Source organism: Streptomyces sp. NPDC051907, from assembly GCF_040681075.1.
GTDB lineage: Bacteria > Actinomycetota > Actinomycetes > Streptomycetales > Streptomycetaceae > Streptomyces.
Map to the genome: position 1 here is coordinate 1 of NZ_JBFAYB010000012.1, position 56,279 is coordinate 56,279.

At 72.4% G+C, this 56,279-nt stretch carries 50 protein-coding genes and 2 pseudogenes; 42 read left to right on the forward strand and 10 right to left on the reverse strand.

Annotated elements, in window-relative coordinates; genetic code table 11:
* Window positions 1–129: 129 nt before the first annotated feature.
* From AB0M39_RS10125 to AB0M39_RS10145, 5 genes and pseudogenes are all read left to right on the forward strand, one after another.
* Window positions 130–1,872, forward strand: coding sequence for a lipid II flippase MurJ (locus AB0M39_RS10125; RefSeq protein WP_365362429.1), 1,743 nt, complete (start codon window positions 130–132; stop codon window positions 1,870–1,872).
* A complete protein-coding gene (locus AB0M39_RS10130; protein WP_365362216.1) occupies window positions 1,862–2,614 on the forward strand; it encodes a polysaccharide deacetylase family protein in 753 nt (250 codons plus the stop codon). The genes AB0M39_RS10125 and AB0M39_RS10130 overlap by 11 nt, the downstream gene beginning before the upstream one ends.
* On the forward strand, window positions 2,611–3,750 hold the full coding sequence (locus AB0M39_RS10135) for a glycosyltransferase (RefSeq protein WP_365362218.1): 1,140 nt from the start codon (window positions 2,611–2,613) through the stop codon (window positions 3,748–3,750). Before AB0M39_RS10130 ends, AB0M39_RS10135 begins: the two co-directional genes overlap by 4 nt.
* 30 nt (window positions 3,751–3,780) lie before the next feature.
* Window positions 3,781–4,455: pseudogene (locus AB0M39_RS10140) on the forward strand (lipopolysaccharide biosynthesis protein); the annotation flags it as partial.
* A 206-nt stretch (window positions 4,456–4,661) separates the two neighbouring features.
* Entirely contained in the window at window positions 4,662–5,810 is a 1,149-nt protein-coding gene (locus AB0M39_RS10145) for a GNAT family N-acetyltransferase (RefSeq protein ID WP_365362220.1), read from the forward strand.
* 872 nt (window positions 5,811–6,682) lie between these two features.
* Here the strand turns inward: AB0M39_RS10145 and AB0M39_RS10150 are convergent.
* Window positions 6,683–7,825, reverse strand: a pseudogene (locus AB0M39_RS10150) (glycosyl hydrolase); the annotation flags it as partial.
* A gap of 159 nt (window positions 7,826–7,984) precedes the next feature.
* Here AB0M39_RS10150 and AB0M39_RS10155 point away from each other — a divergent pair.
* Both AB0M39_RS10155 and AB0M39_RS10160 read left to right on the forward strand, forming a co-directional pair.
* A complete protein-coding gene (locus AB0M39_RS10155; protein WP_365362222.1) occupies window positions 7,985–9,361 on the forward strand; it encodes an ATP-grasp domain-containing protein in 1,377 nt (458 codons plus the stop codon).
* Between the two features lie 23 nt (window positions 9,362–9,384).
* Complete coding sequence (locus tag AB0M39_RS10160) at window positions 9,385–10,665, forward strand: NAD(P)-binding domain-containing protein (RefSeq protein ID WP_365362224.1); 1,281 nt, start codon at window positions 9,385–9,387, stop codon at window positions 10,663–10,665.
* Between the two features lie 144 nt (window positions 10,666–10,809).
* Here AB0M39_RS10160 and AB0M39_RS10165 read toward each other — a convergent pair whose 3' ends face one another.
* Entirely contained in the window at window positions 10,810–11,013 is a 204-nt protein-coding gene (locus AB0M39_RS10165) for a hypothetical protein (RefSeq protein ID WP_365362226.1), read from the reverse strand.
* 203 nt (window positions 11,014–11,216) lie between these two features.
* On the opposite strand from AB0M39_RS10165, the gene AB0M39_RS10170 reads away from it, so the two are divergent.
* Window positions 11,217–11,897, forward strand: a complete 681-nt coding sequence (locus AB0M39_RS10170; protein WP_365362228.1) for a DUF4352 domain-containing protein — start codon at window positions 11,217–11,219, stop codon at window positions 11,895–11,897.
* Window positions 11,898–11,934: 37 nt separating this feature from the next.
* Window positions 11,935–12,432 (forward strand): DUF5949 family protein, encoded by a 498-nt coding sequence (locus tag AB0M39_RS10175; RefSeq protein WP_365362230.1) that lies wholly within the window; start codon window positions 11,935–11,937, stop codon window positions 12,430–12,432.
* A 25-nt stretch (window positions 12,433–12,457) separates the two neighbouring features.
* Here the strand turns inward: AB0M39_RS10175 and AB0M39_RS10180 are convergent, their stop codons facing one another.
* Window positions 12,458–13,756 carry a cytochrome P450 gene (locus tag AB0M39_RS10180; protein WP_365362232.1) on the reverse strand — a complete coding sequence of 433 codons (1,299 nt, stop codon included), beginning with the start codon at window positions 13,754–13,756 and terminating at the stop codon, window positions 12,458–12,460.
* Between the two features lie 299 nt (window positions 13,757–14,055).
* On the opposite strand from AB0M39_RS10180, the gene AB0M39_RS10185 reads away from it, so the two are divergent.
* The gene (locus AB0M39_RS10185; RefSeq protein WP_365362431.1) at window positions 14,056–14,541 is read left to right on the forward strand and encodes a tyrosinase family oxidase copper chaperone; all 486 of its coding nucleotides are present in this window, start codon (window positions 14,056–14,058) and stop codon (window positions 14,539–14,541) included.
* 19 nt (window positions 14,542–14,560) lie between these two features.
* Window positions 14,561–15,421 (forward strand): tyrosinase family protein, encoded by an 861-nt coding sequence (locus tag AB0M39_RS10190; protein WP_365362234.1) that lies wholly within the window; start codon window positions 14,561–14,563, stop codon window positions 15,419–15,421.
* A 64-nt stretch (window positions 15,422–15,485) separates the two neighbouring features.
* On the opposite strand, the gene AB0M39_RS10195 is transcribed toward AB0M39_RS10190, so the two are convergent.
* The gene (locus AB0M39_RS10195) at window positions 15,486–15,752 is read right to left on the reverse strand and encodes a chaplin (RefSeq protein WP_365362236.1); all 267 of its coding nucleotides are present in this window, start codon (window positions 15,750–15,752) and stop codon (window positions 15,486–15,488) included.
* Window positions 15,753–15,988: 236 nt separating this feature from the next.
* Here AB0M39_RS10195 and AB0M39_RS10200 point away from each other — a divergent pair, with 236 nt between their 5' ends.
* Window positions 15,989–16,237 (forward strand): hypothetical protein, encoded by a 249-nt coding sequence (locus AB0M39_RS10200; RefSeq protein WP_365362238.1) that lies wholly within the window; start codon window positions 15,989–15,991, stop codon window positions 16,235–16,237.
* A gap of 48 nt (window positions 16,238–16,285) precedes the next feature.
* Window positions 16,286–16,915, forward strand: a complete 630-nt coding sequence (locus tag AB0M39_RS10205) for an alpha-ketoglutarate-dependent dioxygenase AlkB (protein WP_365362240.1) — start codon at window positions 16,286–16,288, stop codon at window positions 16,913–16,915.
* Window positions 16,916–16,978: 63 nt separating this feature from the next.
* Here AB0M39_RS10205 and AB0M39_RS10210 read toward each other — a convergent pair whose 3' ends face one another.
* Both AB0M39_RS10210 and AB0M39_RS10215 read right to left on the reverse strand, forming a co-directional pair.
* Window positions 16,979–18,559: a D-aminoacylase gene (locus AB0M39_RS10210; RefSeq protein ID WP_365362242.1), complete on the reverse strand. Its 1,581-nt coding sequence runs from the start codon at window positions 18,557–18,559 to the stop codon at window positions 16,979–16,981.
* Between the two features lie 10 nt (window positions 18,560–18,569).
* Entirely contained in the window at window positions 18,570–19,844 is a 1,275-nt protein-coding gene (locus AB0M39_RS10215; protein ID WP_365362244.1) for an amino acid deaminase, read from the reverse strand.
* Between the two features lie 213 nt (window positions 19,845–20,057).
* Here AB0M39_RS10215 and AB0M39_RS10220 point away from each other — a divergent pair, with 213 nt between their 5' ends.
* The 4 genes from AB0M39_RS10220 (at window position 20,058) to AB0M39_RS10235 (ending at window position 24,190) form a co-directional block, all read left to right on the forward strand.
* Window positions 20,058–21,404, forward strand: a complete 1,347-nt coding sequence (locus AB0M39_RS10220) for a sugar kinase (RefSeq protein WP_365362433.1) — start codon at window positions 20,058–20,060, stop codon at window positions 21,402–21,404.
* Window positions 21,401–22,162: an IclR family transcriptional regulator gene (locus AB0M39_RS10225; protein ID WP_365362246.1), complete on the forward strand. Its 762-nt coding sequence runs from the start codon at window positions 21,401–21,403 to the stop codon at window positions 22,160–22,162. The genes AB0M39_RS10220 and AB0M39_RS10225 overlap by 4 nt, the downstream gene beginning before the upstream one ends.
* On the forward strand, window positions 22,159–22,599 hold the full coding sequence (locus AB0M39_RS10230; RefSeq protein WP_365362249.1) for a RidA family protein: 441 nt from the start codon (window positions 22,159–22,161) through the stop codon (window positions 22,597–22,599). The genes AB0M39_RS10225 and AB0M39_RS10230 overlap by 4 nt, the downstream gene beginning before the upstream one ends.
* A gap of 100 nt (window positions 22,600–22,699) precedes the next feature.
* Window positions 22,700–24,190 (forward strand): gluconate:H+ symporter, encoded by a 1,491-nt coding sequence (locus tag AB0M39_RS10235; protein ID WP_365362251.1) that lies wholly within the window; start codon window positions 22,700–22,702, stop codon window positions 24,188–24,190.
* Window positions 24,191–24,297: 107 nt separating this feature from the next.
* Here the strand turns inward: AB0M39_RS10235 and AB0M39_RS10240 are convergent, their stop codons facing one another.
* The 3 genes from AB0M39_RS10240 to AB0M39_RS10250 form a co-directional block, all read right to left on the reverse strand.
* Window positions 24,298–26,409: a serine/threonine-protein kinase gene (locus tag AB0M39_RS10240; protein ID WP_365362253.1), complete on the reverse strand. Its 2,112-nt coding sequence runs from the start codon at window positions 26,407–26,409 to the stop codon at window positions 24,298–24,300.
* Window positions 26,410–26,506: 97 nt separating this feature from the next.
* Window positions 26,507–27,844, reverse strand: a complete 1,338-nt coding sequence (locus AB0M39_RS10245; RefSeq protein ID WP_365362255.1) for a M14 family metallopeptidase — start codon at window positions 27,842–27,844, stop codon at window positions 26,507–26,509.
* A gap of 360 nt (window positions 27,845–28,204) precedes the next feature.
* A complete protein-coding gene (locus AB0M39_RS10250) occupies window positions 28,205–29,902 on the reverse strand; it encodes a glycoside hydrolase family 18 protein (RefSeq protein ID WP_365362257.1) in 1,698 nt (565 codons plus the stop codon).
* Window positions 29,903–30,411: 509 nt separating this feature from the next.
* Between AB0M39_RS10250 and AB0M39_RS10255 the strand changes: the two genes are divergently transcribed.
* The 17 genes from AB0M39_RS10255 (at window position 30,412) to AB0M39_RS10335 (ending at window position 45,142) form a co-directional block, all read left to right on the forward strand.
* Window positions 30,412–31,290 carry a hypothetical protein gene (locus tag AB0M39_RS10255; protein ID WP_365362259.1) on the forward strand — a complete coding sequence of 293 codons (879 nt, stop codon included), beginning with the start codon at window positions 30,412–30,414 and terminating at the stop codon, window positions 31,288–31,290.
* Window positions 31,291–31,525: 235 nt separating this feature from the next.
* A complete protein-coding gene (gene cpaB / locus AB0M39_RS10260) occupies window positions 31,526–32,239 on the forward strand; it encodes a Flp pilus assembly protein CpaB (protein ID WP_365362261.1) in 714 nt (237 codons plus the stop codon).
* 7 nt (window positions 32,240–32,246) lie between these two features.
* Window positions 32,247–33,506, forward strand: a complete 1,260-nt coding sequence (locus AB0M39_RS10265; protein WP_365362263.1) for an AAA family ATPase — start codon at window positions 32,247–32,249, stop codon at window positions 33,504–33,506.
* 79 nt (window positions 33,507–33,585) lie between these two features.
* Entirely contained in the window at window positions 33,586–34,101 is a 516-nt protein-coding gene (locus AB0M39_RS10270; RefSeq protein ID WP_365362265.1) for a TadE family protein, read from the forward strand.
* Window positions 34,102–34,181: 80 nt separating this feature from the next.
* On the forward strand, window positions 34,182–34,526 hold the full coding sequence (locus AB0M39_RS10275; protein WP_365362267.1) for a TadE/TadG family type IV pilus assembly protein: 345 nt from the start codon (window positions 34,182–34,184) through the stop codon (window positions 34,524–34,526).
* Between the two features lie 254 nt (window positions 34,527–34,780).
* The gene (locus AB0M39_RS10280) at window positions 34,781–36,121 is read left to right on the forward strand and encodes a CpaF family protein (protein WP_365362269.1); all 1,341 of its coding nucleotides are present in this window, start codon (window positions 34,781–34,783) and stop codon (window positions 36,119–36,121) included.
* 96 nt (window positions 36,122–36,217) lie between these two features.
* Window positions 36,218–37,162: a type II secretion system F family protein gene (locus tag AB0M39_RS10285; RefSeq protein WP_365362271.1), complete on the forward strand. Its 945-nt coding sequence runs from the start codon at window positions 36,218–36,220 to the stop codon at window positions 37,160–37,162.
* A gap of 48 nt (window positions 37,163–37,210) precedes the next feature.
* A complete protein-coding gene (locus AB0M39_RS10290) occupies window positions 37,211–38,098 on the forward strand; it encodes a DUF5936 domain-containing protein (protein WP_365362273.1) in 888 nt (295 codons plus the stop codon).
* A 123-nt stretch (window positions 38,099–38,221) separates the two neighbouring features.
* Window positions 38,222–39,628 (forward strand): histidine kinase, encoded by a 1,407-nt coding sequence (locus tag AB0M39_RS10295; RefSeq protein ID WP_365362276.1) that lies wholly within the window; start codon window positions 38,222–38,224, stop codon window positions 39,626–39,628.
* Between the two features lie 126 nt (window positions 39,629–39,754).
* Window positions 39,755–40,642, forward strand: a complete 888-nt coding sequence (locus AB0M39_RS10300; protein WP_365362278.1) for a response regulator transcription factor — start codon at window positions 39,755–39,757, stop codon at window positions 40,640–40,642.
* A 164-nt stretch (window positions 40,643–40,806) separates the two neighbouring features.
* Window positions 40,807–41,064 carry a hypothetical protein gene (locus tag AB0M39_RS10305; protein WP_365362280.1) on the forward strand — a complete coding sequence of 86 codons (258 nt, stop codon included), beginning with the start codon at window positions 40,807–40,809 and terminating at the stop codon, window positions 41,062–41,064.
* Window positions 41,064–41,723: a pilus assembly protein TadG-related protein gene (locus tag AB0M39_RS10310; protein ID WP_365362436.1), complete on the forward strand. Its 660-nt coding sequence runs from the start codon at window positions 41,064–41,066 to the stop codon at window positions 41,721–41,723. The genes AB0M39_RS10305 and AB0M39_RS10310 overlap by 1 nt, the downstream gene beginning before the upstream one ends.
* A gap of 44 nt (window positions 41,724–41,767) precedes the next feature.
* Window positions 41,768–42,346: a hypothetical protein gene (locus tag AB0M39_RS10315; protein WP_365362282.1), complete on the forward strand. Its 579-nt coding sequence runs from the start codon at window positions 41,768–41,770 to the stop codon at window positions 42,344–42,346.
* Complete coding sequence (locus AB0M39_RS10320) at window positions 42,346–42,978, forward strand: OmpA family protein (protein WP_365362284.1); 633 nt, start codon at window positions 42,346–42,348, stop codon at window positions 42,976–42,978. Before AB0M39_RS10315 ends, AB0M39_RS10320 begins: the two co-directional genes overlap by 1 nt.
* A 147-nt stretch (window positions 42,979–43,125) precedes the next feature.
* Complete coding sequence (locus AB0M39_RS10325; protein WP_365362286.1) at window positions 43,126–44,487, forward strand: hypothetical protein; 1,362 nt, start codon at window positions 43,126–43,128, stop codon at window positions 44,485–44,487.
* A gap of 4 nt (window positions 44,488–44,491) precedes the next feature.
* Window positions 44,492–44,965, forward strand: coding sequence for a hypothetical protein (locus tag AB0M39_RS10330; protein ID WP_365362288.1), 474 nt, complete (start codon window positions 44,492–44,494; stop codon window positions 44,963–44,965).
* A 27-nt stretch (window positions 44,966–44,992) separates the two neighbouring features.
* On the forward strand, window positions 44,993–45,142 hold the full coding sequence (locus AB0M39_RS10335; protein WP_365362290.1) for a hypothetical protein: 150 nt from the start codon (window positions 44,993–44,995) through the stop codon (window positions 45,140–45,142).
* Window positions 45,143–45,252: 110 nt separating this feature from the next.
* Here AB0M39_RS10335 and AB0M39_RS10340 read toward each other — a convergent pair whose 3' ends face one another.
* On the reverse strand, window positions 45,253–45,612 hold the full coding sequence (locus AB0M39_RS10340; protein WP_365362292.1) for a DUF192 domain-containing protein: 360 nt from the start codon (window positions 45,610–45,612) through the stop codon (window positions 45,253–45,255).
* A gap of 38 nt (window positions 45,613–45,650) precedes the next feature.
* Between AB0M39_RS10340 and AB0M39_RS10345 the strand changes: the two genes are divergently transcribed.
* The 8 genes from AB0M39_RS10345 (at window position 45,651) to AB0M39_RS10380 (ending at window position 56,181) form a co-directional block, all read left to right on the forward strand.
* Entirely contained in the window at window positions 45,651–46,424 is a 774-nt protein-coding gene (locus AB0M39_RS10345) for an A24 family peptidase (RefSeq protein ID WP_365362294.1), read from the forward strand.
* A gap of 266 nt (window positions 46,425–46,690) precedes the next feature.
* A complete protein-coding gene (locus tag AB0M39_RS10350) occupies window positions 46,691–46,960 on the forward strand; it encodes a hypothetical protein (RefSeq protein ID WP_365362296.1) in 270 nt (89 codons plus the stop codon).
* A gap of 178 nt (window positions 46,961–47,138) precedes the next feature.
* Window positions 47,139–48,494: a type VII secretion integral membrane protein EccD gene (gene eccD, locus AB0M39_RS10355; RefSeq protein ID WP_365362298.1), complete on the forward strand. Its 1,356-nt coding sequence runs from the start codon at window positions 47,139–47,141 to the stop codon at window positions 48,492–48,494.
* Between the two features lie 52 nt (window positions 48,495–48,546).
* A complete protein-coding gene (locus AB0M39_RS10360; RefSeq protein WP_365362300.1) occupies window positions 48,547–49,791 on the forward strand; it encodes a MinD/ParA family protein in 1,245 nt (414 codons plus the stop codon).
* A 37-nt stretch (window positions 49,792–49,828) separates the two neighbouring features.
* Entirely contained in the window at window positions 49,829–53,803 is a 3,975-nt protein-coding gene (eccCa, locus tag AB0M39_RS10365) for a type VII secretion protein EccCa (protein ID WP_365362302.1), read from the forward strand.
* Window positions 53,804–53,872: 69 nt separating this feature from the next.
* A complete protein-coding gene (locus tag AB0M39_RS10370; RefSeq protein WP_365362304.1) occupies window positions 53,873–55,291 on the forward strand; it encodes a DUF6177 family protein in 1,419 nt (472 codons plus the stop codon).
* Between the two features lie 194 nt (window positions 55,292–55,485).
* On the forward strand, window positions 55,486–55,818 hold the full coding sequence (locus AB0M39_RS10375) for a hypothetical protein (protein ID WP_365362306.1): 333 nt from the start codon (window positions 55,486–55,488) through the stop codon (window positions 55,816–55,818).
* Between the two features lie 48 nt (window positions 55,819–55,866).
* Window positions 55,867–56,181, forward strand: coding sequence for a pore-forming ESAT-6 family protein (locus AB0M39_RS10380; RefSeq protein WP_365362308.1), 315 nt, complete (start codon window positions 55,867–55,869; stop codon window positions 56,179–56,181).
* Window positions 56,182–56,279: the final 98 nt, after the last annotated feature.

Below are 56,279 nucleotides of genomic sequence, written 5' to 3' on the forward strand. Positions count from 1 at the left end.
CAGGGATCCGCGCACGCGTCCGCCCAACAGAGGGCCGCCCAACAGGCCGCCGCCCAGCAGGCCGCCCCCGAGAGCGGGCCGCCGAAGCTCGGCCGCTTCCTCGCGCGGGCCGCCGCGGTCACCGCGGGGCTGACGGCGGCCGGTTCGCTGCTGGGGCTCGTACGCGACCAGGCCATCGCCCATCTCTTCGGAGCGAGCGTCGAGAGCGACGCCTTCCTCATCGCGTGGACCGTGCCCGAGATGGCCGCCACGCTGCTCATCGAGGACGCGATGGCGCTGCTGCTGGTGCCCGCCTTCAGCCACGCGCTCGCCCGGCGGGCCGCCGAACGGTCCGGGGACCCCGTGCGGGCGCTCGTCTCGGCCACCTTCCCCCGGCTGTTCGCCCTGCTGGCCTGCGCCGCCGGGCTGCTCGTCGTGGGCGCGCCCTGGGTCGTGGGGCTCCTCGCGCCCGGCTTCAGCGACCCAGGGCTGGCGGTCGACTGCACCCGGCTGACCGCCGTCACCGTCCTCGGCTTCGGCGTCGCCGGGTACTTCAGCGCGGCGCTGCGCGCGCACGGCAGTTTCCTCCAGCCCGCCGGCGTCTACGTCGCGTACAACGTCGGCATCATCGCGACGACCCTCGCCCTGCACTCGCTGTGGGGGGTACGGGCCGCCGCGGTCGGGGTCGCGATCGGCAGCGTGCTGATGGTGCTGACCCAACTGCCCTCCTTCGCACGGCTGGTGACGGCCGTACGGCTCCCGGGCGGCCTCCCGGCCGGCGCTCGCCACCGACGCCGAGCCCCGGGCCGAGCTCCGGGCCGAGCTCCGGGCCGAGCTCCGGGCCGAGCTCCGGGCCGAGCTCCGGGCCGAGCTCCGGTCGGCGCCCGCCGAACGACGCCCGCGCTCAGCCGTCCGGCGACGCTCGCCCGTCCGACGACCCCGCCCAGCGGCCCGGTACCCGCGTCCAGCGGTCCGGTACCCCCGCCCAGCCGCCCGGCGCCCCCGCCCCGCGGCCGGCGCAGGGCCGGCGCGCCGCTGCTGGGGGCGGCCGTCCTCGCGCCCGTCGTCCTGTTCGCCGTCAGCCGCCAGTCCCAGGTCCTGGTCGAGCGCTTCCTCGCCGCCGACCTGCCCGCCGGCGCCATCTCCCATCTCAACTACGCTCAGAAGGTCGCGCAGATGCCGATGGTGCTGTCGCTGATGATCTGCACGGTCACCTTCCCGGTCGTCGCCCAGGCCATGGCCGAGGGAGACCGCGAACGCGCCCGCCGCCGGGTCGAGCAGGACCTCGCGCTGGCCGGCATGGTCGTCCTGCTCGGCGCGGCCTTCGTGATCGGCTACGCCCCCCAGATCATCGAAGTCCTCTTCGAGCGGGGCGCGTTCGACGCCCAGGACACCGCGACCACCGCCACCGTCATGCGCGTCTACGCGGCCGGGCTCCTCGGGCACAGCCTCGTCGGGGCGCTGGGCCGCCCGTTCTTCGCCGCCTCCCGCCCCCTCTGGTACCCCGCCGCCGCCATGGCCACCGGGCTCGGGGTCACCACCGCGGCCGGCCTGGACGCGGTCGGTCCCTGGGGCGTCTACGGCATCGCCGCCGCGAACGCGCTCGGCATCTCCACCACCGCGCTGCTCCTCCTCGTCGGCCTCGGCTCGCGCGTCGTCCCCATCGAGGTGCGCGCCGTCACCGCCTCCGTCGGCAGGCTCGCGCTCGCCGCCGCCGCGGCGGCCGCCGTGGGCGGCCTGGCCGGCCCCCAGCTGGACGACCCCCTGCTCAGCGTGGCCGCCGGCTGCCTCCTCGTGCCCGCCGTCTTCCTCCTCGCCGCACGCGCGGCCGGAGCTCCAGAAGTCGTCCATCTGCTGGCCCTCACCCGACAGAGGTTCCGTCATGGCCGCTGACACCACGACCCGCAGCACCGCGATCCCCGCCCTCCGCCCCCAGCCGTCGCCCGGCCGCGAGTGGATCCTGATGTACCACTCGATCGCCGACCCGTCCGACGACCCCTACGGCATCACCGTCGCCCCCGCCCGGCTCGACCTCCAGCTGCGCTGGCTGCGCCGCACCGGTCTGACCGGCGTCGGCATCGGCACGCTCCTGCGCGCGCACGCGGCCGGGCGCTCCCGCGGCCTGGTCGGGCTGACCTTCGACGACGGCTACACGGACTTCCTCGAAGAGGCGCTGCCGCTGCTGCGCCGCCACGAGTTCACGGCGACCGTGTTCGTCCTGCCCGGCCGGCTCGGCGGCGCCAACGACTGGGACCCCGAGGGCCCGCGCAAGCCCCTGCTGACCGAGGAGGGCATCAGATCCGTGGCCGCCGCCGGCATGGAGGTCGCCTCGCACGGACTGCTCCACCAGGATCTGACGGAGACGCCCGACGACGTGCTGCGCCAGGAGACGCGCCGCAGCAGGGACGCGCTCCGCGAGATCACCGGCGTCGCGCCCAGCGGCTTCTGCTATCCGTACGGCGCCGTCGACCCGCGCGCCGTCGACGCCGTGCGCGGCGCCGGGTACGGATACGGCTGCGCCATCGACCCCGGCGCGCTGGCGGGCGCGTACGCCCTGCCCCGTACGCACATCAGCCAGGCCGACCGGAGCCTGCGCCTCTGGGCCAAGCGGCTGCGGCACCGCGTCCGCCGGTGAGGCCCGCGCTGCCGGTGAAGGCGCTCCCGCTCAAGGCGCTGCACATCATCACCGGGCTCGGCGTCGGGGGCGCGGAGCAGCAGCTGCGGCTGCTGCTGCGCCATCTGCCCGCGCACTGCGAGGTGGTGACCCTGACCAACCCGGGCTCGGTCGCCGACGGGCTGCGCGCGGACGGCGTCCGCGTCACGCATCTGGGGATGCGGGGCAACCGGGACCTGGCGGCCCTGCCCCGGCTCGTCCGGTTCATCCGGCGCGGGCGGTACGACCTCGTCCATACGCACCTCTACCGGGCCTGTGTGTACGGGCGGATCGCCGCGCGGCTGGCCGGAGTGCGCGCCACGGTGGCCACCGAGCACTCGCTGGGCGCCGCCGAGATCGAGGGCCGGCCGCTGAACGAGGCGACCAGGGCGCTGTATCTGGGGACCGAGCGGCTGGGCACGGCGACGGTCGCCGTGTCCACGACCGTCGCCGCCCGGCTGCGGGCGTGGGGCGTGCCGGCCGCCCGTATCCACGTCGTGCCCAACGGCATCGACGCGGAGCGCTTCCGCTTCGACGACGGAGCGCGCCGGGCGACGCGGGCCCGGCTGGGGATCGGGACGGACGCGTTCGTGGTCGGCGGAGTGGGCCGGCTCGTGCCCGGGAAACGATTCGACCTGCTCGTACGCGCCGTGGCCGCGCTGCCGGGCGCACAGCTGCTGCTCGCCGGAGACGGTCCCGAACGCGAAGCGCTGCGCGCGCTCGCCGCGGGGCTGGGCGCCGCCGACCGGATCCGGCTGCTCGGCGAGTGCGACGCGCAGGGCGTCCCGGCGCTGCTGTCCGCCGTGGACGCCTTCGTCTCGGCGTCCCGGGAGGAGGCCTTCGGCCTCGCCGTCGTGGAGGCGCTGGCCGCCGGGCTGCCCGTGCTGCACGCGGCCTGCCCCGCCGTCGACGACCTGCCCGCCGCGCAGTCGCCGGGCGCCCGCCGGCTGCGCGGCGACGCGGACGACCCCGCTGAGCTGACCGCCGCCCTGGCCCAGCTGATAGCGGGCGGCGCGCGGCGACTTCCCCCGCCCGCGGCCGTCGCCCACTACGACATCGCGCGCAGCAGCGCCCGCCTGCTGGACGTGTACGCGTCCGCCCTGTCCGCCACCCCGTGACCCAGTCTCATCGACCGAGAGAGCACGCTCATGACGAAGAACCCGGCGAAGAAGAAGACGGCCCAGCCCGACCAGCGGAGGACGTCGGCGCAGCAGGCGCCCGCCGCCCCCGGACGGACGCGCCGGCGCCGCACGAAGGCCGCCCTGGCCGCCTGGTGGCCGCTGCCCGTCTGCGCGCTCCTCGGCGCGGCCGGCGGCGCCGCGTACGGCGTGCTGAAGACGCCGGAGTACTCGGCCACCAGCTATGTCGTCGCCGTACCCGCCAAGGACTCCGACCCCGCCGCCGCGCTCGGCTACGCCCAGGCCTACGGCCGCATCGCCACCAGCGACTCCACGATCTCCTACGCCCGGGCCGCCGTCGGGATGACCGCGCGCCAACTCCGGTCGCAGCTGCGGACCGAGACCTCGCCCGACTCCCCGATGATCGCCGTCACCGGCACCTCCACCAAGCCCGCCCACGCCGCCGACATCGCCAACGCGGTCGCCGACGCCGTCCTCGTGAGCAGCAACCAGGTGGCCAAGAGCACCGGCGTACAGCTGATCCTCTTCTCCCAGGCGATCCCCCCGACGCAGCCGGCGTCGCCCTCCGCGCCGATCAGCACGGCGGTCGGCGGCTGCGCGGGCGGCCTCGTCGGAGGGCTCGTCCTGCTGGTGCGGCCCCGGCGGACGCGGCAGCCCGCGCCGGCCGCCGTGCCCGCCCCGGCGCACGAGTCCGCCCCGGCGCAAGAGTCCGCGGCGGCGCAGGAGTACCCGGTGGCGCATGTGTACCCGATGGCACAGGAGTCCGCGGCGGCCCCGGCCGAGCCGGCGTCCGGCTCGGCGTCTGCCCCTGCGCCTGCCCCCGCCCCTGCGGCCGCTTCCGCGTCGGTGCCCGCGTCCGCGTCCGGCGCCGACGACCGGGAGCTGGTCTGATGGCGGGGGAGGAGCTGACCGTCACGCTCTGCCGCGATCCGCGCGGGTTCGCCGACCTCCAGCCGGAGTGGGACGCGCTGCACCGCCGCTGCTCCTCGGCGACCCCGTTCCAGAGCCACGCCTGGCTGCACTCATGGTGGCTGTCGTACGGCACGCCGGGGCGGCTCCGCGTCGCCCTGGCGCGCCGGGGCGGGCGTCTGATCGGCGTCGCCCCGCTCACCCTCGTACACCGTCCGATGCCGCTGCTCGTGCCCATGGGCGGCGGCATCTCCGACTTCAGCGACGTGCTGGTCGACGACGAGCACCCCCGTAGCGCGATCACCGCGCTGGAGCGGGGGCTGCAACGCGCCGCCCGGCACGCCGTGATCGATCTGCGCGAGGTACGGCCGGGGGCTGCGGCCGAGCGGCTGTACGAGACCTGGAGCGGGGCACGTCGCCGGCTCGAGGACTCGGTCACCCTGGAGCTGCCTGCCGAGCCGATCGACGATCTGGTCAAACGGCTGCCGTCGAGCAAGGCGGCCCAGCGCGTCCGGGCCAAGCTGCGCAAGATCGACGCGCTGCGGATCGAGAGCTGCCCGGTCGCGGAGCACGAGGTGCCCGCGGCCGTGGCCCGGCTGCTGCGGCTGCACGAACTCCAGTGGCGGGGGCGCGGGGTCAACATCGAGCACCTCAGGCCCCGCTTCGCCGAGCACCTGGTGCGCGCCAGCCGGCGCATGGTGCGCGACGGCGAGGCCGCGCTCACCGAGTTCCGGCTGGAGGGGGAGGTGGTGGCCGCCAATATGACCCTGCTGTGCGGGCATCTGACCGGCGGCTATCTCTACGGGGCCGATCCCTCGCTCAGGGACCGGAAGGTCGACGTGGCGACGATGCTGCTGCGCCACGACGCCCACCACGCGGCCGCCACGGGCCGCCAGGTGCTGAGCCTGCTGCGCGGGGCGGAGCCGTACAAGAACCAGTGGCGGCCGGAGACGGTCACCAACCAGCGACTGCTGATGGCCTCTTCGCGCCTCGAACCGCTGATGCGACTGCGGGCCTCGCAGGCGCGCTGGCGGCACGGCGCGGTCGAGATGGTGCGGACGCGGCTGCCCGCCGCCCGGGACTGGCGCGACCGCGTGAACGACTGGCGGGCGGACGGCGCGAGGCGCTGAAGGCGCGTCCTCGGGCCGTCCGCCCTGGGCGGTCGGCCTCAGAACGGCCAGGTCGAGTCCCAGGGGAGCTTGACGCAGACGTTCTGGTCCGCCACCCACTGGTTGACCCAGTCGCCGAAGTCGATGGGCAGGCACCACTGGCTGGAGTTCGTCCCCGCGGCGGCGGGCGCGGGCGTCGGCAGCGGGGACTTGACGGGGATGGGCGTCAGGGTCGGGCTCGGCTTGGGCGTCGGGGCCGCTGCGGGCGTCGGAGTCGGAGTCGGCTTCGGTGTCGCCGCGGGCTTGGGGGACGCCACCGGCGTCGGCGTCGGCGTTGGCTTCGGCTTCGGAGCCGGATACGGCTTCGCGGAGGACGACGGGCTCGGGGACGGCTGTACGGGGGCGGGCTGCGGTGTCGGCTTCGGCGAAGCAGGCGTCGGCAGCGGAAGCGGCGTGGGCGTGGGCGTGGGCTTCGGGCTGGGCTTCGGTGTCGCCACCGGCTTCGGGGTCGGCGTCGGCGTCGGTGTCACGACCGGGGCCGGCTTCGCCGGCTGCGGCTTCGGGGCGGCCGGGCTCGGGGTCGGCTTCGGTGTGGGCTTCGGCGCGAGCGGGCTCGGCGTCGCGGTCGCCGTGGGCGTCGGCTTCGGGGCGGCCGGACTCGGCGTCACAGGGTTGGGCGTCACGGGACTCGGCGTCACAGGCTTCGGCGTCACGGGACTCGGAGTCGAGGTCGGCTGCGGCGTCGCCGTGGGTGTCGGCTTCGGCGCGACCGGGCTGGGCGCGCCCGGACTCGGCGCGGCCGCCGTGGTCTTCGCGGGCAGCGGCTCGGCAGGCGTCGGCGCCACCGGCGTGGGCTGGGCCGGCGACGGCGTCGCCACCGGCGCCGTGTGCACAGGGTCCACCGGCTGGGGCTCCACCGGAACGGGCGCCGCAGGATCGACGGTCACCGCAGGCTGGGGCTCCACCGGATCGACCGGATCGACCGGCTCCGGCTCCACGGGGTCGACCGGCGGCTCCGGCTCGACCGGCTCCGGCTGTGCAAACAGCATTTCCCGATAGACTTTTGACGAATTGGGGTTGTCATCACACTGCCAGACACCGTGCGGACAGTAGTCTGTGATGGTCTGATAGAGCGGCTTGTGCCGGTCGATCCAATCGAGCATGCCCCGCATGTACTCGGGATTGTCGCCGTTCCGGAAGAGTCCCCATTCCGGATACGAGATCTCCTTATTGTGAGCGACGGCGAAGTCGACCTGCGCCTGCAATCCGTACGGAGCCGCCACTTGGTCAGCGAACGTCTCGCCGGGAGGCTGGTCGTACGAGTCCATCCCGATGATGTCCACGACGTCGTCGCCGGGATAGCACTCGGTCCAGGGAACGAAGTCATGCCCGCGATTCGGCGCGAAGTCGAAGCGGAACTTCTGGCCGGGGACGGAGCGCATGGTCGTGATGATGCGTCTCCAGTACGCCTTCCAGGACTCGGGGTCCGGGCCGCAGCGGTGCGTATACGTGGTGCCGTTCATCTCCCAGCCGAGGACGATCACCGTGTCCGGCACCCCGAGGTCTGTCAGCCGCTGCGCCAGCGTCCGGAAGTGGTGGTCGAACCGGCCCGTCGCACCGGCCCGGAGCATGCGTCTGACGATGTGGTCCGGCAGCCGGTCCTCGTTCCGCGCCAGCATCGGGACGTTGAGCACGAACAGCCGGTCCGCCTCCGCGCGGCGCCACTCGGCCCAGTGGCGAAGGAATTCGGGACGGCCCTCGATATTGCCCCAGAAGTCCCCCGGAAGATAGGTGTGACCGACCTTGAGCTCCGCGCCGCCGAGCCAGCGGGACAACGCCTCGATCCGCTGTACGCCGGCCGGTCCGTAGTCGAGATAGGCGCCCATCGGGACCGGTGACGTCAGCCGTGGCCGGGGGTCCCTCTCGTCGATCGGCGCCGCGCCCGCCTTCTGCTCTCCCAGAATTCCTCCGGAGACAAGGAGACTGGCGGCAACCGTTCCAATGCAGGTGCCGGTGAGACGACGCCGTGAGTGCATAGGTCCTCCTTGGATCCGTGGTCGCCCGCTTATGTCGCCGCGCGGGCGAATAACTGCACGACAGTAAGCAGAAAGTCTTATAAATGAGCTGTCTGAATGCCCGTCAGTAGACTGTTCGCGACGTGGGGAGGCCCTTTCGGGTCCGTCCAGGTGAAGGAAATGACTCGAACGGCAGCATTCGACGCCGGAGTTCCCGCCCTCGTCCTCCGGCTCGACCGCAATCCCTTCCACCACGGCACGCTGGGCGCCGTGCGGTCGCTGGGGCGTGCCGGGGTGGAGGTGCACGCCGTCGTCGAGTCGCGGCGGAGCCCGGTCGGGCGCTCCCGCTATCTGCACCGCGCGCACGTCCGGCCGCGCGGGCCGATGACCTGGACGAGGTTCGTGGAGACGCTGCTCCAGGTCTCCGACCGGATCGGCCGGCCCGCAGTGCTGATCGCCATGGACGACCTCAGCGCCATCGGAGTCGCCGCCCACGCGACCCGGCTGGCGTCGCGCTACCTCTTCCCCGCACAGCCCGCCGACCTCCCCGCGCTCCTCGCCGACAAGGCCGAACTCGCCGCGCTGTGCGAGCGGGCGGGGATCGAGCACCCGCGGACGGTCCTGCCGGCCAGCGCCGCCGAGGCCGCCGACGCAGTGCGCGGACTGGGGCTGCCGCTGGTGGCCAAGTGGAGCCGGCCCTGGCTGCTCGCGCCGCACGCCGCCGATCTGCGCAGTACGACGCTGGTCCGCTCGCCCGCCGACGCGCGCCGGCTCTTCGAACGCACCGAGCAGGCCGGCAGCAGGCTGCTCCTCCAGCGCTATCTGCCGGACGGCCCCGACCGCGACTGGTTCTTCCACGGCTACTTCGCGGGCGGGCCCGCGGACCAGCCCTCCTGTCCGCTCGGCGGATCGGGCCGCAAAGAGCTCTCCTGGCCGCCCCGCACCGGCCTGACCGCCGTGGGCCGCTGGCAGCCCAACCCGGCCGTGGAGGAGGCGGCCCTGCGGCTGGTGGCGGAGGTCGGCTACCGGGGCATCCTCGACCTCGACTTCCGGCGCGACGAGGCCGCCGGCACGTACCAGCTCCTCGACGCCAACCCCCGGCCGGGCGCGCAGTTCCGGCTCTTCACGGACCACGCCGGGCTCGACGTCGTACGGGCCCTGTACCTCGACCTCACCGGGCAGCGCGTCCCGCCGCCCGTGCCCAGGCCGGGACGGGTCTTCGTGGCCGAGAACTACGCGCTGCTCTCCGTCGTCGCCGCCTCCCGCCGCGACCGGCCCCGGCCGCCCGCCGTCGGCCCGCCGCGCCCCGAGCGCCAGGGCGTGGAGACCGCCTGGTTCGCCGGCGACGATCCGCTGCCCTTCTTCGCGATGGCCGCGATCTGGCTGGGCCGCGGCCTGGCCAAGGCGGCCCGCCGTCTCGCGGCCGTGGTACGCCGACGGCTCGCCCGCGCCTCCGCGCCGACGCGGGTCCCGCCCGCGCCACGGCAGCGCGACCCCACCGACCCCACCGGTCCCGCCGCCCCCACCACCCAGTCCGACAGGGCGTCCATGTCCTGATGCGAAGGAGCGAGAACCGAATCATGTACGACTTGGCAGTGATCGGCGCGGGGCCGTACGGGCTGTCCGTCGCGGCGCACGCCGCCGCGGCCGGCATCGGGGTCCGGGTGTTCGGCCGCACCATGGCGTCCTGGCGCGACCATATGCCCAAGGGGATGTTCCTCAAGTCGGAGCCCTGGGCGTCGAACCTCTCCGACCCGGCCGGAGCGCACACGCTCGACCGCTACGGCACGCTCCAGGGCTTCGAGGCGGCGCACGGGAGGCCGCTGCCGATCGGGACGTTCAGCGCGTACGGCAGGTGGTTCGCCGAGCGCGCGGTTCCCTCCGTCGACGAGCAGACCGTCAGCCTGGTGACCCCGGCCCCCGGCGGCTTCCGCGTCGAGACGGCCGAGGGAGAGCGCACGACCGCCCGCACGGTCGCCGTTGCCGTCGGCGTGATGCCGTTCCGCGACGTCCCCGAGCAGCTCGCCGGGCTGCCCGCGGAACGCTGCTCGCACAGCAGCGGCCACCGGGACCTGAGCCGCTTCCGGGGCGAGGACGTCACCGTCGTCGGCGCCGGCCAGGCCGCGCTCGAGACCGCGACGCTGCTCGCCGAGGAGGGCGCCCGGCCACGGCTGGTGGCCCGTGCGGACCGGCTGAACTGGAACGCCCTGCCCGCACCCCTCCGGCGCCCCCTCCTGCGCGCCGCGCGCAGCCCGCACAGCGGCCTGGGCACCGGGTGGGCCAACTGGGTCTGGTCCGAGGCCCCCTGGGCTGTACGGCGCCTGCCCGCCTCCGCCCGCGAGCACATCGCGGCCACCGCGCTGGGCCCGGCGGGCGCGTGGTGGCTCAAGGAGCGCTACGAACAGCTGGTGCCCGAGCTGCTCGGCCACAGCCTGGCGAGCGCCTCGGCCGGCCAGGACGGCCGCCCGCGCCTCGTGCTGCGCGCGCCCGACGGCGGCACGCTGACCGTCGACACCGACCATGTCGTCGCCGCCACCGGGTTCACCCCCGACCTCGACCGGCTGCGGCTGCTGGACGCGGCCCTGAGGCAGGGCCTGCGGACGGTGGGCGCGGGCCGCGCGCCGGAGTTGAGCGCCGGGTTCGAGTCCTCCTGCCCCGGGCTCTTCTTCGCGGGGCTGCTGGCCGCGCCGTCGTTCGGCCCTTCCATGCGCTTCGTCCACGGCGCGACCTTCGCGGCGGGCCGGCTCGTGGCCGGGGTGCGGCGCCGGCTGCGGGACCAGGCCCCCGCGTACGCACCGGTGGCGATGCCGGTGCGGACGGCGTCCGCGCCGCCGACGGGAGCGCGGACGCGACAGGGGTGACGGAGTGCGAGGAGCGACGCCGTGACGGGAGTGACGGAGTGCGACCTTGATCGTTGACCCTGTGTCGCATGGGACTGAGCACCCCCCACAGTGCAGCCCGGGGCCTTGAGCTCCGGGCTGCACTGTTCGTTCAGGCTCTCGGGCTCAGAGTCCGTGCCGGCTGTGCAGCCAGCCCCGGCGTTGGGGCGACGGACCGGAGCGGATCTCCTGTTCGGCTGTGGAGGCGGCCGGATAGCGGGCGAGCCGGCTCCACTCCATGTCGGGCCTGCCCGGCAGGGTGCGGCCTGCCGCGGCCCACTCGCGGGTGAGCTGTTCGTAGATAGGGCTGGAACCGGAGGGCGGACTCACCGGGCTCGGTGCTGTGACCGTCGGGACGCGCTGCCATCGGGCGGGCGCGGTAGTTCTTGCCATAAGACGGCCAACGCGCATGGGCGGACGAAGTCACTGCGGGCGCGGTTGCGCGGGGGAAGGCAGGAACGGTTTTTCGATCCGTCGGGGCGTTTGGCGGCGAGATTCCCGCGCGACACGCGCCGGCGTGGAGGGGCTCCGCCGTGATCGGCCGTGATGATACGGAAAACGGTTCGTGTTTAAGGGGAACGATGCGACAGGCAGCGTCCGTACTGCTCCTGCCGGCACTTCTTGTCGGCGGCACCGCTTGTCAGAGTACGCATAGCGGGCCCGCTGAGGAGAAACCGTCCGCCGGCGTCGAAAGCGCCGGGCCGAAAGGGAGCGGCCGGACCGGAAAGGACTCGGCGGCGACGGGCCACGACGGGCCCCAGCGTGCGGCGACGTCGGGGCGCGCGTCGACAGCCTGGCTCGGCGACAGCGCTGACCTGCGCGGAAAGAGGCTCGGCGAGCATCTGCAGATGTCGGTGCAGGCGTACGTCGACCCCGCGCTGAGCGTGAAGAAGAAGCTCCGCCCGCAGTCCGGAAAGCGCTGGATGGGCGTCGAGATGGCCGTGGCGAACGTCGGCGGAAAGCCCTTCGACGCCTCTTCCGGAAAGATGTGGGCCGTCGACGGAAAGGGGAAGCGGTATCCGTCGATCAAAGCCGGAGAGATCACCACGGGATTCCCGCTCAAGCTGAACGCGCTGCCGGTGGGCGAGGACACCCACGGCTGGGTGGTGTTCGAAGTTCCGGAGAACGCGCGGATCGTACGACTCGACAGCACCGTCGGCACGGACTCGCGGAGCTGGCATCTCCAGCCTTCGTCCATCCAGGTGAATGGGTGAGGTGAGGCAGTCCGGCTGGGCACTAGGGTGCCGAGCCATGACCACAGCCTCTGCGAAGAATCCCCTACAGCGCGGTCAATTGGGCACGATTTCCGTGCTCGCGTGGACCGGAGACCCCGAAGCGGGGCACAACACCCCCTATCTGATCGCCTACTCCCTCGGCGACGGCCCCGACGGCGCCGAGGCGGGGGAGCAGGCGGTTCTGACGCTGATCGAGGAGGTCGGACTCGCGGTCGGCGGTCAGATGGCCGACCTCACCAAGTCCTCCGCGTCCCGGATCACCCTCCTCGTCGAGGGCGGCCAGGCCGTCCTCAACATGCCCCAGCTGAGCGCCCAGTGCCCCGTCCCGCCGGAGTGGCTCGCCGCGGTGCAGGAGCGCGGCCACGCGCACTTCATCATCGCCAGCCGCCCCTGGCCGGAGGCGGTCCCGGGCGAGCCGGTCACCGAGGAGGAGCTCCAGGCGTTCCTCGGCGACCAGGAGACGCTGCTGTCCTCGGCGCATGTGCTGGTGGCGGTGAGCCAGCTGCGCCGCTGACCTCGGGGGCCTCGCGGGCCTCGGCTCAGTTCCGTTCGAACGCGAAACGCAGAGCGCGGACCCGGTTGTCGAAGTTCGAGTCGACCAGATCCGGGACTCCCACGGCACGCAGATCCCTCGGCCTGGTGAGCAGTTCATGGAAGAGCGCCTTCATCTCCTGGCGCGCCAGATGGGCGCCCAGGCAGTAGTGCGGGCCGCCGCCGCCGTACCCCAGATGGGGGTTGGGACTCCGGGTGACGTCGAAGGCGTCCGGGTCCGTGAACACCGCCTCGTCGCGATTGGCCGAGGCGTAGAACAGCACGACCTTCTCGCCGGGCTGGAACAGGCGACCGCCCAGCCGGCATTCGGCGGCGACCGTGCGGCGGAACTGGATGATCGGGGTCGAGTGCCGCACGATCTCGTCCACCGCGCCGTCCGCGTGCCGCTCGAAGTCGGAGGCGAGCAGCCGGCGCTGCTCGGGATGGTCGGTCAGCAGCGCCAGCCCGTGGGCCATCGCGTTGCGGGTGGTCTCCACTCCGGCGACCAGGAGCAGGGAGAAGAACGCGCCCAGCTGGCGGGCGTTCAGCGCCTGGCCGTCGACGTCCGCGCACACCAGCGCCGAGATCAGGTCGTCGGTGGGGCGACGCCGGCGCTCGCGGGCGAGCCGCGCCATCACCAGCTGCAGATGGGCCAGGGCCCGCAGCCCGCGTCCGGGCATGCGCATCCGGGCCCGTACGCCCCGCTTCACCCCGACGTTCTCCGACGCCCGGTCGATGCGTTCGGCGATCTCAGGCCGGTAGCGCTGGGGGATTCCCATCAGATTGCAGATGACTTCGAACGGCATACGGGACGCGACGCTCGGCATGAAGTCCTGTGGCCGGGCGGCGATCATCTCGTCCACGACGCGGCGCGCGACCTCGCGCACGTCCTCCTCGGCTGCGGCCAGCAGCCGCGGCGAGAAGGCCCTGGAGACGATCTTGCGGAGCTGGGCGTGCTCGGGACCGTCCATGTTGACCATCGAGTTGCCGAAGACGGCCTTGGCCCAGGCGGCGGGCTCGGGCGTGGTGACGCCCGGGGAGCTGGCGAAGTCGCGCGGCCGACGGCTGGCCTCCGCCACGTCGGCGTGCTTGACCAGCGCGTAGAAGCCCCGGCCGGGCTCCCCGAAGTGCACGGGAGCGTCCAGCGTGCGCAGGTGTGCGAAGGCGGCGAGGCGGGCGGGGCGGGGCAGCCGCCAGAACTCCGGCGCGGCGAGGTCGACGCCCGCGGCGCCGGCCGATGACTGAGCCGAGCCGGAGTCCGATCCCTGAGCCGAGCCCTGCGTCGCCGTCTGAATCGGGACCTTCATGTGCATAACCTCCTGAGTCAGGCGGCCATGCTGGCACTGCCGACGCCGATTCCCGGCGACCGTCGCTGCGGACAGGCGCACTTTGCACTGCATCAGCCGTCCGGATCGTCGGTGTCTCGGAGCAGACGCCCCGGAGTGAATGCCCGGAGTGAATGCCCGGGGTGAATGTCCGGGGTGAATGTCATACAGGCAGCCAGCCGGCCGGCCCCGGACGAGGAACCCTTTCGGCCCCGTGTCGTTGTCAACACCGAAAGCACGGGCACGTCGGAAGAGTGGTCAGCGCGAGAGGCGGTACGACGATGGGCCTGATCGGGCACGGCGGCGGGGCCGCCGGAGCAGTCCTCACCCGTCGGCTCGCCCTGCGCGCGGTCTTCACGGTCGGCGTGATCGCGGGAACGGTCGGCGCGCTCGCCCCGGTCCTGGGCCGTCGGCCGGGGGCGAGGACCGACCGGGTGACGGCCCCGGACCGGGAGCACGGCCCCGCGCTGGAGCGGTTCGCCGAGATGTACCGGGGGCGGCACATCCAGGGGACGGCCACCGTGATGGTCCCGGCGGGCGAGTCGCCCGGCCGGCGCGCGGCGCGCACTGCCTCCGCGGCCGCCGTGCCGAGCGTCGAGGTGCGGATCGACGGACGGCCGCTGCACGTCATGCGGCGCGCGGACGGCAGCTACCTCAGCCTGGTGAACCACTACGAGTCCTTTCCGACGCTCCTCGACGTGGCCCGTGCCGCAGTCGACGAACTGGGCGACGCCCAGCTGTCGATGACCCCTCTGCACAGCGTCTGAGCCGGGAGGGCCAGCACCGGTGTACATCCGCAAGAACCAGCGCGACCTCACCCGCACCGAGAAGAAGCGCCTGGTCGACGCGTTACTCCAGGTCAAGCGCTCGGGGAAGTACGACGAATTCGTCAGGACGCACGGCCAGTACTACGTCCCCGACGCGGAGGAGGGTCCGCGGCCCGCCCATATGACCCCCTCGTTCTTCCCCTGGCACCGCAGGTTCCTGCTGGAGTTCGAGCGGGCGCTGCAGGCGGTCGACTCCGGGGTGTCGATTCCGTACTGGGACTGGACGGCCGACCGCACGCCCGCGTCGTCGCTGTGGGCCGAGGACTTCATGGGCGGTACGGGCCGGACGGGCGACCGGCAGGTGACGACCGGCCCGTTCGCGTACGCCAACGGGAACTGGCGGATCAACTCCCGTATCACCGACGGCACGTACCTCACCCGCGACCTGGGCCGCCCCTCCGACCCGATCGCGCTGCCGACCAGGGCCGAGGTGTCCAGGGCGCTGAGCGACCCGGTGTACGACACGGCCCCCTGGGACAGCACCTCCGTCGGCGGGTTCCGCAACACGATCGAGGGCTGGGGGACCGGCGGCGCCGAGCGCTGGGTCAACCACAACCGCGTCCACCGCTGGGTGGGCGGTCTGATGGTCGGCGCGACCTCGCCCAACGACCCCGTCTTCTGGCTGCACCACGCCTTCATCGACCTGCTGTGGACCCGCTGGCAGCGCGCCCACCCGCGCTCCGGCTATCTGCCGCGCCGCAGGCTGCCCGCCTCCGATCCGCAAGCCGGGCGGATCTTCAGCCTCGACGAGCCCATGCCCCCCTGGGACGTGAAGCCGTCGCAGCTCATGGACCACGAGCGCTTCTACCGCTACGCCTGACCGCCCCGGACACGACTGCGGCCTCCCCCGGAGAGAAGGGGGAGGCCGCAGTGCTGGGCGACGATCAGTGACCGTACGCGCCGTTGCCGCCCGAGGCGTTGACGCAGGTGTTGCCGAACGCCGGGTTGAGCAGCGCGATGATGTTCACGGTGTTGCCGCAGACGTTGACCGGCACGTGGACCGGCGCCTGGATGAGGTTGCCCGACAGGACACCCGGGGAGTGAGCGGCGACGCCATGCGCTCCGGCGTCGGCGGCGGCCATGCCGGCGCCGCCGGCGAGGATGGCACCGGTGCCGGCGACGACAGCGGCGGCCTTCGCGATACGCGACATCAAGATCTCCTTGCAAGACGAGAGGTCGGCCGCAGGGCTTGCGGCCTTCACGCTCCTTCAACGCCAAAGCGGATGGCCGGTAACGGGATGGCCGTCAAACTCGTCGGCCTCTGCACTCCTGGCCGACTGGCCGAGCCGTGGGCCCCCTCGGCTCCGCGAGCGTGGGCCCCCGCAGGACGCGCCCCGCGGCGCCGGTCGACCGTGACCCGTCGCGGGGCGGCCGCGTTGCACAGCGCATGACTCGATACAGGAAGCTCGCCGCGGCCGCGGCCGCCGTCTGCGCGGTCGTCGTGCCCGCGGCCGGCAGCGCACACGCGGCGACGACGGGCGCGAGCGCGGACGGCAGCGCGGAGCGGAACCGGAATCTCCTGCAGGCGCCGCCGGGCGGGGTGTTCAAGCCGGTCGCCGACGCGGCGAGCGGCAAGCCGCTGGACGGCGCGGTCCTCGGCCGCGACGCGGAGATCCTGGGCGGCTCGCTCGGCTGACCCCACGCTGTTCGATTGTTTGTTCGGTTTTATGGGTACCCTGGAGGCATGGCCGCACAACTTCAGGGCTCGCTGTTCGACCAGACCGACGAGATACGCCTCGGCTCGCCGGCGGACGTGCGGCGGACCGACCTCGGCGACGGCGCCTGGATCGACGAGCTGCCCGGGTGGCTCGCCGGGGCCGACGCGCTCTTCGCGGAGCTCGTCGACTCGGTGCCCTGGCGGGCCGAGCGCCGGCAGATGTACGAGCGCGAGGTGGACGTGCCCCGGCTGCTCGCGTACTACGCGGAGGGCGACCCGCTCCCGCACCCCGTGCTGGACGCCGCCCGCGACGCGCTGTCGCGGTACTACGGCGAAGAGCTCGGAGAGCCCTTCCGCACGGCCGGCCTCTGCTACTACCGCGACGGCCACGACAGCGTGGCCTGGCACGGCGACCGCATCGGCCGCGGCGCGCGCGAGGACACCATGGTCGCCATCCTGTCCGTCGGAGCGCCCCGCGACCTCGCGCTGCGCCCGCGGCACGGCGGCGGGACCGTGCTGCGCAGGCCGCTGGGCCACGGCGACCTCATCGTGATGGGCGGCTCCTGCCAGCGGACCTGGGAGCACGCCGTCCCGAAGTCGGCGCGCGCGGTCGGATCGCGGATCAGCGTCCAGTTCCGGCCGCGCGGGGTGAACTGAGCACGCGGGGTGGACTGAGCACGCGGGGCGAACTGAGCACGCGGGGTGGACTGAGCGGCCCGTCTAGCGGGCGGTGCGGCGCACCGAGCGGCCGGCCAGCACGTCCGTGCGGACCCCGTCCTCGATGACGAACCTGCCGTCGATCAGCACATGGGGGATGCCTACGGGCAGCGTGCGCGGCGCGTCGAACGTCGAGCCCGCCGCCACCGTGGCCGGGTCGAACAGGACCAGGTCGGCCCGGTAGCCCTCGCGGATCACGCCGCGGTCCGTCAGGCGCAGCCGGGCCGCGGGCCGGGAGGTGAGATGGGCGACCGTCTCCTCCAGGGTGAGGACGCCGAGCTCGCGCGCGTAGTGGCCGAGGTAGCGGGGGAACGTGCCGTACGCCCGCGGGTGGGGCTTGAGGCCCTGGAGGATGCCGTCGCTGCCGCCGGTGTGCACGCGGTGGCGCATGATCGCGCGGACGTTCTCCTCGTGGCCCACGTGCTGGAGGATCGTCGAGCCGAGCCGGTCCTCGATCAGCAGGCGGCGGGCCGTGGTCCAGTCGCTCAGACGGCGGCCCACGAAGCGAGCGAGGCCGGGCGCGGCGACGCCCGAGATCTCGATCGCGTCCCACTCGATGGGGACCCCGTGGCAGCCGTCGGAGCCGGTCTCCTCGAGGTCGCGGCGGATCTCCTCGGCGGTCTCGTCGTCCTGGAGGCGGGCGAGGACCGCCTCGGGGCCGCCCTCGTTCGCCCAGCTCGGCAGCATCGCGACGAGCGTGGTGCAGCCGGGGGTGTAGGGGTAGGTGTCGAGCGAGAGGTCCGCGCCCGCGTCGAGCGCCTCGTCGAGCAGGGCGAGCAGCTCGGGGGCCCTGCCCTTGTTCACGCCGAAGTTCATCGTGGCGTGCGCCAGGTGCAGCGCGCAGCCGGCCTCGCGGGCGAGGGCGACCATCTCCTCGTACGCCTCGAGCGCGCTGGCGCCGTACGAGCGGTGGTGGGGGCAGTAGTAGCCGTCGTAGCGGGCCACCACCCGGCACAGCTCGGCGAGTTCGGCGCCGCTCGCGTACATCCCCGGGGTGTAGGTCAGACCGGACGACATGCCGACCGCGCCCTGTTCGAGGCCCTCCGCGACGAGCCGGCGCATCCGGTCCAGCTCGGCGGGGGTCGCCGGGCGGTCCTCCCAGCCGACGGCGTGCATCCGGACGGTGCCCTGGGGGACGAGGTAGGCGGCGTTGACCGCGATGCCCCGGTCGAGGCGGTCCAGGTACTCGCCCACCGTGCGCCAGTCGAAGTCGACGTCGGACCCGTCGCCGTTCCAGCCGGTGATCGTCTGCCGGACCTGGGCGAGGGTGCGGTCGTCGACGGGGGCGTACGACAGCCCGTCCTGGCCGATCACTTCGAGGGTCACGCCCTGCGCGGCCTTCGCGGAGTGGTCGGGGTCGCGGAGCAGGGCGAGGTCGCTGTGCGCGTGCATGTCGATGAAGCCGGGGGCCAGGGCGAGCCCGTCGGCGTCCAGCGTCCGCCGGGCGGTGGGGCGCTGGCAGCCGGCCGCCGCGGCCTCCTTGACTATCGCCGCGATCCGGCCGCCGTCCAGGGCGACGTCCGCGCGGTACGAGGGGCCGCCCGTGCCGTCGACGACCTCGGCGTCGCGAATGACGAGATCCATGACCGGTCTCCTAGAAGAAGGTGCGGATGTAGTCGACGACCGTCCCGTCCGACTGGACGAGCGGGATCAGCTGCCACTTGTCGAAGCTCGTGCACGGGTGGGACAGGCCCAGGCCGACCCAGTCGCCCACCTCCAGCTCCGCCTCCGGGCCGGTGCGGAGCCAGCCGTGCTGGTCGGAGAGGCCGGTGACGGCGATGCCGTCGGCCGCGCGGGTCGCGCCGGTGCGGGCGTCCCGGACGACCTGGGCCTCGGGGAGGTCGAGGTCGTAGGCGGCGTCGCGCTTGCCCGCGTTGACGAACGCCTGGTCCTCGGTGGGGCGGGAGACGACCTGGGCCCACAGACGGAACGCAGGCTGGAGCGCGCCCTCTTCGGGCACGCGGTTGAAGGGCGTGAGGTGGCGGTAGTGGCCGTCGTCGTGCGAGACGTACGCGCCGGAGCGCAGCAGCTTCAGCACCGGGCGGGAGAGCGCGGGGATCTCGGCGAACACGTCGGCGACGGCGTCGAACCAGGCGCTGCCGCCCGCGCTGACGACGATCTCCTCGGCCTCGGCGAAGCGGCCGGCCTTGTCGAAGTCGGCGGCGAGCGCGGTGAGGCGGCGCACCCACGCGTGGACGCGGTCGCTCGTGGCGTCGGGGACCTCGCCCTCGTAGCCGGCCACGCCGACGAGGCGCAGCGTGCTCGTGGCGGCCACGGCGTCGGCGACGGCGGCGCAGTCGGCGTCGGTACGGGCGCCGGTGCGGGCGCCGTCGCCCGCGCCGAGCTCGACCACCACGTCCAGCGGGCGGCCCGCGCCCGCGAGCGCCTGGTCCATCAGCTCAACGCCGCGCACCGAGTCGACGTAGCAGACGCAGCGGAAGTCGGGGTCCGCGTCGAGCTCGCCGGCGAGCCAGCGCAGGGCCACGGGGTCGACGACCTCGTTGGCGAGGAAGATCCGCTGGATGCCGTGGGCGCGGTAGACGCGGGCCTGGTGGGGGACGGCCGCGGTGATGCCCCAGGCGCCGTGCTGGAGCTGGCGGGCGAAGAGCTGGGGGGACATGGAGGTCTTGCCGTGCGGGGCGAACGCGAGGCCGTGCTGCTCGGAGTAGGTCTCCAGGAGCGCGAGGTTGTGCTCGACGGACTCGGCGGAGAGCGCGAGGACGGGCGTGGTGAAGCCGCCGGTGAACAGGTTCCGCCGCTGAGCCGCCAACTCGCCGACGGTCAGGCCCTCCGCGTCCGGGGGCAGCGCCTTGAACCGGTGGTCGACGTGCTCGTTCGCCAGCTCTTCCGCGGCGGTCTCGGCGGGCATGTGGCCTCCTCTTTCAGGGGTGTTGCACTATCTGCAACACCCATTGCGCATCTCGCTAACGGCTGTCTAACATCCGAGCCAACGCCGGGTCAACGGTGTCGTCCGGCGACCGACCAGCGAGGAGCTTGAGCGATCGTGACCGCCAGCGCGACGGGTGCAGCGAGTGTGCCCGTGCCCGGAGATCCCGTCGACGTCGTCTGCCTCGGCGAGTCCATGGTCGCCTTCGTGCCCATGAGACCAGGCCGCCTCGCCGACGTGCCGTCGTTCGTACGCGGCATCGGCGGCGCCGAGTCCAATGTGGCGTGCGGCCTCGCCGCGGCCGGCCACCGGACGAAGTGGGTCGGCCGGGTCGGCGCGGACGGCTTCGGCGAGCATCTCGTGGCGGCGATCGGGGCGTACGGAGTGGACACCTCGGCCGTCCAGCGCGATCCGCTGCGGCCGACCGGGGTCTACTTCCGCACGGCGGGCGAGCGGGCGACGGACCCGAGGGAGGTGATGGATCCGAGGCAGCCATCGGACCCGAGGGACCATGTCGTCGACGCGGTCCGCGGGGCGGAGGACCTCGCGGAGGTCGTCTACTACCGGGCCGGCTCCGCGGCCTCGGCGATGTCCCCCTCGACCGTGCGGCGCGACGAGCTCTGGTCCGGGCGCGTCCTGCATCTGTCGGGCATCACGGCGGCGCTCTCGCCGGACTGCCTCGCCCTGCTGCGCACCCTCACCGCGCCCGCGCCCGGCCGCCCGCTGGTGTCCTTCGACGTCAACTACCGCGTGAACCTGTGGCGTGAGGGGGAGGGGCCGCGTGTGCTGCTCGACCTCGCCCGGGGCGCCGACGTCGTCTTCGTCGGCGAGGACGAGGCGGAGGCGGCCTGGGGCCTGCGGGGCGCGAGCGCGATCCGCAGGGCGCTGCCGGAGCCGGCGGTCCTCGTGGTGAAGCAGGGCGCGGCCGGGGCGACGGCGTACGTACGGCAGCAGAGCCAGCCGAGCCAACAGGACCAGCAGTGTCAGCGGAGCCAGCAGGGTCAGCGGAGTCGGCCGGGCCAGCCGGGCCAGCAGAGTCGGCCAGGCCAACAGGACCAGCAGAGCCAACAGGACCAGCTGGGCCAACAAAACCAGCCGGGCCAGCCGAGTCGGCAGAGTCGGCCGGGCCAACAGGACCAGCCGGGCCAGCCGGGCCAGCCGGGCCAGTGGAGCCAGCAAGGTCAGCCAGGCCCGCAGAGCCAGCCGAGTCGGCGTACGGCGGATCCCCCCGGCGTCGACGCCGTCACCTTCGTGCCCGCCCTGCGCGTCGACGTCGTCGCGCCCGTCGGCGCCGGAGACGCCTTCGCCGCCGGGTTCCTCTCCGCCACCCTGCGCGGGCTCCCCGCGCGCGAACGGCTGCGGCACGGGCATCTCATGGCCGCCGCCACCCTCACCGTCGAGGGGGACCTCGGCGCCCCCGCCGCGCGCGACGACGCGGACCGTCTCGTCGCCCTCGACGGAGCGGGCTGGGGGAGACTGCGTCTCGGCCCCGGCTGGACGTCGGCCGTCGCGCAGGACCCGCAGGAGGTACGTACCGCATGAGCCAGACCGTCGACCGCGCGCTGAGCATCCTTCCGCTGCTCGCCCAGGGACCCGCCGACCTCGGGCAGGTCGCCGAACGCCTGGGCGTGCACAAGTCCACCGCGCTCCGCCTGCTGCGCACGCTCCACGAGCACGGCCTCGTCTACCGCCAGCAGGACCAGCGCTACCGCCTGGGCGCCCGCCTCTTCGCCCTCGCCCAGGAGGCCGTCGAGAACCTGGACGTACGCGAGATCGCCCATCCGCACCTCGTCGAGTTGAACGAGGCGTGCGGGCACACCGTGCACCTCGCCGTCTACGAGGAGCACGAGGTCCTCTACATCGACAAGGTCGAGAGCCGCTACCCCGTCCGCATGTACTCGCGGATCGGCAAGCCCGTCGCCATCACTGTCGCCGCCGTGGCCAAGCTGCTGCTCGCCGACCTTCCCGAGCCCGAGCGGCGCGCGCTCGCCGAGAAGCTCGACTACCCCATGTACACATCCCGTTCGACCCCCAACGCCGCCGCGTTCCTCAAGGAGCTCGCGGTCGTGCGCGAACAGGGATGGGCCACCGACCTCGGCGGCCACGAGGAGTCCATCAACTGCGTCGGCGCCCCCGTCCGCGGCGCGGACGGCCGGGTCGTCGCCGCCCTGTCGGTCTCGGCGCCGAACGTCGTCGTCACCGCCGAGGAACTCCTCGCCCTGCTCCCCCTGGTGCGCCGCACCGCCGGCGCCGTCAGCCGGGAGTACTCCGGCAACACACCCTCGAAGGAAGCCCCATGACAGAGAAGACCGAGAAGACCGAGACCGAGACCGAGAAGACCGCGATCACCCCCGCCACCCACACCGCCCCGCCCGCCAAGTTCTCCCACGGCGTCAAGAAGGGCAACATCCTCCAGGTCGCCGGCCAGGTCGGCTTCCTCCCGGCCGTCGAGGGCCAGGCCCCGACCGTCGCCGGCCCCACCCTGCGCGAGCAGACCCTCCAGACCTTCGCCAACGTCAAGGCGGTCCTCGAGGCGGGCGGCGCGAGCTGGGACGACGTGATGATGACGCGCGTCTACCTCACCGACGTCGACCACTTCGCCGAGATGAACGAGATCTACAACGCGTACTTCGAGGAGCAGGGCCTGACGGCCCCCGCCTCCGCCCGTACGACGGTCTACGTCGGCCTGCCCCAGGGCCTGCTCATCGAGATCGACGCCCTGGCAGTCCTGGGCTGATTCCGCTGAACCCTCTGCCGTACGGCACGGCGCTCGTCCCCGCAGCGCCGTGCCGCGATCCCCCCTGCCCAGAACACGCCCGCGAACAGAGAGATCCCCCATGCTCCTCGCCGCTGACGCCCCACCGCCGGCGCCGCCGCACACCGGCGGCCTGCTGCTCCTCCTCGACGGCGCCGCCGGTCTGCTGACCGTCGCCGCGCTCGGCATCGCCCTGCTGCTCTTCCTCATCGTCAAGGTCCGGCTCCAGCCGTTCGTCGCGCTGCTCGCCGTCTCCATAGCCGTCGGCCTCGCCGCCGGGCTGTCCGTCACCGAGCTCTTCGGCACCGTCCAGAAGTCCGCTGCCGTCTCGGTCGTCGAGGCCGGCATGGGCGGCATCCTCGGACACGTAGCGATCATCATCGGCCTGGGCACCATGCTCGGCGCGATCCTCGAAGTCAGCGGCGGGGCCGAGGTGCTGAGCTCCCGTCTGCTGAACCTCTTCGGCGAGAAGCGCGCCCCGCTCGCGATGGGCCTCACCGGACTGATCTTCGGCGTCCCCGTCTTCTTCGACGTCGGCATCTTCGTCCTCGCGCCGATCGTGTACGCCGCCGCCAAGCGCTCCGGCAAGTCGATCGTCCTCTACGCGATGCCGCTGCTCGCCGGACTGTCGATGACCCACGCGTTCCTGCCGCCGCACCCCGGCCCGGTCGCCGCCGCGGGACTTCTGAACGTCTCGCTGGGCTGGGTCATCCTGATGGGCGTCGTCGTCGGCCTCCCCGCCGTCCTCGCCGCCTGGGCGTACGCCTACTGGATCGGCAACCGCCTGTTCGTGCCCGTGCCGCAGGACATGGTGGAGGCGGCCGAGGACGCCAAGGCCGCCGTCGCCGCCGAGCGCGGCCTCACGGACGGGCGCGGCCTCACGGACGGGCAGAGCGCCGAGAACCCCGTCTCGCTCGGCACGGTCCTCACCATCATCGGCACTCCGCTGGTCCTCATCCTCGCCGCGACCTTCTCCTCCATAGCGCTGGATCCCAGCACGCTCCGCTCGGTCGTGGAGTTCTTCGGCAACCCCTTCGTCGCTCTGACCATCGCGCTGCTGATGGCCTCCTACCTGCTCGGCTTCCGGCGCGGCTGGACCCGCAAGTCCCTTGAGCGGGTGTCGACCGCGTCCCTGAAGCCCGTCGGCAACATCCTTCTCGTCGTCGGCGCGGGCGGCGTCTTCGGCGCGGTGCTGAAGGCCAGCGGCGTCGCGCAGGCGCTCTCCGACACCTTCAACGGCATCGGGCTGCCCGTCGTCGTCCTCGCCTACCTGATCGCGCTGGTGCTGCGCGTGGCGCAGGGCTCGGCGACGGTCGCCATCGTCACCACGGCCGGCATCGTGCTGCCGCTGGTGGAGAACGGCGACCACTCGCAGGCGTTCCTGGCGCTGGTCATCATGGCGATCTCGGCCGGCTCGATCTTCGCCTCGCACGTCAACGACGGCGGGTTCTGGATCGTCGCCAAGTACTTCGGCATCTCCGAGCGGGACACCCTGAAGTCCTGGACGGTGCTGGAGTCGGTCCTCTCGGTGGCCGGCTTCGCGGTCGCGGCGGCGCTGAGCCTGGCGGTGTAGGCCGGGCCGGGCGCGAGGCGGCGCGGCGGCCGGGCGGGCGGCTGGGCGGCCCGGGTCGCAGGCACAGTCGCGGTCGGGGCCCAGCTGCGGTCGGGGTCGCCGGGGAGTCAGGCCTCCTTGGTGCAGAGCACCGACCGGCCGCCGTCCACCTCGTAGTACCAGTAGTAGTTCTGGTCGTACTGGCCCTGGGAGCAGAAGCCGCGCGGATACGACGCCTGCGCCTTGTAGTAGCCGGTGATCTGGAGGACCTCGTTGTAGCCGGCGGGCACGGTGGTCGCGTCGCAGCTCCAGACGTTCGTCAGCAGCGAGGTGGTGACCTGCGTCCCGGTGCGCTTGGCCACGAAGCACTCGCCCTTGCGGAACTGGCGCTCCACGCAGAGCGAGACGCCGTACGCCGGCAGCGAGCCCCGGTGGTACCAGTAGGCGCGGCCGTGGCCCGTCGGGCAGTCCCCGAAGGCGACGCCGCTGCGGGCCGCCGTCACCCGCGTGTACGCGGTGGCCGAGCCGCACGCGACGCGCTGCGGGGTGGGGGTGGACCAGCCGTCGCGGCCGTCGGCGTACGCGCTGAGGCAGTCCCCGGTCCGTACGGCGCGGAAGGCGACGTCCTCGGAGTCGGGGGTGGGGCCGGACGACGGCGCGGAGCCGGCGTTGGTCGAGTCGCCGGAGGACCCCGCGGTGCTCGACGTCCCACCGCTTCCCAGAGTGGCCGAGCTTCCCGAGGTCCCTCTGGTGGAGCCGGTGCGGGAGGCGGACTCGGACTCCCACGGCTGCCATATCCAGAGGAGGAGAGCGATGAGGGGGACCGCGATCCAGCCGGTGGAGGACTTCTTGACGGGCGTGACGGGCGTGACGGGCGCGGCAGGCGGCTTCCTTGCGGCGGCCGGGGTCGTGGACCGGGCCTTCCGGCGGGGCTGGGCGGCGCCGCCCGAGCCCGAGCCGGCTCTGGCGGACATCGCCGACGCCGCCCGGGCACGCTCCTTTCGCAGCCGCTCCTCCTCCTTCCGCTCCTCCTTCCGGGCCTCCTTCTGCTGCTCCTCCTTTTTCCGGGCCTCCTCGCGCTCCTTGTCCCGCCGCTCCTGCGCGCGCCTCTCGCGTGCCTCGCGCTCGACACGTTCGACGCGCTCGCGCTCCTGCTTCTCCCGCTCCCTCTTCTCCTGCTCCGCCCGCTCCTCCTGCTGGGCCCGTTCCTCCCGTGCGCGCCGTTCCCGGTCCGCGCGGGCCCGGTCCTGCGTGTACACCCGCGTCGGGTCCGGCGGCGGCGTCGCCCGCGTCCGCTGGTCCACCGTCGGATCGTCGTCCGACGAGCCGCGCGCGAGCTCCCGCCCGTCCCGTTCGTACCGCTCGATCAGCTCCGTCCAGCGCGGCGGCAGCCACCGGCGCCCGCTGTGCGAGGTCGGCAGCCCGGCCAGGCCCTGCATGAACTGCGCCAGCACGTCCGCCGGCTCGGGCCGCTCGCCGGGCGCCGCCGCCAGGCACGGCCGGACCATCGGGGCCAGCTCCTTGGGCAGTCCCGCCAGGTCCAGATCGCCGCGCGAGACCCTGGCCAGCAGCCGCAGCGTGTCCTCGCCCTCCGGGTAGGGCGGTCTGCCGACCGCCAGATGGAAGAGCGTCGCTCCCAGCGAGTACACGTCGGACGCGGACGTGGACGGCTCGCCGCGCGCCTGCTCGGGCGAGGTGAACGCGATCGTGCCCAGCGTCAACGTGGTGCGGGTGATGTCGGTGGCGTGCGAGATGCCGAAGTCGATCAGGCGCGGCCCGCTCAGCGGCAGCAGGATGTTCTGCGGCTTCACATCGCGGTGGACGACGCCCTCCCGGTGCAGCGTGACCAGTGCCTCCGCGGTGCCCGCCGCCGCCCAGCGGACCGCCGACGCGGGCAGCACGCCCACCGTGCGCACCAGCTCGGCCAGCGAGGGCGCCGCGATGTAGTCGATCGCCATCCAGGGGCGCTCAGCCTCCGGGTCGGCGTCGCGCACCTTCGCCGTGTACGCGCTGTCGATGCGCCTGGCCAGCTTCACCTCGCGGGCGAACCGCCGCCGGTCGGAGTCCGCGACGACGCCCTCCGCGAGCAGCGTCTTGACGGCGACGAGCCGGTCGTCCCCGTCGGCCTTCGCGAGATAGATCCGCCCCATGCCGCCGGAGCTCAGCCGGCCTATGAGCCGGTACCGCCCCAGCTGCCGCGGGTCCTCCGCGCTCAGTGGCTGGATCCTGACCCCCGTCATGGTCTCCCCCTGTCGTCGCACGCCGTGCCTACAGTGCCACGACAGGGGGCCGGTGAGGGAGGGTCGGCCGACCGGCGAACCAGTTGTCGAATTCAGGTCAGCCGGCGCAGTACTGCTGCTCCTTGCCGATCGACCGGTACATGCAGTCCGCGTTCTCCACCAGCTGGAGCACCGCGTCCCGGTTGCGGCTCGTCTCGCGCTCGATCACCTCGTCGGGCGGGTAGAAGCCGCCGCCGCCGGAGGACGGGTACATCTCGAAGGTGTAGCTGAAGATCTTCTGCGCGCCCCACAGCCAGTCGTCGATCGAGCCGTCGGTGATGTAGAGGTCGCTGGCCTGCTCGGGCGAGTAGCCGTTGCTCGCCGCCATCTTCCTGCCGACCGCGGCGTGCGCGTCCCGGTCGTCCTGGGTCAGGCCGGGGGCGGTATCGCTGTAGGTGTAGCCGTACGGCCAGAGCACCAGCTCGCTGTACGTGTGGAAGTCGATGCCCGCCTTGATCTGCTGCTTGCCGCCCACGACCCGGCTGCGCACGAAGTCGGCGACGACCTTGACCTCGGGGGAGGACTCGGCGGCGCTTCCGCGGTAGGTCGCGGAGCCGGTCGAGCCGGAGGAGCCGCCGCAGCAGCCCCACTTGTAGTTCCAGTTGCGGTTCATGTCCGTGCCGACGTTCGAGGAGCCGGAGTTGGGCTGGCGGTTCTTGCGCCAGCTGCGGTAGGAGCCGCTGGCGATGTCGTACTCGCCGCCGTCCGGGTTGAGGTCGGGGACGATCCAGATCTCGCGGCCGTTGACGGCGTTGGTGATCCGGGAGTCCGTGCCGTAGTCCTCGCCCAGCTCGCGCAGCAGGTACAGCGCCATCTCGACGGTGAGGTGCTCGCGGGCGTGCTGGTGGTGGGTGAAGAGGACCTCGGGCTCGTTCTCGTCCGTCGCCACATTGTCGCTGATCTTGATGGCGACGAGGTCGCGGCCCTGGTAGCTCTTGCCGATGACCCGCTTGCTCATGATGCTCGGGTACGCGGCGATGCGCTGGTCGATCTCCGCGCTCATCTCGGCGTAGTTGTGGTAGCGCGAGTCGGCGGGCGGGAAGTCGAACGGCTCTACGGCCGCCCCGGCCGCTCTGCTCGGCGGTCCGGGCAACGCCTTGAGGGTGTGGCCGAGGGCGCGCAGCCGGGCGGCCTGGGCCGCGTTGGCGCTGACGACGATCGAGTGGTCGTCGACCTCGTCGATCGAGACGCCGGTGGCGGCGACGGCGGTGCGGGCGGCGGGAGTGGACGGCCCGTGGATCTCGTACTGCCGGGTCTGCTCCTCGGCGGCGGCTGCCGGGGCGGTCGGCGTTTCGGGGCTGCTCGATGACGCGGTGCCGCTGAAGGGAGCGGCCACTGCGAGCGCCAGCAGGGCCGCGAGAGTCGCGGTCCTTCTGCCGCGGATGCGAAGTCGCATGCTGTCTCCTGGGTGGGGAGTGTGGGGGGTGTGTCAGTTGCGACGCCATATGCGGTGCGGTGTTCAGTTGTCTGTTCTGCCGCCTGACCTGCTGTCAGATCGGCTGTCTGAGCTGCTGTCTGTACTGCTGTGTGCGCTGACTCCCGTCGTGTGGCCGTTCCGGTGTGGGGCACATGGTGAGGCCATGGCATGACCCGGTCAAGAGGTTTCGTTCGGCCATACTGCCGCCCGCGGCGGGCATCGGCGCCCAGGCGCTGGAGCGGGACGCGGGAATTCGCCCGAGCGGCGCAGTCCGCACGCGCAAAGGCCGCGCCTGCGGGGAGCGGAGGCACGGCCGTCGCGTCGGCGCCGGGACGGGTCCTACGGCAGGCTGTGGACGTGCGGGCCGACCGCGTTGGACCAGGCGTTGCCCGCGGTCGCGTCCCAGTTCGTGGACCAGGTCATCGCTCCGCGCAGCGCCGGGTAGGTCTTGGCCGGCTTGAACGACCCGCAGTTCGTGCCCCGGGCCAGACAGTCCAGCGCGTTCTTCACGACGGACGGGTCGACATAGCCGCTGCCCGCGCCCCGAGTGGACGCCGGCACGCCCAGCCCGACCTGGGAGGCGTCCAGACCGCCCTCGAGCTGGATGCAGGCCAGCGCGGTCAGGAAGTCGACGGAGCCCTGGGAGTAGACCTTCCCGTCGCAGCCCAGCATCGAGCCGCTGTTGTAGTACTGCATGTTGACGACCGTGAGGATGTCCTTCACGGCGAGCGCCGTCTTGAAGTACTCGGTCCCGGTCGACTGCATGTCGATGGTCTGCGGCGCCATCGTCAGCACCAGACCCGAGCCCGCCTTCTGCGAGAGCTGGCGGAGCGCCTTGGTGAGGTACGTCGAGTTGATCCCGTGCTCGAGGTCGATGTCGACGCCGTTGAAGCCGTACTCCTGCATCAGCGCGTAGGCGCTGTTCGCGAACGCGGTCGCGGAGGCGTCGCTGTTGATCGTGACGTTGCCCTTCTCGCCGCCCACCGAGACGACCACGGACTTGCCCGCGGACTTCTTCGCGGCGATATCGGCCTTGAAGTCGGCGACGGAGGCGTAGCCCACGGCCGGGTCCAGGTTGAAGACGATCTGGCCGGGCGTGGCGGTGGAGTCGGCGAACGACACGGCGATGATGTCGTACTGCGCCTGTACGTCGCGCAGCTTCTGCACGGTCGCGCCGTTGTCGAAGTTCTGCCAGTAGCCGGTCAGCGCGTGCCGCGGGACCCCCGGCCCCGGGCCGGGCCCGCCGCCGGTCGTCGTGCCGGTCACGGCCGCGGACTTGGCGGACTCCCCGGCGCTGTTGGTCGCGGACACCTGGAACTGGTACGAGGTGCTCGCCGCCAGCCCCGTCACGGTCGCCGAGGTCCCGCTCGTCGAGAGGACCTTCGTGCCGCCCCGGTAGACGTTGTAGCCGGTCGCGCCGGAGACGCTGTTCCAGGACAGGGCGATCGACGACGAGGTCGCCGAGCCCGCCGAGAGGCCTGCGGGGGTCGCCGGGACGACCGGGTCGGGGTCTGGTCCGCCGCCCCCGTCCGGGCCGAAGACGGAGACGTCGTCGACGTGGTAGGCGGCCTGGCCGTACCAGCCGTGGGTGTAGAGCGTCACGGAGGCAGTGGAGGCGCCGGTGGTGAAGGAGGTGGACAGCTGCTTCCACCCGGCGGAGTCGGGCGTCCACGTCGAGACGTCCGTGGTGCCGGTGCCGCTCACGCCGAGGTAGGCGTACCCGCCCTGCACCCAGGCGCTCAGCGAGTACCGGGAGTTGGGCTTCACGGCGACGGTCTGCGTGCACCGGGCGTTGTCCTGGCCGGCCGGGGCGGCCTTGAGCGCCGAGGCGCCGCCGTGCACGGGGGAGGAGACGGTTGCTCCGCTGCCGGCGCTGCAGGTCCAGTTGGCGAGCCCGGACTCGAAGCCGGCGTTCTTGACGACGTTGACGTCGGCGGCCTGGGCGGGGCCCGCGGCGCCCATGAGGCAGAGCCCGGTTCCGACGGCGAGCGCGAGCGCACCGCCGATCCATCTCCGTGCGCGTGAGGTGCGGTCCACTGGGTGCCTCCGGTGGGGGAGTCGGGGATGTGGAGGGGGGAGGAGCGGAACGGTGGCCACCGCGTTGCGGTAAAGCTGGTCCAGACCAATCGGGTTGTCAAGACCTCTGGCGTCGATTCGTATGCGGTGCGGACGCCGGATCTGGGGGCGGGCGGGCGAGCGTCGGCGAGGTGTGGTGTTCGGGTGCCTGTCGAGCTCGGGAGGGCGTCGGGTGGGCGTGGCGGGGGCCCGCTCGGGCGTCTGTCAGGCGTCGGCCAGGCGTCGGTCGGGCGTCGGGTCCGTACCGCTCAATTCACTGCCCTGAAACAGGAGTTAACAGATGACTCCTTCGCCCCTTTTCGCCTGTGCGGAGCGTGTGCGACTTGGGGCGCTGGGTTCTGAAAGGTGTTCTCTGCCTCCTGTCTGCTGGATAAAGTGCTCGTGCAGGAGCACTGCGTGAGGGCAGGGAACGGAGCAGTAGTGATCTGCGGACGTCGGGACGCGGCGGCCGGAGCGAACGGGGAACCATCGTGCCGACCGCGATAGCTGTCACCAGCGCCGATCTGGTGCTGCCGCCGAACGACCATCAGACGCCCACCGCCGCCGTGCTCCCGTCGCCCGACGACCAGTCGCTGGAAGCGGCACTCGCCGATATGACGGTCCTGCTGGAGCAGCACGGATATGTGATCGCCCTCTATCCGGCGTCGCTGCCCGTCGCCCATCAGCGCCGACTGCACACGATCCGGGCCATGCTGGAGAGCGACCGCATCGCCCTGCTGAAGCTCGATCTGCCGCCGCTGGGCGTCGCCGTGGTCGTACGGCAGATGCGCCAGCTGTCGGTCTGCGACTTCAGCGCCGGAGTCGTCGCCTCCGCCGCGCGGCTGCTCTCCCACTACGTCTACGCGGGCGCCCTGCTCGGCTCGGTCGCCAAGCTGGACCGGGTTCCGGTGAGCCTGAAGGCCCATGCGAAGTCATGGGTGCCCGGCTCCCAGTTCGGCGTCATGGCCAACCCGCGCCCGCAGCTGGTCAAAGTCGGCACGGGAGAGCTTCAGGGACCCGAGTTCGGCACTCAGCTCGTCGTGGCGAACGGGCAGTTGCAGTCGGAGTGGGTGACGGGCACGCTCGCCCCCGCCTGGCGGGTGCAGCAGGTGCAGGAGTCCGTGCTGCCCGCGGAGTCCCCCCGCTGGTGGGGGACGGCCAGAGTGATTGAATTCGCCGCCTTTCTTCCGGACATCTCCGTGCTCTACCAATTGGTTTCGTCCGTTCGGCGAGAGGTGTGCTCATGGTGTGGCATTCAACTGATCGGTGATCGCTGCGGGTTCTGCTCGGCCCCGCTGCCCGCAGCCGACCTCCCAGGTCATGGCAGCGGTGTCCGCAGTCCGGGAACCCCCGTGCACCAAGGGTCGTGAGCCGTCACCCGGGCGGCGGCCTCCCGATCCGGTCCGCCCCGCGGACGGCCCCCGCGGACCGCCCTGCGGACGGCCACTCGGCCAGCCGCCCGGATCGGCGACCTGATCGCCAGCCGGATCGCCAGCCGGATCGAGGACCGGATCGCCGTCCGGACCGACGCCCGGACAGCCCCTCAGCCCGCCACCCCGTCACCCGCTCCGCTACTCCACGTCTCCGATCGAGGTCGTTCCACCCATGAATTCTCGGCAGCGCCGCGGCATCATCCTTCTGCTCCTCTCGGTACTCTGCGCCTTCGGCGCGTTCGCCGGCGTGCTCTCGGTGATCAGCGACGTGAATTCGAAGGTCGGCCCCGAGGTGACCGCCTACCGGGTCGCCTCCGACGTCGCGCCCTATACGCCGCTGAAGCCCGGGCAGTTCGAGAAGGTCAGCATGCCCAAGCGGTGGCTCTCGCCCAGCGCGGTGACCGACCTCGGCGCCGTCGAGGGGAAGATCGCGGTCACCGAGCTGCGCAAGGGCTCGCTGCTCCAGGAGGACATGTTCGTAGCGCGGCCCCGGCTGGAGAGCGGCCAGCAGGAGATCGCCATCATGATCGACGCGGCGACCGGCGTCGCCGGGAAGATCCGCCCGGGCAACCTGGTCAACATCTTCGCCACCTTCGCCGGCAAGGACGACTCCCAGGCCGACCAGTCCCGGATCATCGTCGCCAACGCCAAGGTCATCGACGTAGGCGAGCTGACCGCGCTCCAGCCCAAGAAGGGCGAGCGCGCCAACCGCCCCACCGAAGCCGTGCCGATCACCTTCGCCCTGAACACCGCCGACGCCCAACGGGTCGCCTACGCCGAGTCCTTCGCCGAGCATGTGCGGCTCGCCCTGCTGCCCGACGGCAGCCCCACCACGCTGCGCCCCGGCGAGGGCAGCTACGACCTCTCCGAAGACAAGAACAAGTGAGGTCCGGATGACGACGCGTATCCTCCCCGCCGTCGGCGACCCCGACGCCGCCCGCTCGATCGGCGCCCTGCTCAGCCAGCTCCCGGACGCCGAGCCCGCCGCGCCGGTCGCCGACTCGACCTCGCTGCTCGACCTGCTCGCCCGGCTCGCCGGCGACTCGATCGACGAGCTGCCCGAGGTCGTGCTGGTCCACGAGCGGATCGGTCCCGTGCCCGCCCTCGAGCTGATCAGAGAGGTCGCCCTCCGCTTCCCGGCGGTCGGAGTCGTCCTGGTCACCGCCGACACGAGCTCAAACCTGTTCTCCGCGGCGATGGACTCCGGCGCCCGCGGGCTGGTCGGACTCCCGCTGTCGTACGAGGAGCTGGCGCAGCGCGTCCAGGCCGCGGCCGGCTGGTCGGTCGGCGTGCGCCGCCACCTGGGCCAGGGCGCCGACGTGTTCAGCGGGCCCGGCGGGACCGTGGCCACGGTGAGCGGCGCGAAGGGCGGGGTCGGCACGACGGTCACCGCCATCCAGCTCGCGCTGGCGGCCCGCGCCTCCGGCCACTCCGTCGCACTGGTCGACCTCGACCTGCAGAGCGGGGACGTCGCCTCCTATCTGGACGTGCAGTTCCGCAGGTCGGTCGTGGACCTCTCGGCGATCCAGGACATCTCGCCGCGCGTGCTCCAAGACGCGCTCTTCAGCCATGAGACCGGCATAGGCCTGCTGCTCGCGCCCGGGGACGGCGAGCGCGGCGAGGACGTCGACGACCGTCTCGTACGGCAGATCATCAGCGCCCTGCGCCACCGCTTCGACATCGTCGTCCTGGACTGCGGCACGTATATGAACACCGCCAACGCGGCCGCGATCGAGATGGCGGACACCAGCGTGCTGCTGACCACGCCCGACGTGGTGACCGTCCGGGCGACCAAGCGGATGGTCAGGCTCTGGGACCGGCTCCAGATCCGCAAGGCGGAGGAGACGCTCACCGTCGTCAACCGGCATACGCGCCATACGGAGATCCAGCCCGCTCTCGTCGAGCGGATCACCTCGACCCGGGTCTCCCGGGTGACGATCCCCGCCAACTACAAGGAACTGCAGGCGGTCGTGGACGCCGGCCGTATGCAGGATTTGGAGGCCAAGTCCACGGTGAGACAAGCACTGTGGGCGCTGGCGGGAGAGCTGGGGCTGGTGAGGGTCTCGCCGGGGCACGCGGCCGGGGACAAGCAGGGCAGGTCCCGCGGCGAACGGGCGGCGCTCCTGCCCGCCCGCCGAGCGGGGCGCAGGTAGGCGGGGAGCGGTGGCCGGGAGAGGTGGGCGGGTGTGGTGGCCGGGAGTGGCGAGGGGTGGTGAGGGGGTGGGACGCGTGATGAGAGGCCGAGCGGTTCGGGGCGGAGTGTCGACGGGCTGGTCGCCGCGGGGCGGAGTGTCGACGGGCTGGTCGCAGGGCGGAGTGTCGACGGGCTGGTCGCCGCGGGGCGCGCTGCGAGGCTGGGCGGCGAGGCGCCGGGCGGGCTGCTCGCTCGACGACCGCGGGCAGGCCGCCATCGAGTTCACCGGCATGGTCCCGATCATCCTGGTGACCCTGATCGTGCTGTGGCAGTCGGCCCTCGTCGGCTACACCTTCGTGCTCGCCGGGAACGCGGCCGACAAGGCGGTGAGGGCGGGGACCGTGGCGCCGAACGGTTCTCGCGTCGCGGCCTGCCAGGAAGCGGGTCGGAAGGACGTGCCGGGCGCCTGGAGCCACAGCATCTCCTGCCAGCAGGAGGGCGATCTGGTCACCGCGCGCGCCGAACTCGACGTCCCGCTGCTCTTCCCCGGGGGCTTCAGCCTGCCGATCACCGTCCCCGGGCACGCCGCCGCCGCGACGGAGTGGAGGGAGTGATGAGGAGGAGGGGCCGGAAGGGGGCCTTGGGCCGGGAAGGGGTCTTGGGCCGCACATGGGTCCCGGGCCGGAAGCGGGCCATGCGCGGGGACAGGGGGCAGGCCATCGTCGAGTACGGCGGCTGGCTCGCGCTGCTGCTCTTCGTCTGCATGGTCGCCGTCCAGGTCGGCCTCGCGGTGTACGCGGCTCAACAGGCGGGGACCGCGGCGCGGGCGGCGGCTCGGGTGGCCTCGCAGGAGGAGGCGGAGATGACCGCGGAGGCGGCCGGGCTGGCGGCGGTGAGCCCCTGGCTCGACGCTTCGATCGGCGCTCCGACGGGCGGGGACGACGAGGTCACCGTCACCGCCGAGATCGTGATCCCGTCGATCGTCCCGGGCATCGGCCTCGGAGAGGCGAGGAAGAGCGCCACGATGCCCCGCGACTGAGAGCTGCGGGCCGCCGGCGTACCTGCGTACCGGCGTACCGCCCACCGAGACCCGGCCACCGACCACTGACCGAGCCCCGCCCACCGACCTAACCCCCGACCCCGAGCCGCCGACCTAGCCTCCAACCCCCGACCCCGACCCCCGACCTAGACGACCCCGACCTCGACCCCCGACCTAGACGACCCCGACCCCCGACTGAGCCAGACGTCAGAGCCAGCACCAGGCAAGCCAGCCCCACCAGGGAGTTGAACCTCATGAGTCTCCGGGCGCGCATCAGCAACCCCGAGCCCTCCAGCGGGCACAGCGAGGAGAGTCGGCTCGTCGGGGTCTACCGCGCCAAGCTCCTTCAAGAGATCGACCTCGCCGAGATGTCCGCCCTCGCCGCGGCCGAGCGCCGCGCGCGCCTGGAGCGGGTGCTGGGCCACATCATCAGCCGCGAAGGCCCCGTCCTCTCCTCCGTCGAGCGCTCCCACCTCATCCGCAGGGTCGTCGACGAGGCGCTCGGCCTCGGCATCCTGGAGCCCCTTCTCGAGGACGCCTCCATCAGCGAGATCATGGTGAACGGCCCCGAGCAGGTCTTCGTCGAGCGCAGCGGACGGCTGGAGCTGCTCCCGCTCCGCTTCTCCTCCAACGAGCAGCTGATGCAGACGATCGAGCGCATCGTCTCCACCGTCAACCGCCGTGTGGACGAGGCCAATCCGATGGTCGACGCCCGTCTGCCCAGCGGCGAGCGCGTCAACGTGATCATCCCGCCGCTCTCGCTGACCGGCCCGATCCTCACCATCCGCCGCTTCCCGCGGGCCTTCACCCTCCAGGAGATGATCGGGCTGGGCTCGCTCGACGAGAACATTCTGATGCTGCTCGCCGGTCTGGTGCGGGCGAAGTTCAACGTGATCGTCTCCGGGGCCACCGGCACCGGCAAGACGACCCTCCTCAACGCCCTCTCCGGCCTGATCCCGGACACCGAGCGCATCGTCACCATCGAGGACTCCGCCGAGCTCCAGCTCCAGCAGTCGCATGTGATCACGCTGGAGAGCCGCCCCGCCAACGTCGAGGGCCGGGGCCAGATCACCATCCGCGACCTCGTGCGCAACTCCCTGCGCATGCGCCCCGACCGCATCATCGTCGGCGAGGTCCGCGGCGGCGAGACCCTCGACATGCTCCAGGCGATGTCCACCGGCCATGACGGCTCGCTCGCCACCGTCCACGCCAACAGCGCCGAGGACGCCCTGATGCGCCTGCAGACCCTGAGCTCCATGTCGGAGGTCGAGCTGCCGTTCGTCGCCATCCACGACCAGATCAACAGCGCGGTCGACGTCCTCGTACAGCTCACCCGGCACGCCGACGGCGCCCGCAAGATCACCGAGATCGCGATCGTCGACTCGTACGGCCGCGAGGACTACCGCATCGTGACCGTCTGCCGCTTCGAGGCCCAGCCGATGGCCGCGGACGGGCGCATCTACGGCAGGTTCAGGTACTTCCCGCTGCCGCGCCAGGTCGCCGAGCGCCTGTACATGGCGAGCGAGGCGATACCGCTGGCGTTCGGCGTCGCCGACTCGGCCGACGAGCTCACCTCCCGTACGTCCACCGCCTGACACCGCCTGACACCCCTGAGACCTCGCCCACTAGACCTCTAGACCTCGCCCTGAGACCCCCTAGACCCCGCCCCCGATCCGGAGAAGCCGCCCGCCATGGACAACCTTCCGCTGCTGACGACCGGCGTCACACTGCTCGGCTGTGTGCTCGCCGTCCTCGGAGTGCACGCCTACTCCTCCGGGCAGGCCCAGCGGCAGGCCCTCGTCGAGAGGATGTCCCAGTCCGGACCCCTCGCCATCGAGAGCGGCGCCCGCCGTCGGCGCTTCAGCGGACTCGACCGGCGGCTGCGCAGGACGCGGCTCGGCAAGCGCATCGAGCGCAAGCTCGTCGCGACGGGCCTGGACGTGACCCCCGGCGAGTACGCCGTATACGTCGTCGCCGCCCTGCTCGCCCTCTACTCCATCGCCGCCTCGGTCTTCGCGCCCTTCTTCGGGCTCATCGCGGCCGTCATCGGCCTCTGGGGCGCCAACGGCTTCCTCAACTGGCAGCGCATGAAGCGTACGGAGGCGTTCATCAACCAGCTTCCCGAGCTCACGCGCGTACTGGCGAACGCCACCCAGGCCGGCCTTGCGCTGCGCACCGCGATCAGCATGGCCGTGGAGGAGCTGGACGACCCGGCGCAGGAGGAGCTGCGGCGGGTGTCGGACCAGCTGGCCCTCGGCCGCTCGCTGGACGACGCGCTGGGCGACCTCGTCGAGCGGCTCCCCTCGCGCGAGCTGAACGTCCTGGTCTCCACCCTCATCCTGTCCAACCGGGCGGGCGGCGCCATCGTCTCCTCGCTGCGCAACCTCACCGAGACGCTGGAGGAGCGCAAGGAGACCCGCCGCGAGGTCACGACCACGCTCTCGCAGATCAAGGTGACCGCCGTCGCCGTTCCCGTACTGGGCATGGGCTTCCTGCTGATGATCAACGGAATGCGGGCCGGCGCGCTCGACGACATGACCAGCGCCGTGGGCGGCCGGATCGCGGTGGTCGTCGCGGCGGGCCTGTACGCCCTCGGCTTCGTCCTCATCAACCGCCTCACACGCGTCCGCATCTGAGACCGAGAACGAGAACGAGACCGAACACCCGAAGGGAGGGAACACATCATGGGACTGCTCTTGGCCGCCGTCGTCGGGCTCTGTGTCTACGGCGCCTTCCACGGCATCCGCATGTACCGCGCCGACGCCAAGCTCCCCGGCGACCTCGCCGTCGCCCTGGAGGTCGGCGCCACCCGCACCAGCGCCACCGGCTCCGCCATAGACCGCCTCGGCATGCGCTACGCGCCGTACATACTGCGGCTGATGGGCCCCAAGCGCGTCGACGCGGTCCGGCGCCGGCTCGACATGGCCGGCAACCCCGGCGGACTGACCATCGACCGCTACGCGGCCCGGCGCGCCGTCTACGGAGGACTCGGCACGCTCGTGGCGCTGGGCATGCTGATGAACGGCCACCTCGTCTTCGCCGTGCTCTTCCTCCTCTACGGACTGTTCTGGACCGACGTCCTGCTCAAGGCCGCGATCAGCCGCCGCAGGGACGACATCGAGCGCACCCTGCCGGACTTCCTGGACGTCCTGGCCGTCGTCGTGTCGGCCGGCCTCGGGTTCCGGCAGGCGCTGGAGCGGGTGTCGGAGAAGTACGAGGGCCCGTGGGCCGACGAGCTCCGCATCACCCTGCGGCAGATGGACATGGGGGTCGGCCGGCGCGAGGCGTTCGAGCAACTGCGCAGGCGCAACGAGTCCGACCAGGTGTCGATGTTCGTCTCCGCTCTCCAGCAGGGCGAGGAGCTCGGCGCGCCGATCGTCGACACGCTCATCCAGATCGCCAACGACATGCGCAGGACCGACGCGCAGAACGCGCGCCGCAAGGCCGCCAAGGCCGTGCCGAAGGCCACGCTCATCGTGACCAGCTTCATGCTCCCCGGGACGATGATCCTGATCGTCGTCGGCTTCTACTACGCCTCCAACGTCAACTTCAACGACATCTTCGGAGGCTGAGCCATGGGGCCGCCGCTGAAGGCGATGAAGAGGAGCGTCATGCGCAGGGCGCCCTTGAGGAGAGCGGCGCTGAGGAGAGCGGCGCTGTTTGGGGGCGGCACCGGCTGTGAGACCGGCTATGACATGAGCGGGGGGCCGGGCGGGGTCGGCGGGCAGGGCGGGGGCGGCGGGCCGGGCGGGGTCGGCGGGGCAGCCGGTTTCGGCGGGCCGGGCGGGGTCGGCGGGGCAGCCGGTTTCGGCGGGCCGGGCGCCCCGGGCCATGTGCCGTCCCTGCCGATCCAGGTCAACGCCCTCCAGGCGCTGTGCCGCCAGCTGTTCGGCTTCCGCCTCGCCATGACCGCGCTCGCCGCCCCCTTCGCCCTCGCGGGCGTCGACCGAGGGCTGGGCGGCTGGCTCGTCGGCGCGGCCGTCCTCGTCACCGTCATGGTCTCCTACGTCCTGCTGCGCGACTGGGAGCGCTTCGGCCCGGTGCTGCTCCGCCACCCCTCGCTGCTCGCCGTCGACATGCTGTTCGGCGCGCTGCTGCTCTTCTCCGCGTCGCCTGGCTCCACGCTCGCGTACGTCACCTTCTGCACCCCGCTGCTCGCCGGCCTGGTGTACGGCTGGCGGGGCGCCGCGATCTTCGCGCCGCTCCAGTCGCTGCTGCTGGCCGCCGCGTACGCGATAAACCAGCGGATCGAGGCGGACGCCTCCGCGCTGCTGTTCGTCGGCCTGTGCGTGCTGGCGGGAGCGGTGGGCGGCACGCTGCGCAATCTGCTGCTCGGCTTCGGGGCCGCCTCCCAGGCGCTGACGGAGACCCGCGCCCGGCTCGCGGTCAGCGAGGCGGTGGAGGGGGAGCGGGCGCGGCTCGCCCGCGAGATGCACGACTCCGTCGCCAAGACCCTGCACGGCCTGGCCCTCGCGGCGGACGGCCTGGCGAGCACGGCCGACCGCATGGACCCGCTGACCGTCCGGCGCCAGGCAGAACTGGTGGCCCGCTCGGCCCGCCGCGCGGCGACCGAGTCCCGGGAGCTGCTGTCCGACCTGCGGCGCGAGTCGGGCCTGGACGGCGGCGCGGACATCGTGGCCGAACTCAGCGCCCGTACCGAGGACTTCGCACGCCGTTCGGGCCTGCGGGCGACCTTTCGCACGCTCGGCGACGACCCCGTTCCCACGGCGCCGCGCGCCGTGGCCCGCCAGCTGCTGACCATCGCGGGCGAGGCGCTGGAGAACGCCCAGCGGCACGCGGGCCCCAGCCGCGTGGACGTGTCGGCGGGCATCGTCGGAGACGTCCTGCGGATCAGCGTCTACGACGACGGGCGGGGCCTGCCCCCGGGAACGTCGCTCGATGCCCTGCGCCGATCCGGGCACTTCGGCCTCGTCGGCATGGTCGAGCGGGCGGCGACGATAGGAGCGCGCATCCGCATCGGCAGGGGTCAGGCGGCGAAGGGCACGGAGATGCTGCTGGAGCTGCCGCTCGCGGCGCTGGGGCTCGTACGGGGGATACCGGCCCAGGCGAGGCGGCAGCACCGGGCGCCGATGCTCAACTGACCGGCCCGCGCCGCGCGGGCGGCGGTCGCGGCTCGCCTCCGCGCTCCTCCGCCTCCGCGCTTCTTCGCCTTCTGCCTTTGCACTTCACCCCCTACCGAATCCCCTCACTGAGAGGAGGCTGCAGCCATGCCGGACGACGTCTCCCGGAGCTCGGGCCAGAACTGGACCCAGCAGTCCCATGTCTCGCAGCACACGTCCTCGCACGCCACCCCCCTCAGCTCCGACCAGACCACCGGAACGCTGCGGGTGGTCGTCGCCGACGACAACCCGGTCGTACGGGCCGGCCTGACCGTCCTCCTTCAGGGCCGCGCGGACCTCGTGGTCGTCGCGGAGGCGGCCGACGGGCGCGAGGCGTACGACGCAGCCGTCCAACACCGCCCCGACGTCGTCCTGTTGGACGTCCGCATGCCGCGCGTCGACGGCCTCTCGGCTCTGCCGCACCTGGTGCGGCTGGCGCCGGTGCTGATGATGACGTACAGCCGCGAGAGCGAGATCGTGCGCGAGGCGCTGCGGCTGGGCGCGAGCGGCTATCTGGTGCACGGCGAGTTCACGGTGGACGAACTGACTGCGGCTGTAAGGGACATCAAGCGTGGCCGCAGCCGTTTCTCGCCTTCTGCTTCCCATGCGCTGGCGAGCGGCGCGCGGGACTCACGGGACGCGCGGGGCCGATCACAGGAGCCCCAGGCGCCGCACGGGCCCCAGGGGGTGCGGCGGCAATTTGCTCAACCATCTTCGCTTTCGCAAGCGGATATGGCACATTCGACTCGGGGTCCCAACGTAGTCAGGGGACTGCACGGTGTGATCACCGAGCTGAGTCAGCGGGAGGTGGAGGTGATGGACCTGATTACGTCCGGGATGACCAACCAGCAGATCGCAGCCTCCTGCTTCATCAGCGAGAAGACCGTCAAGAACCACATCAACCGCATCTTCGCCAAGTTGAACGCGGGCAGCCGGGGCGAGGCCATCGCCATCTGGCACAGCGTGACGCGAGGAGGTGCGGGCCGGCATGCCTGAACGCGCCCAACGCGATTTCTGGCCTCGGAGTTGGGCCCTGAGGCCCATGGCGGGGCGAGTGCCCTCGGCGTACGGTTCCGATGTCGCCAGCGATTCCGGTCGAGAGGACGCCGGAAACGCGGGAGGCGACGCAAGGGGCTTGGACGCAACCGGAGGCGAACGGCATGAGGGACACCGGCCTGAAGGCCGCGGCGGCCGCGAGGGCGCACGCGGCGGCTTGGCGCGACGCGCTGCTCGCGGGGGTCAAGGGCCGCAGAGACAGGGGGCAGGGGGCGATCGAGTACGTCGGGATCACCATCCTGGTGGTGGCGATCGTGGTGCTGCTGCTTCAGACCAATGTGGGCAACGACATTGCGAACAAGTTCACCGAGAAGATCAATTCCGTCCTCAACGGCGGTGGCGGGGGCGGCGGCGGGGGCTGATCCCGCAGTCGGGCCGGGACACAGGGCAGGCCACACCGCTGTACATGGCAGCGGTCGTCGGTCTGCTCTTCTTTGCGCTCGTGTACCTCGCACTCGGCCAGGCGGACATCACTCGCAACGGAACGCAGACCGCCGCCGACGCGGCGGCGCTGGCGGCCGCCCAGGAGTCGAGGGACCAGCTGAACTTGGCGGACTACCTCGAAGACCTCGGCGGCCTCTTCGGCGACGAGGTGATCGGTGGCAACGGCTGCGCGGAGGCTGTGAACTTCGCTGTCAAGAACGGTGCGGCGGAGGAGGTCGGCTGCGATCCGCTGGGCGACCGCTGGGGCTTCAGCGTGGAGGTCACGTCGGCAGAGCCGATGGGGGAGAGCATCATCGACGGCACCGAGGACGACCACGCGAGGGCCGAGGCCACCGCTGTGGTCGAGTCCCGTTGCGACTTCGAGCCCGAGGAACCGGCCGAGCCCGCAGAGCCCTCCGAGGGCGAAGACGATCCGGACCCCGGCGAGGAAGCTCCCGATCCCGGCGAGGACGAAGAGCAGAAGCCGTCCCCGGGAAAGCTCCTCTGCGACACCCAGGAGTGGACCATCGACCCCGAGAACCTGGAACTGCTGCCCGACATGGCGGAGCTCTTCACTGTGCGACTGGCTGAGGACTGATCTTCAATGAGAGCAAAGGAACAGGATTGATGAGTATGCGGCACATGAGGACCATGCGCCGGGCGGGGGCGGCAGCCTTGCTCTCGGCCGCCTTGACCTTCTCCCTGACGGCATGCGGCGGCGACGGCGACGGCGACCCGAAGTCCAAGGAACAGGGCACGTCGGCCCCCAGCCAGAGCGGCGGCGACGACAAGGGCTCCGCCGCGCCCGAGCAGAAGCCCAGCGAGCCCATCGCGAGGGTCAAGGGCGACGGCGGGCTGGAGCTCTCGGTGTTCTCCGCCAGGCGCGACGAGGGCGGATTCCTCACCATAGACGGGCAGATCAACAACACCGGCTCGCAAGGCTTCACCGTTCCCGTCCAGTGGAACGGCCTGGAGCAGGCGGTTGCGGCCACGGGCCGGTCCTTCGCCGGCATGACCCTCGTGGACTCCAAGGGCAAGAAGCGCTACTACGTGCTGCGGGACACCGACAACCGTCCGCTCACCACGTACGCGTACAACAGCTACATCAAGCCGGGGCAGACGCTGACCTTCTTCGCCCAGTTCCCCGCGCCCCCGCAGACGACCACCACCGTCGCCCTCCAGTTCCCCGGGTTCCCCAGCACCTCGATTGAGCTCTCCTGATGAGGACCCCCACCGCCTCCCCCACCCCCCGCGTCCGCGCCCGGGCGGCCGTGACCGTGCTCGTCGGGGTCGTCTCCCTCGGGCTCGTCGGCGGCGCCGACGCCCACGCCGACGACGATCCGTACCCCACCCCGAACGCCGCCGCGCCCGTTAAGCTCGACGCCCGCGACTCCGACCTCAAGCTCCCCGAGGGCGCGACCCTCGCGGCGCCCAAGGTGCTCGACATCAAGTCCGTCGTAGAGGACCTCAGCGGCGAGGAGCGGCGCGAGGAGACGAACACCGACATCACGATGGCGCTCCAGGCCGAGGTGCTGTTCGGCAAGGACAGCGCCAAGCTCTCCGAGGACGCGAACGCCCGCATCGCCGCCATCGCCGCGGAGATCAAGGCCCAGGACGCCCGGAAGGTCCGCGTCTTCGGCTTCACGGACGACCTCGGCACCTCCGAGCACGGCGACGTCCTGTCCAAGAAGCGCGCCGACGCCGTGCACAGCGTGCTGTCGCAGCAGTTGAGCGAGCAGGGCGTCTCGTACGAGATCCGCGGATACGGCGAGGACTACCCGATCGCGAACAACGCGACCGAGGAAGGCCGTAAGAAGAACCGCCGAGTCGAGGTCTCCTTCCCCAGGAGCTGAGGCGACGGCAGAGCCGGCCCCGGCAGCGCGCTGCGGGCCGGCTCTCCTCTGTGCGGCCTGAAGTGCCGCCAAGTGCGGCCGGAATGCCGCCAGATGCGCGGCCGGACCTACGGGCAGACTGATGTGGTGCTGCTGAGGAGCGGAGCAATGACAAGGGGCAGAGCCGGAGAGGTCGGCGTGCCGACCCGCAGAACCGGCAGAACCCGCGCAACCGGCGCAACCGGCGGGACCCGCGCAACCCGCAGACCCCGTGGAACGCTCAGCGCTCTCGCGGCCGCCCTCGCGCTGGTGACCGCCTCGGCCGGGGTCGCCGGCGCGGACGGGCCGGCCGACGGGGGCGCGGCGTACGAGACGGCGCGCGACGCGCGTGCCGTACGCGGCGCATCCGTCAGCACGGAGGGGCCGCGGCTGCGGACGGGGACGTACACCGACACCATCGCCACGGGCGCGAAGAAGTACTACCGAGTGGCGCTGGACGACACCTCCAACGCGTACGTCTCCGCCGTCCTCGCGCCCCCGCCCGGCGTCGAGGTGAGCCCCGGGGACGGGCTGCGGATCTCCCTGGAGTCCACGGACGGCGCGAAGTGCAGCGTCGCCAACGAGGTCACCTTCGGCAGCACCACCGCGCGGCCCATCGCCGACTACGCCACCCGGCGCATCGGCCCGGACCGGCAGTGCCAGAGCGCGGGGGACTATCTCTTCAGCATCCAGTGGATCGGCACGGGCGCCGGGCCGGGTACGACCGGGTGGCCGGTGGAGCTGAAGTACATGACGGAGCCCGGGCTGGTGGCCGGGGCCGCCACGCCGTCGGCGCCGTCGGGCTGGAGCTCCAAGGCCCCCGCGCCGGAGCCGGGGCAGGGCGCCGGGGCGCCGGTGAGCGGCGGGACCGGATTCAACGACGCCCCGACTGTGACGCCGGGCGCCTGGAAGGACGAGCTGAACCCGGGCGAGAGCAGGTTCTACAAGGTGCCGGTCCAGTGGGGCCAACAGCTGCTCCTGAACGCGGAGTTCGCGAACTCGACCGCCCGCCAGCCGCCCTTCGTGGTCGGCGGGCTGCGGCTGTCGCTGTTCAACACGGCCCGCGGGTTCGTGCGCAGCGTGGACGCCGACTACGTCGGCAAGCCCGCCTCCGTGGGCTTCGCGCCGGCGCCCGCGTCCTTCGCCAACCGCACCTCCGCGCAGGACGACACGGGCGCGATGCGCTTCTCCGGCTGGTACTACGTCCGGGTCTCCCTCGACCGCCAGGTCGACAGCCCCCTCCCCATGACCCTGCGGGTGGGCCTCCAGGGCGAGCCGCAGCAGGGACCCGCGTACAACGGCGACGCGTCGGCGGCCGGCTTCGGCGTCGGCGACGGGACCGGCCGGCGCAGCGGCCTGCCGCTGCGGACCATCGGGATCGCCGGGATCAGCGTGGGCACGGCGCTGGTGCTCGCGCTCGCCGTGTGGGCCGTCCTCAGCCGTCGGGGCCGGGGCGCGAACACCGCCCCGCCCGTGCATTGGGAGCTGTGACGGCATGGCGGTGACGGCCGATCTCTTCACGGTGGCCGCGGTCGAGCCCGCGGCGCTCGCCGCCGCTCTCGCCGCGGCCGCGGGCGTGAGCCCCGCGGACGTCGACGTGGCCGACGCGGACGGGGACCAGGAGTCGCGCACGTGGGACGCGCCCGTCCTGTGCTCGTACACCCTGCTGCCGAGTGGCGGGCTGGGCCTCGTGCTGGATGTGTACGTCGTCGCGGACGAGGACCCGTCCGGCGCGGCGCTCACCGAGGCCGAGCTGGCACGCCGGCTCGCGGCCGCCAGCGGGACGACGGTGTTCTACCCGGCCGAGTGGTTCCCGCCGAGCGCCTACTGGGCGGTCACCGCGGACGGCCTGGTGACGCGCGCCCTGCTGGTGGCCCCGGACGACGAGTGCGGCCCGTTCACCGTCGACGCGGTCGGCGCACCGGTGGCGGACCTGCCGGCGGCGGTGGTGAGAGACGACCTCCCGTAGCCGCCTTGGTGAGGGAACAATGGGTGGATGCGCGGATGGCGGGCGGCGCCCCGCCGGTTCGCCGCCGCCTGCCCCGGCCGGCCCGACAAGGCAAAGAGTCTGGGCCGGCGCGCGACGAGCGCGGTGAAGCACTCCTCTTCCATAAGGGAGTTGGCGGGCAACCCGCTGATCCCCTGACACATCAGCTGCTGGCCGATGGCGCGCTGTCGGATCCGTACGCACTCGTGCGCAGGCCGGGACCCCGCGCCGGCCGGGACTCCGTGTCAGCCGTACGAGCCGCCGCCCGCTCACCCCGTCTCGATCGCCAGCCGTACGCCGGGCCGCAGGCCCCAGCCCGTCATCGAGCCCGCCTCCGCCTCCAGCACATGGCGTGCGCGCAGGCGCGGCGCGCTGAGCCGTCCAGGCTTCAGGGTGTGCACGTCGAGCACCGTCAACTCGCGGTCCAGGTAGGCCACATCGATCGTGAACCGCATCCTGAAGGTGTGCACGCTGTTGCACGGCGTGAGCAGCAGCGCGCCCTCGATGCCGTTCCGCCCCAGCAGCCCGCGCCGCCGAGGCCCGTAGGACGCCGCGATCTCCACCGGCAGGGACACGTCCCCCACCCTCAACGTCCCTGTGCCGTCGCGCCATCGACGCCCTCGCCTCATGGTCGTAGACCGTAGCGCCCCCGCGTACGCTCGCTGCCGTGTACGTCACGCTGATCGCCGTCGCCGCCCTGTGGGGTGCCGCCGCCGGAATGCTCGTGCCGCGCGCCGCCTACCGCCTCTCCGTCGAGCCGGAGGAGACCTGGCGAGACGCCTGCCCGGCGGGGCACCCGTTCACCGGGCGCGCGCGCGGCTGGATCGGCGGTGCGCGGTGCACGGAATGCGCGGTCGTGCCCGGTACGGCGCACCCGGTCACCACGGCGACCGTCCCCTACCGGCCGTCCCTCGCCGTGCCCCTGGCCACCTCCCTCGCCTGCGCCGCCCTGGCCGCCGCGACCGGGGCGCGGCCCGAGCTCGCGGTATGGCTGCTGCTCGCGCCCTTCGCGGTCCTGCTCGCGGTCGTCGACCTCAACGTCCACCGGCTCCCCGACCATCTGACGCTCCCCCTGGCCGCCGCGTCCGCCGCCCTGCTCGGACTCGCGGCCCTGCTCCCGGCCCACGCCGGCTCCTGGACGACGGCCCTGCTCGGCGGACTCGCCCTCGGCGCGGGCTACTTGCTCCTCTTCCTGATCCACCCCGCGGGCATGGGCTTCGGCGACGTCAAACTCGCCCTCTCCCTCGGCATCGCCCTCGGCTGGCACGGCTGGGCGGTGCTGTTGGTCGGGGCGTTCGCCGGCTTCCTGCTGGGCTCGCTGTACGGCGTCGCCCTCATCGCCCTACGCCGAGCCGGCCGCAAGTCCGCGATCCCCTTCGGGCCGTTCATGATCCTGGGGGCGCTGGTGGGCCTGCTGCTTGGCGGACTCGCCCGACTCTGAGCCGTAGGAGGAGCGGCGCCTGCTCGGCTCGCGCGCCGTGGCCGGATGGGCGCCTAGACCGACGGATCGCCCGCACCGCGGCTCGTCACAGCGGCAGATCTCGCAGAGAATGTGGCCCGGACCCGCGGTCGGCGCTCGACGAGCCGACTGCGCGGCGGCCGACGCGGAGGCGATCCGCCCCGCGGGAGCACGTCCGGGCTGACCGCCGGCGCGTGACCGCCGACGGCCGGCGGTGCAACGACCACGACTGAGGCGACGGACGACGAATGGCACGGGATTACGACAGCCAGCTGCTGGAGTCGGTGGCGGTACGCCGACGCAGAATGAGGGACGCGTTGCTGTTCGGCACGCAGAGGGCGCGGCGCACGGCGGACGAGCGGCTCGGGAAGGTATTCGCGGGCATTGCCATTGCTGCTGTGCTGTGCGCGGGATGCATCGGCTGGTCCTTCCTGCAGCACACGCTGTCGAAGCAGAAGTCCGAGCAGCAGAGACAGCAACAGCGGTATGAGCAGCCGGCGAAGACGACAGAGCCGTAGAAGTCCAGCCGAATGCAAGAGTGGGCAGGTCCGGGGGAGTTCGCAGTGCGCCCCGGGAGAATGCGCGACGACCTCCCGGACAGAGGGAGGGGGCTTCGGAAAGGCAATAGGCAAGCCCGGTCGTGAACAGGCCAATTGGTCCGAATGTCCTCAACATTGCGATGATAGGTTTCCGTAAGTGGTGAGCACAGCAACGACTCCCCAGGCGCAACTGAGCCGGGTGACCCTGGTCGGCGAGCGACGCCGGGCCGACATCGTCCTGCCCTCCGACACTCCGATCGGCCAGCTGCTTCCGGACATCTTGCAGTTGCTCGAAGACCGGGTCGCTTCGCGGCCGCTGACACGGCAGTTGATGACGTCCGACGGCTCCGCGCTGCCGCACGACAGCACACTGGCGTCGGCCGAGATCGCCGACGGCGCCGTGCTCCGGCTCGTCAGGACCCACTCCGCGCCGCCCGCCCCGGTGGTGCACGACGTCACCGACCAGGTGGCGGACGATCTCGACCTTCAGGCGTGGCGCTGGCGACCTGCCGCGCGCCGAGCCGGTGCGGGTGTGGCGACCGTCTTCTTCGCGGTGCTCGCCGGGGTGCTGGCCCGCCAGGAGTTCGCGCTCGACGCCCTGGCCGGACCGCTCATGGTCGTCACGCTCGCCCTCTCCGCGGCCGGCGCCCTCGTCGCCAGGCTCGGACAGGGCAACCGGGGTCTGGCGACCGCGCTGCTGGTCGCCTCCGGCGGGCTCGGCGTCCTCACCGCGTGGACCGCCGCCGACGCGTACGACTGGTCGGGGACCGGGCGCCTCGCCGCCGTCGCGGGCGCGCTGGTCCTGACGCTGGGGCTGCTCGGCTATTTCTCGCCGCTCGGCCGCGGCGGACTCGTCGGCGCTCTGGCCACTGCCGCCATCGTCGTGGTGTGGGAGGCCGTCGCCGCAGTCCAGGGTGATCTGGCCCGGCTCGGAGCCGTCATGGCCGTCTTCTCCGTGGTGCTGCTCGGCCTGCTGCCGCGACTCGCCCTGATGGCCTCCGGGCTCACCGCGCTCGACGACCGCCGCTCGGGCGGCGACTCCGTCAGCCGCCACCAGGTGGTCAACGCGCTCGCGGCCACGCACCGCGGCCTCGCCCTCGCGACCATGGCGACCGGGCTCTCGGCGGCCGCCGCCGGCTGGCTGCTCACCCTGGCCGAGAAGCCGACCGTGTGGACCGTGACGCTGGCGTCGCTCGTCGCCGTCGTCCTCCTGTCCAGGGCTCGGGCCTTCCCACTGATCGCGGAAGTCGCGGCGCTCTTCGTGGCGGCGGCGGCCCTCGTCGTACGCCTGGTGATGCTGTGGATGCAGCACAGCGAAGGGGTCGGGCCGCTCGCCGTGCTGTGCGCGGCCGCGGTGCTCCCGCTGCTCGTCCTGGCGGTGCAGCCGCCCGAGCATGTGCAGGTCAGGCTGCGGCGCACGGCAGATCTGGTCGAGTCCATGGGCGTGGTGGCGCTGTTCCCGCTGGCCATCGGCGTGTTCGGCGTGTACGGACAGCTGCTTGACAAGTTCTGAGTCAACGCGCGGACGCTCTGGGCGGGCAGCGCGGTGGAGGAGAAGGGCAGACATGCCGAACGGAGACAACTGGCAGGGCGATGTGCTGCGCGACCTGAGAGCGGGCGCGCAGCAGGGAGCCCCGCAGGGCGCGCAGCAGCAGAGTGCGCAGCCCCCCGGCGGACAGGCGGCGGACGCCCCCGCCGCAGGCCAGGGTCTCCAAGCGCAGACCGTCCAGACACCGGCCGTCGCCCACGGCCACGCTGCGCCCCACCAGGGAGTCCGGGGTGTCCAGGGCGTCCACCAGGGCGGCTTCGCGCAGGGGGCCGGCCGGCAGGGCCACGCGCAGCAAGGCCCTGCCGCGGCCACCGGGCACACCTCGAACGGCGCCGGCCGCGCCCCCGACTCCCGGCCCGTCGTCGACGCGGCCCTGGCCGCGGCGGGCCGCACACCGCGCCATGGCGAGCCCTTGGCCTCACGCGCCGTGCGCACCGTGCGCCGAATCGTTTCGTCGTCCGCCGCACGCGAGGTCGCCGAGGCCACCCGCACCGCCGAGGTGCTTCAGCAGCCCGTGACGACCGGACGGCAGATCGCCGTCACCTCCATCCGGGGCGGCGCCGGGAAGTCGACCGTCGCCGCGCTGCTCGGAACGGCGTACGCCCACTACCGGCAGGACCCCGTCCTCCTCGTCGAGGCCGACCCGGCGCTCGGCTCGCTGCCGCTGCGGCTCGGCGCCGAGACGCTGCGCTGGACCACGGGCGACGTCGCGGGCATCGTCGAGCCGCAGATGTCGCTGCTCGACGTCACCGGCTACCTCGTCCAACTCCCCGACAACGCCTGGCTGCTGCCCGGCAGCCAGGGCCAGATCGGTGCGATGCTCGACGCCAGGGCGTACCAGCGGGTCATGGTCGCGCTGCGCCGCTACTTCGGCGTGACGGTCGTCGACTGCGAGACGCTGCCCGCCGAGGTCGCCCGCGTCGCGCTCTCCGCCGCCCAGGCCCGTGTCCTCACCGCCCCCGCCACGCTGGAAGGCGTCGCCAGCACGTACGCGGTGCTCCAGTGGATGCAGGGACTTCCTCCGCACCTGATCAGCGGCACGGTCGTCGTGCTGACCGAGCTGGCGCCCCACGCGCGCCTCGACATCGACGAGGCCGCCCGGAAGCTCATGTCCACCGGGGCGAGCGTCCAGACCCTCCCGTACGACCGGCACTTGGCGGCCGGCGGCGCCATCCGCACCGAGCTGCTCGCCCACTCGACCAGACAGGCCGCCACCCGCCTCGCCGCGGACGTCTTCCAGCTCTCCCAGAAGCGCCACTGATGCCGATGCCGAGCCCGATCGCGAACGACGGACGCCGATGAGCACCCGACTGATCCACCGCCCGGCCAGGACCACCCGGCCCCCGGCGGCCTCCGAGGCGCGCACCATCGAGGCGCCGCCCAACCTCCCCGAGGGGAAGGCGGGCAACATCGCGATGTCGCTGCTGCCCGTCGCCGGCGTCATGTCGTCCGTCGTGATGATGACGGTCGTACGCAACAGCCAGTTCGCCGCGCTCGGTGCGCTCATCCTCGTCGTCACCGTCATCGGCTCCGCCGCACTGGTCTTCACCCAGCGCGGCAAGGCCCAGCGCACCCGCCGCACCCAGCGCGAGGCGTATCTGGCCTATCTGGAGGACCTGCGCGAGGAGTTCTCCGCCGAGGAGCGCGAGCGGCGCGAGCGAGCCGACGTCCTCAACCCGCCGCCGCAGGCCCTGTACGACATAGTCCGCGACCCGGCCCGGCTGTGGGAGCGCCGCCGCGTCGACGGCGACTTCCTGCGGGTGCGCGTCGGCGCCGGCGAGATGCCCGTACGCGACCTGAAGATCGCCCAGCAGGGCTCGTCGGCCCTCACCCCGCCCGACCGCTTCATGCTCAACGAGGCGTCGGCGCTGACGGCCCGCTTCCGCACCGGCACCGAACTCCCGCTCACCGTCCCGCTCGACCGCGTCGGCGACATCAGCGTGGTCGGCCCCCGCGAGGACTGCCTGCGCGTCGCGCGCGCCCTGCTCGTGCAGGCAGCCGCCCTGCACGCCCCCGACGACGTGGCCATCGCGCTCGCCGTGCCCGGCGACCGGCTCGCCGACTGGGAGTGGGCCAAGTGGATGCCGCACCTGCTCGACACCGAGCAGTTCGACGGCCCCGTGGCCGCCCGCCGTATCGCCCCCTCCACGCCCCAGCTCGCCCGGCTGATCGGCCACGAGCTGCGCCGCCGCGCCTCCTACGCGGCCGAGGTGCGCCGGGGCCTGGCCGGCAAGGACGCCCTGTCCATGACGTCCCGGCTGCTCGTCGTCGCCGACGGACACGGCGAGGACGCCGTCGACCTGCCGCGCCCCGACGACGCTGTCGGCCTGCGCGAGATGGGCGTCACCGTCCTGCACCTGCTCGAGCAGCGGATCCAGGAGCCGGGACACGTCGGCGTCCGGATCGCCGTCGACGGCGACCAGGTGATCATCGAGGATCTGCGCGCCCAGGAGCCGGTCAGCGCCCACGGCGCCGTGGACGAAGTCGGCATCCCGTTCGCCGAGGGCCTTGCCAGGATGCTGGCGCCGCTGCGCCTGTCCGCCGAGTCGCTCGTCGACGCCCCCTTGTCCGGGCCGGTCGACTTCGCCGACCTGCTCGGCATCGACGACGTGGCGCGGCTGGATCTCGAGCGCTTGTGGGCGCCCCGCGGCGAACGCGCCTTCCTCCGTGTGCCGATCGGCATCAGCGACTCCCACGAGCCCGTGCTCCTGGACCTGAAGGAGTCCTCCGAGCTCGGCATGGGGCCGCACGGACTGTGCGTCGGCGCCACGGGCTCCGGAAAGTCCGAGCTGCTGCGCACCCTGGTCCTCTCCCTGGTGGCCACGCACCCGCCGGAGGACTTCGCTCTCGTCCTCGTCGACTACAAGGGCGGCGCGACCTTCGCGCCGTTCGCCGACCTGCCGCACGTCGCCGGCGTCATCACCAACCTGGAGAACCAGGCGGGTCTCGTCGAACGCGTCCACGCCTCCCTCGCCGGCGAGGTCAAGCGCCGTCAGCAGGTCCTCAAGGACGCGGGCAACATTGCCGACATCGGCGACTACGCCGCGCTGCGCGCCGCCAAGCGGCCCGACCTGGAGCCGCTGCCGCACCTGTTCGTCGTCATCGACGAGTTCGGCGAACTCCTGACCGCCAAGCCCGACTTCATCGACCTGTTCCTGTCCATCGGCCGGATCGGCCGCTCCATCGGCGTGCACCTGCTGCTGTCCAGCCAGCGCATCGAAGGCGGCAGACTCAAGGGCCTGGAGACCTATCTCTCGTACCGGCTCGGCCTGCGCACCTTCTCCGCCGACGAGTCCCGTACGGTCCTGGACACCGCGGACGCCTTCCATCTGCCGCCGCTGCCCGGCTTCGGCTACCTCAAGGTCGACACCAGCCACTACGCGCGCTTCAAGGCGAGCTATGTCTCGGGCGCCTACCGCGGTCCCGTACAGCGCGCGGACGAGGGGGAGACCGGGCCCCTCGCCCTGGAGTACGAGGCCTTCAACACGCTGAGCAAGCCCGACAGCGCGGGCCCGCAGGAGCAGAGCCTGCGACGTCGCGAGACCGGGCCGACCGAGATGGGCGTCATGGTCGAGCAGTTGGCGAGAGCCGCCGGACCCGTGCGCCGCATCTGGCTGCCGCCGCTGCCCGACACGATCGCGCTCGACGCGGTCGCCGGACCGCTGGACATCGGCCCGCGCGGCATGCAGCTCGCCCAGCGCAGGGGCCCGCTCCAGGCGCCGGTCGGACTGCTCGACGACCCCACCAAGCAGTGGCAGGGCCAGTGGTACCTGGACCTCACGGTGGCCGGCGGCCACGCCGCGGTCATCGGCGGCCCGCAGTCCGGCAAGACGACGTTCCTGCGTACCCTCGTCCTCTCGCTGGCCCTGACCCACACCCCCCAGGAAGTCGGCGTCTACGGCCTCGACCTGGTCGGAGGCGGCCTCCAGGCACTGTCCGGCCTGCCGCACGTCGGCGGCATCGCCGGCCGCGCCGACCGGGAGCGGGCGGCGCGCACCGTCGAAGAGGTGCGGAACATGCTCGCGATGCGGGAAGAGGTCTTCCGCGAGCACGGCATCGACTCCGTCGAGCAGCTGCGCACCCTGCACGCGGCGGGCCGGCTGCCCCAGCTCGCCTCTGCCGAGATCGTGCTCGTCGTCGACGGCTTCGGCGCGCTGCGCGACGACTTCGACGAGCTCGACGACGCCGTCGTCGACGTCCTCAAGCGCGGCGGCGGCTACGGCGTCCACGTCGTCGCGGCCATGCTCCGCTGGAACGACGTCCGTATCGCCGCCCAGTCGAACTTCGGCACGCGCGTCGAGCTGCGCCTGAACGACCCCGGCGAGTCCAGCGTCGACCGCAAGCTCGCCGAGACCCTCTCGCCCGACGAGCCCGGCCGTGTCCTCACCGACGGCAAGCTCTTCGCCCAGGTCGCCCTGCCCCGTACGGACGGGCTCGCCGACGCCTCGGACATGGGCGCGAACCTGGAGCGCACGGCCCGCACGATCCGTGCCACCTGGAGCGGCGAAGTCGCCAAGCCGGTCAGGGTGCTGCCGCACATCCTGGAGCCGCACCTCCTGCCGGGACCGGTCGCCGAGCCCCAGCAGGTGCCGATCGGCCTGGACCAGACGGCGCTCGCGCCCGTCCTGCTCGACCTGTTCCGGTACGACCAGCATCTGCTGGTCATGGGCGACAGCGAGTGCGGCAAGACGAGCCTTCTGAAGACCGTCGCCGGGGGTCTCATCGAGCGCTACAGCGAGGACGAGCTGGTCTTCGCGATCATGGACCCGCGACGCGGTCTGCGCGGCGCGATCCCCGAGGAGTTCAACGGGGGCTACGCCTACAACGCCAAGATGTGCGCGGGCCTCGCGGCCGGCATCGCCGCCGAGCTGGAGAAGCGGCTCCCCGACGACAGCACGCGCATCGAGGACCTGGAGCCCGGCAGCTGGGGCAGCGGTCCGCGGATCGTGGTCCTCGTCGACGACTACGACGTGCTGACCACCGCGGGCCAGTCGCCGCTCGCCCCGTTCCTGCCGTACATCCCCTCCGCGGTCGACATCGGCCTCCACTTCGTGCTGTCGCGCCGCGTCGCGGGCGCGTCGCGCGGCATGTACGAGCCGCTGGTGCAGGGCCTGCGGGAGTCGGGAGCCTCGGCGGTCCTCATGACGGGTGACCGCAGCGAGGGCCAGCTGTTCCCCGGCGTGTACGCCTCCCAGCAGCCCGCGGGCCGCGGCGTGCTCATCCGCCGCGGCCAGTCGAACCGCCTGATCCAGACGGTGTACACCCCCGAGTGACGTACGCGGGACCCGACGCGTGCGGATCCATGCCACGAACGACGACCGACGAAGGACCGGACGAGCCAAATGACCAAGGACGTCATCGCCCTCACCCAGCACATGCCCGACCCGTTGGCGGTGCTCGCGGGCCTGCTCTCGGGAGGCCCCGACAAGCTGGTGGGGACGGAGGGCGACGGCGCCGTCGTGCAGCTCTGCGACACGGAGGGACGCCCCCTCGTCTCGGTCGAGGCGCCGCTGCTCGTACAGGTCGCCGGCGAGGCCGAGCGGCTGCTCGGGGCTGCCGCGCCCGAGGTCCCGTACTGGTGGACGGAGGCCCGCGCCACCACCGGCGTCGAGGAGGCCGAGCGGATCGCGGGCGCCTTCGCGGCCCGCCTGACGTCCCTGCGCGGCGGCTCCGCCTGGCCGCGCGAGGCCGCGCTCTCCCTGGCCGTGGTCGAGAGCGAGGGCGTCAGCGTCGTGCCGGCGCCCGCCGCCGCACAGCCGGCCGTCGACGTGCTGACCGACAAAGTCGCCGTCGTCATCCAGGACCGCCCGGTGGTCGCCATGACGGCCTGGCTGGCCGACGCGTTCCGGGCCGCAGCCGAGGCCGAGTTGGGACTCCAGATCGTCAGTCCGGCGGGCACGACGCTCTCGCCGGCCGTACGCGACAGCCTGAGCGGCTGGCCGTCGCGCTGGGTCGTCCAGGACGAACGGGAGGGCTACTACGACGGCCTGACCGGCGCCGTACTGCGCTGGCAGCATGGCATGTTCGCGACGGTCGAGGCGGCCGACGCGACCCCCGACGACCCGCGCACGCCGGTGGCCGCCTCCTACCAGGAGGTCGCCGACACCGGCGAGCGCCAGCTGGCGCTCACGTTCCGCTCGATCCACCCCGCCGACGACCGCCTGGTGCTCGGCGGCGCGCTGGAGTCGGTGTGGCGCGAGCTGACCGGCGAGCCCCCGGCCGGGTGGGGCACCGCGGAGCCCGCCAACCTCCCCTGGTCGCGGCGCCAGCTGACCGACCTCGCCTACGCGAGGGCTCCCGAGCCGACGTTGGTCGTCGTGGTCGGCAGCCCGGACAGGCCCGGCCTGGCGACGGTCCGCGTCAGCCGTACGAAGGCGGGCGTGGAGGAGGAGGTCACGCTGGCGTTCGGCTATGGCGCCGACGAGGAGCCGCCGACGGACGCAGTGCCTCGGGTCGCGGAGGTGCTCGCCACCCGCCACAGCCTTCAGTCGCTGCTCGTACAAGTGCGCAAAGCACGGCGTGAGTTGGCCGTGCCGCCTTGCTTCGAGGGTCCCGGCGTCCCGTTCGCCTTCGCGCTCGGCGCGGAGGAGGTCCGCCAGATCCCCGGCGACCGCGCCCGGCGCACGCCGCTCTCCCAGCCGCCGGTCCAGCTCGGGCCGAAGTCCCGTCCCGCGCTGTACTACCCGCTGCCGGGCGACCCCTCGGACCTGTCCGGCTGGCAGGACTTCGAGCGTCTGGTGCGGCATCTGAAGGGCGAGTAGAGCGTCTGCGACGTGGTGCCGCCGACGGGCGAGCGATGCGTCAAGTTGGCTTGGTATGCGTGTTGTTGACCACTCGTGATGTGAGATTGTCGTGAGGTGGTCATAGAGGTGCGATTACTGATTGCACTTGTGACGCCGGAGTTGATAGGGATGTCAGGTCATACGGACGGCATCCAGTCCGCGGGGGGAGTCTGATGAAGTTCGACATGGGGGCGCAGGTTCTGTCGACTCTGCAGTCGCAGTCACTGGGGTCGAGTACGGATCTCGGTCTGCTGATCCGGCAGCTCGTGCAGGCGGCGCAGCCGCTGGAGGGAAAGTTCAACGGAGCGGGCAAGGTCGCGTTCGACCTATTCAAGTCACGCGCGGACGAGATCACGGCGGACTTGAACGCGTCGCTGTCGGCGATTCTCGGCGGCCAGGCCGGGATGGACGCGGCGTTCGGCTCGGGTGACCAGGAGCAGGACGAGAACGCGAAGACGCAGATGGCGGCGGCGAACTTCGACGCGGCGCGCTTCTCCGGCCGCTGACCGGCTTGCGAGTGGGAAGTGCTCGGATCCAACGGGGAGTGATGGGGAATGGCTGCTGCGAGCAGTGATCGTCTTTCGTACGACACGGGTGCGTCGACGGAGGTGCAGGGCAGTATCCAGGCGCTGATCGGGCGTCTGGAGCAGGTGATCAGCGCGCGTGACACCCAGGTGAAGAACGCGATGAAGGACTTCGCGGCCGACGGCGTGGCCGACGACTACCACGGCAAGGAACTGCGCTGGTACAGCACGTCGCAGGAGGTCCGGAACATCATCCAGCTGTTGAAGACGACGCTGGAGAAGAACGACGCGACGGCGCAGCAGACGCTCGCGCGGGCAAAGACCGCGGTCGACAACATCGGCTGACCTGTGTCGTACACGTCCCGGAGAGAGGTTCTCCGGGACGTACCAGGTGTGCGTCTCGGTCGTCGGGCGCCGGCCCCGTCGGTGCGCGGGTTCGCAGG

Bases quoted from the DNA above. Each gene is read 5' to 3' on its own strand.
- AB0M39_RS10335 (WP_365362290.1), top strand. From the start codon at position 44,993: ATGCGCGGATGGCGGGCGGCGCCCCGCCGGTTCGCCGCCGCCTGCCCC.
- AB0M39_RS10175 (WP_365362230.1), top strand. From the start codon at position 11,935: ATGACCACAGCCTCTGCGAAGAATCCCCTACAGCGCGGTCAATTGGGC.
- AB0M39_RS10275 (WP_365362267.1), top strand. From the start codon at position 34,182: ATGCGCGGGGACAGGGGGCAGGCCATCGTCGAGTACGGCGGCTGGCTC.
- AB0M39_RS10200 (WP_365362238.1), top strand. From the start codon at position 15,989: ATGACTCGATACAGGAAGCTCGCCGCGGCCGCGGCCGCCGTCTGCGCG.
- AB0M39_RS10245 (WP_365362255.1), bottom strand. From the start codon at position 27,844: ATGCGACTTCGCATCCGCGGCAGAAGGACCGCGACTCTCGCGGCCCTG.
- AB0M39_RS10185 (WP_365362431.1), top strand. From the start codon at position 14,056: ATGGGCCTGATCGGGCACGGCGGCGGGGCCGCCGGAGCAGTCCTCACC.
- AB0M39_RS10350 (WP_365362296.1), top strand. From the start codon at position 46,691: ATGGCACGGGATTACGACAGCCAGCTGCTGGAGTCGGTGGCGGTACGC.
- AB0M39_RS10130 (WP_365362216.1), top strand. From the start codon at position 1,862: ATGGCCGCTGACACCACGACCCGCAGCACCGCGATCCCCGCCCTCCGC.
- AB0M39_RS10380 (WP_365362308.1), top strand. From the start codon at position 55,867: ATGGCTGCTGCGAGCAGTGATCGTCTTTCGTACGACACGGGTGCGTCG.
- AB0M39_RS10235 (WP_365362251.1), top strand. From the start codon at position 22,700: ATGCTCCTCGCCGCTGACGCCCCACCGCCGGCGCCGCCGCACACCGGC.
- AB0M39_RS10340 (WP_365362292.1), bottom strand. From the start codon at position 45,612: ATGAGGCGAGGGCGTCGATGGCGCGACGGCACAGGGACGTTGAGGGTG.
- AB0M39_RS10305 (WP_365362280.1), top strand. From the start codon at position 40,807: ATGAGGGACACCGGCCTGAAGGCCGCGGCGGCCGCGAGGGCGCACGCG.
- AB0M39_RS10145 (WP_365362220.1), top strand. From the start codon at position 4,662: ATGGCGGGGGAGGAGCTGACCGTCACGCTCTGCCGCGATCCGCGCGGG.
- AB0M39_RS10160 (WP_365362224.1), top strand. From the start codon at position 9,385: ATGTACGACTTGGCAGTGATCGGCGCGGGGCCGTACGGGCTGTCCGTC.
- AB0M39_RS10370 (WP_365362304.1), top strand. From the start codon at position 53,873: ATGACCAAGGACGTCATCGCCCTCACCCAGCACATGCCCGACCCGTTG.
- AB0M39_RS10375 (WP_365362306.1), top strand. From the start codon at position 55,486: ATGAAGTTCGACATGGGGGCGCAGGTTCTGTCGACTCTGCAGTCGCAG.
- AB0M39_RS10225 (WP_365362246.1), top strand. From the start codon at position 21,401: ATGAGCCAGACCGTCGACCGCGCGCTGAGCATCCTTCCGCTGCTCGCC.
- AB0M39_RS10295 (WP_365362276.1), top strand. From the start codon at position 38,222: ATGAGCGGGGGGCCGGGCGGGGTCGGCGGGCAGGGCGGGGGCGGCGGG.
- AB0M39_RS10230 (WP_365362249.1), top strand. From the start codon at position 22,159: ATGACAGAGAAGACCGAGAAGACCGAGACCGAGACCGAGAAGACCGCG.
- AB0M39_RS10155 (WP_365362222.1), top strand. From the start codon at position 7,985: ATGACTCGAACGGCAGCATTCGACGCCGGAGTTCCCGCCCTCGTCCTC.
- AB0M39_RS10300 (WP_365362278.1), top strand. From the start codon at position 39,755: ATGCCGGACGACGTCTCCCGGAGCTCGGGCCAGAACTGGACCCAGCAG.
- AB0M39_RS10330 (WP_365362288.1), top strand. From the start codon at position 44,492: ATGGCGGTGACGGCCGATCTCTTCACGGTGGCCGCGGTCGAGCCCGCG.
- AB0M39_RS10240 (WP_365362253.1), bottom strand. From the start codon at position 26,409: ATGACGGGGGTCAGGATCCAGCCACTGAGCGCGGAGGACCCGCGGCAG.
- AB0M39_RS10270 (WP_365362265.1), top strand. From the start codon at position 33,586: ATGAGAGGCCGAGCGGTTCGGGGCGGAGTGTCGACGGGCTGGTCGCCG.
- AB0M39_RS10320 (WP_365362284.1), top strand. From the start codon at position 42,346: ATGAGGACCCCCACCGCCTCCCCCACCCCCCGCGTCCGCGCCCGGGCG.
- AB0M39_RS10360 (WP_365362300.1), top strand. From the start codon at position 48,547: ATGCCGAACGGAGACAACTGGCAGGGCGATGTGCTGCGCGACCTGAGA.
- AB0M39_RS10280 (WP_365362269.1), top strand. From the start codon at position 34,781: ATGAGTCTCCGGGCGCGCATCAGCAACCCCGAGCCCTCCAGCGGGCAC.
- AB0M39_RS10205 (WP_365362240.1), top strand. From the start codon at position 16,286: ATGGCCGCACAACTTCAGGGCTCGCTGTTCGACCAGACCGACGAGATA.
- AB0M39_RS10220 (WP_365362433.1), top strand. From the start codon at position 20,058: ATGGTCGCCTTCGTGCCCATGAGACCAGGCCGCCTCGCCGACGTGCCG.
- AB0M39_RS10180 (WP_365362232.1), bottom strand. From the start codon at position 13,756: ATGAAGGTCCCGATTCAGACGGCGACGCAGGGCTCGGCTCAGGGATCG.
- AB0M39_RS10325 (WP_365362286.1), top strand. From the start codon at position 43,126: ATGACAAGGGGCAGAGCCGGAGAGGTCGGCGTGCCGACCCGCAGAACC.
- AB0M39_RS10265 (WP_365362263.1), top strand. From the start codon at position 32,247: ATGACGACGCGTATCCTCCCCGCCGTCGGCGACCCCGACGCCGCCCGC.
- AB0M39_RS10290 (WP_365362273.1), top strand. From the start codon at position 37,211: ATGGGACTGCTCTTGGCCGCCGTCGTCGGGCTCTGTGTCTACGGCGCC.
- cpaB (WP_365362261.1), top strand. From the start codon at position 31,526: ATGAATTCTCGGCAGCGCCGCGGCATCATCCTTCTGCTCCTCTCGGTA.
- AB0M39_RS10195 (WP_365362236.1), bottom strand. From the start codon at position 15,752: ATGTCGCGTATCGCGAAGGCCGCCGCTGTCGTCGCCGGCACCGGTGCC.
- AB0M39_RS10210 (WP_365362242.1), bottom strand. From the start codon at position 18,559: ATGGATCTCGTCATTCGCGACGCCGAGGTCGTCGACGGCACGGGCGGC.
- AB0M39_RS10215 (WP_365362244.1), bottom strand. From the start codon at position 19,844: ATGCCCGCCGAGACCGCCGCGGAAGAGCTGGCGAACGAGCACGTCGAC.
- eccCa (WP_365362302.1), top strand. From the start codon at position 49,829: ATGAGCACCCGACTGATCCACCGCCCGGCCAGGACCACCCGGCCCCCG.
- AB0M39_RS10315 (WP_365362282.1), top strand. From the start codon at position 41,768: ATGAGGACCATGCGCCGGGCGGGGGCGGCAGCCTTGCTCTCGGCCGCC.
- AB0M39_RS10285 (WP_365362271.1), top strand. From the start codon at position 36,218: ATGGACAACCTTCCGCTGCTGACGACCGGCGTCACACTGCTCGGCTGT.